General features: G+C 44.1%; 38 protein-coding genes and 2 pseudogenes (1 of these 40 running past the window's edge). 13 read left to right on the top strand and 27 right to left on the bottom strand.

Features of this window, described 5'->3' with window-relative positions; translation table 11 throughout:
- Positions 1-170, top strand: the final stretch of a protein-coding gene (gene smpB, locus F6K64_RS28755; RefSeq protein ID WP_008182507.1) for an SsrA-binding protein SmpB. 298 nt of this gene lie to the left of the window's left edge; the window shows 170 of its 468 coding nt (coding positions 299-468); its start codon lies off the left edge, out of view; its stop codon occupies positions 168-170.
- Between the two features lie 39 nt (positions 171-209).
- Here the strand turns inward: smpB and F6K64_RS28750 are convergent, their stop codons facing one another.
- The 6 genes from F6K64_RS28750 to F6K64_RS28725 form a co-directional block, all read right to left on the bottom strand.
- On the bottom strand, positions 210-335 hold the full coding sequence (locus tag F6K64_RS28750; protein WP_267872018.1) for a hypothetical protein: 126 nt from the start codon (positions 333-335) through the stop codon (positions 210-212).
- Positions 336-397: 62 nt separating this feature from the next.
- Positions 398-1,780 (bottom strand): IctB family putative bicarbonate transporter, encoded by a 1,383-nt coding sequence (locus F6K64_RS28745; RefSeq protein WP_008182505.1) that lies wholly within the window; start codon positions 1,778-1,780, stop codon positions 398-400.
- A gap of 320 nt (positions 1,781-2,100) precedes the next feature.
- On the bottom strand, positions 2,101-3,687 hold the full coding sequence (locus F6K64_RS28740) for a GAF domain-containing sensor histidine kinase (RefSeq protein ID WP_131827202.1): 1,587 nt from the start codon (positions 3,685-3,687) through the stop codon (positions 2,101-2,103).
- A 189-nt stretch (positions 3,688-3,876) separates the two neighbouring features.
- Entirely contained in the window at positions 3,877-4,614 is a 738-nt protein-coding gene (locus tag F6K64_RS28735) for a GUN4 domain-containing protein (RefSeq protein ID WP_044492691.1), read from the bottom strand.
- Between the two features lie 515 nt (positions 4,615-5,129).
- Positions 5,130-5,618, bottom strand: coding sequence for an adenylyltransferase/cytidyltransferase family protein (locus F6K64_RS28730; RefSeq protein WP_008182497.1), 489 nt, complete (start codon positions 5,616-5,618; stop codon positions 5,130-5,132).
- Between the two features lie 931 nt (positions 5,619-6,549).
- Positions 6,550-7,260, bottom strand: coding sequence for a response regulator transcription factor (locus tag F6K64_RS28725; protein ID WP_008182494.1), 711 nt, complete (start codon positions 7,258-7,260; stop codon positions 6,550-6,552).
- A 681-nt stretch (positions 7,261-7,941) separates the two neighbouring features.
- Here F6K64_RS28725 and F6K64_RS28720 point away from each other — a divergent pair.
- Entirely contained in the window at positions 7,942-9,366 is a 1,425-nt protein-coding gene (locus tag F6K64_RS28720; RefSeq protein WP_008182493.1) for an NADP-dependent isocitrate dehydrogenase, read from the top strand.
- A gap of 234 nt (positions 9,367-9,600) precedes the next feature.
- On the opposite strand, the gene F6K64_RS28715 is transcribed toward F6K64_RS28720, so the two are convergent.
- From F6K64_RS28715 to F6K64_RS28675, 9 genes are all read right to left on the bottom strand, one after another.
- On the bottom strand, positions 9,601-10,854 hold the full coding sequence (locus F6K64_RS28715; protein ID WP_044492666.1) for a hypothetical protein: 1,254 nt from the start codon (positions 10,852-10,854) through the stop codon (positions 9,601-9,603).
- Between the two features lie 128 nt (positions 10,855-10,982).
- Entirely contained in the window at positions 10,983-12,149 is a 1,167-nt protein-coding gene (locus F6K64_RS28710; protein ID WP_008182489.1) for an LptF/LptG family permease, read from the bottom strand.
- Positions 12,150-12,187: 38 nt separating this feature from the next.
- Positions 12,188-12,916: an LPS export ABC transporter ATP-binding protein gene (gene lptB / locus F6K64_RS28705; RefSeq protein WP_008182487.1), complete on the bottom strand. Its 729-nt coding sequence runs from the start codon at positions 12,914-12,916 to the stop codon at positions 12,188-12,190.
- Between the two features lie 159 nt (positions 12,917-13,075).
- Entirely contained in the window at positions 13,076-13,558 is a 483-nt protein-coding gene (locus F6K64_RS28700) for an LptA/OstA family protein (RefSeq protein WP_044492664.1), read from the bottom strand.
- Between the two features lie 212 nt (positions 13,559-13,770).
- Complete coding sequence (locus F6K64_RS28695; protein WP_008182483.1) at positions 13,771-14,202, bottom strand: DUF309 domain-containing protein; 432 nt, start codon at positions 14,200-14,202, stop codon at positions 13,771-13,773.
- Positions 14,199-14,564 (bottom strand): ferredoxin-thioredoxin reductase catalytic domain-containing protein, encoded by a 366-nt coding sequence (locus F6K64_RS28690; protein ID WP_008182480.1) that lies wholly within the window; start codon positions 14,562-14,564, stop codon positions 14,199-14,201. Before F6K64_RS28690 ends, F6K64_RS28695 begins: the two co-directional genes overlap by 4 nt.
- A 237-nt stretch (positions 14,565-14,801) precedes the next feature.
- Positions 14,802-15,971 carry a DUF58 domain-containing protein gene (locus tag F6K64_RS28685; protein WP_008182478.1) on the bottom strand — a complete coding sequence of 390 codons (1,170 nt, stop codon included), beginning with the start codon at positions 15,969-15,971 and terminating at the stop codon, positions 14,802-14,804.
- A 16-nt stretch (positions 15,972-15,987) separates the two neighbouring features.
- Positions 15,988-16,815 carry a Uma2 family endonuclease gene (locus tag F6K64_RS28680; protein WP_008182476.1) on the bottom strand — a complete coding sequence of 276 codons (828 nt, stop codon included), beginning with the start codon at positions 16,813-16,815 and terminating at the stop codon, positions 15,988-15,990.
- Positions 16,816-16,916: 101 nt separating this feature from the next.
- On the bottom strand, positions 16,917-18,308 hold the full coding sequence (locus tag F6K64_RS28675) for a Mur ligase family protein (protein WP_008182474.1): 1,392 nt from the start codon (positions 18,306-18,308) through the stop codon (positions 16,917-16,919).
- Positions 18,309-18,513: 205 nt separating this feature from the next.
- Between F6K64_RS28675 and F6K64_RS28670 the strand changes: the two genes are divergently transcribed.
- The 3 genes from F6K64_RS28670 (at position 18,514) to F6K64_RS28660 (ending at position 22,899) form a co-directional block, all read left to right on the top strand.
- A complete protein-coding gene (locus tag F6K64_RS28670) occupies positions 18,514-19,809 on the top strand; it encodes a molybdopterin molybdotransferase MoeA (protein ID WP_008182472.1) in 1,296 nt (431 codons plus the stop codon).
- A gap of 382 nt (positions 19,810-20,191) precedes the next feature.
- Positions 20,192-21,913 (top strand): GTPase HflX, encoded by a 1,722-nt coding sequence (hflX, locus tag F6K64_RS28665; RefSeq protein ID WP_044492662.1) that lies wholly within the window; start codon positions 20,192-20,194, stop codon positions 21,911-21,913.
- Positions 21,914-22,293: 380 nt separating this feature from the next.
- Positions 22,294-22,899 carry an HD-GYP domain-containing protein gene (locus F6K64_RS28660; protein ID WP_008182469.1) on the top strand — a complete coding sequence of 202 codons (606 nt, stop codon included), beginning with the start codon at positions 22,294-22,296 and terminating at the stop codon, positions 22,897-22,899.
- A gap of 361 nt (positions 22,900-23,260) precedes the next feature.
- Here F6K64_RS28660 and surE read toward each other — a convergent pair whose 3' ends face one another.
- On the bottom strand, positions 23,261-24,073 hold the full coding sequence (surE, locus tag F6K64_RS28655) for a 5'/3'-nucleotidase SurE (protein ID WP_044492659.1): 813 nt from the start codon (positions 24,071-24,073) through the stop codon (positions 23,261-23,263).
- A 171-nt stretch (positions 24,074-24,244) separates the two neighbouring features.
- Here surE and pheS point away from each other — a divergent pair, with 171 nt between their 5' ends.
- Positions 24,245-25,246 (top strand): phenylalanine--tRNA ligase subunit alpha, encoded by a 1,002-nt coding sequence (gene pheS, locus F6K64_RS28650; RefSeq protein ID WP_324293468.1) that lies wholly within the window; start codon positions 24,245-24,247, stop codon positions 25,244-25,246.
- Positions 25,247-25,324: 78 nt separating this feature from the next.
- On the opposite strand, the gene F6K64_RS28645 is transcribed toward pheS, so the two are convergent.
- Positions 25,325-25,540 carry a hypothetical protein gene (locus F6K64_RS28645; RefSeq protein ID WP_008182463.1) on the bottom strand — a complete coding sequence of 72 codons (216 nt, stop codon included), beginning with the start codon at positions 25,538-25,540 and terminating at the stop codon, positions 25,325-25,327.
- A 102-nt stretch (positions 25,541-25,642) separates the two neighbouring features.
- Positions 25,643-26,389, bottom strand: coding sequence for a 2-phosphosulfolactate phosphatase family protein (locus F6K64_RS28640; RefSeq protein WP_044492687.1), 747 nt, complete (start codon positions 26,387-26,389; stop codon positions 25,643-25,645).
- 405 nt (positions 26,390-26,794) lie between these two features.
- Between F6K64_RS28640 and iscB the strand changes: the two are divergent.
- The 4 genes and pseudogenes from iscB to F6K64_RS28620 all read left to right on the top strand — a co-directional run.
- Positions 26,795-27,403, top strand: a pseudogene (gene iscB / locus F6K64_RS28635) (RNA-guided endonuclease IscB); the annotation flags it as partial.
- 289 nt (positions 27,404-27,692) lie between these two features.
- Positions 27,693-27,941 (top strand): hypothetical protein, encoded by a 249-nt coding sequence (locus F6K64_RS28630; RefSeq protein WP_154659749.1) that lies wholly within the window; start codon positions 27,693-27,695, stop codon positions 27,939-27,941.
- A 479-nt stretch (positions 27,942-28,420) separates the two neighbouring features.
- The gene (locus F6K64_RS28625; RefSeq protein ID WP_008182453.1) at positions 28,421-28,603 is read left to right on the top strand and encodes a hypothetical protein; all 183 of its coding nucleotides are present in this window, start codon (positions 28,421-28,423) and stop codon (positions 28,601-28,603) included.
- Between the two features lie 115 nt (positions 28,604-28,718).
- Positions 28,719-29,075, top strand: a pseudogene (locus F6K64_RS28620) (RNA-guided endonuclease InsQ/TnpB family protein); the annotation flags it as partial.
- Between the two features lie 12 nt (positions 29,076-29,087).
- On the opposite strand, the gene F6K64_RS28615 reads toward F6K64_RS28620, so the two are convergent.
- From F6K64_RS28615 to F6K64_RS28595, 5 genes are all read right to left on the bottom strand, one after another.
- Complete coding sequence (locus tag F6K64_RS28615; protein ID WP_044492656.1) at positions 29,088-31,835, bottom strand: DEAD/DEAH box helicase; 2,748 nt, start codon at positions 31,833-31,835, stop codon at positions 29,088-29,090.
- A 584-nt stretch (positions 31,836-32,419) separates the two neighbouring features.
- The gene (locus tag F6K64_RS28610) at positions 32,420-34,333 is read right to left on the bottom strand and encodes a right-handed parallel beta-helix repeat-containing protein (protein ID WP_008182449.1); all 1,914 of its coding nucleotides are present in this window, start codon (positions 34,331-34,333) and stop codon (positions 32,420-32,422) included.
- Between the two features lie 161 nt (positions 34,334-34,494).
- Positions 34,495-40,965, bottom strand: coding sequence for a hypothetical protein (locus tag F6K64_RS28605; protein ID WP_008182447.1), 6,471 nt, complete (start codon positions 40,963-40,965; stop codon positions 34,495-34,497).
- A complete protein-coding gene (locus F6K64_RS28600) occupies positions 40,962-43,454 on the bottom strand; it encodes a DUF11 domain-containing protein (protein ID WP_008182445.1) in 2,493 nt (830 codons plus the stop codon). Before F6K64_RS28600 ends, F6K64_RS28605 begins: the two co-directional genes overlap by 4 nt.
- 792 nt (positions 43,455-44,246) lie before the next feature.
- Entirely contained in the window at positions 44,247-44,810 is a 564-nt protein-coding gene (locus F6K64_RS28595; protein ID WP_044492655.1) for a DUF11 domain-containing protein, read from the bottom strand.
- Between the two features lie 850 nt (positions 44,811-45,660).
- Here F6K64_RS28595 and F6K64_RS28590 point away from each other — a divergent pair.
- Entirely contained in the window at positions 45,661-45,900 is a 240-nt protein-coding gene (locus tag F6K64_RS28590; protein ID WP_071986856.1) for a hypothetical protein, read from the top strand.
- On the opposite strand, the gene F6K64_RS28585 is transcribed toward F6K64_RS28590, so the two are convergent.
- Complete coding sequence (locus tag F6K64_RS28585; protein ID WP_008182442.1) at positions 45,897-48,452, bottom strand: DUF7925 domain-containing protein; 2,556 nt, start codon at positions 48,450-48,452, stop codon at positions 45,897-45,899. The two genes, F6K64_RS28590 and F6K64_RS28585, sit on opposite strands and share 4 nt — an antisense overlap.
- 2,094 nt (positions 48,453-50,546) lie before the next feature.
- Here F6K64_RS28585 and F6K64_RS28580 point away from each other — a divergent pair.
- On the top strand, positions 50,547-52,283 hold the full coding sequence (locus F6K64_RS28580) for an EAL domain-containing response regulator (RefSeq protein WP_008182437.1): 1,737 nt from the start codon (positions 50,547-50,549) through the stop codon (positions 52,281-52,283).
- Positions 52,284-52,639: 356 nt separating this feature from the next.
- On the opposite strand, the gene F6K64_RS28575 is transcribed toward F6K64_RS28580, so the two are convergent.
- From F6K64_RS28575 to F6K64_RS28565, 3 genes are all read right to left on the bottom strand, one after another.
- Positions 52,640-52,882 (bottom strand): NifU family protein, encoded by a 243-nt coding sequence (locus F6K64_RS28575; RefSeq protein WP_008182435.1) that lies wholly within the window; start codon positions 52,880-52,882, stop codon positions 52,640-52,642.
- A 302-nt stretch (positions 52,883-53,184) separates the two neighbouring features.
- Positions 53,185-53,379 (bottom strand): hypothetical protein, encoded by a 195-nt coding sequence (locus tag F6K64_RS28570; protein WP_044492654.1) that lies wholly within the window; start codon positions 53,377-53,379, stop codon positions 53,185-53,187.
- A gap of 280 nt (positions 53,380-53,659) precedes the next feature.
- On the bottom strand, positions 53,660-57,358 hold the full coding sequence (locus F6K64_RS28565; RefSeq protein ID WP_287267145.1) for a hypothetical protein: 3,699 nt from the start codon (positions 57,356-57,358) through the stop codon (positions 53,660-53,662).
- A gap of 220 nt (positions 57,359-57,578) precedes the next feature.
- Here F6K64_RS28565 and F6K64_RS38465 point away from each other — a divergent pair.
- Positions 57,579-57,671 (top strand): IS4/Tn5 family transposase DNA-binding protein (locus tag F6K64_RS38465; RefSeq protein WP_353813585.1); only part of this gene is annotated, 93 nt, incomplete at its 3' end.

The raw sequence follows: 57,671 nt of genomic DNA, 5'->3' as shown, positions 1-57,671 counted from the left end.
AATTAGAACAGCAAGGTTTAACCCTTGTCCCCTTAAAGATTTATTTGAAGCGCGGCTTGGTTAAAGTCAGCATTGGTTTGGGCAGAGGGAAAAAGCTCCATGATAAGCGGGAGACGATCAAGAGGCGTCAGGATCAGCGAGATATGGCAAGGGCTATTAAACGTTATTGAAGGTTGAACGCGATCGCGTGGCCGAAAGGCCAAGGTTGGTTAGTTGGTTGGTAGGTTGAAGGTTGAAGGTTGAAGGTTGAAGGTTGAAGGTTGGTAGGTTGAAGGTTGAAGGTTGTTCGCTCTTGGCGTTCCCGTAGGGTAGGTTGAAGGTTGTTTGGTCAGCACAAAACTAGCAACCTGTAACTTGGTAACTTGTAACCTGCAACCTGCAAAGCAACCTGCAAACTTTAAACTTTTGACGGGTCAGAATTTGGATTGACATAGAAACTGGCAATAATGGCGACGACTAGCCACCATAGGGTCTGCACTTGAGGACGGTACCAAACGGTATCTACCAGACCATGGGCGAGCATTCCTGACATGGTGGCAATGGCTCCCATCAGCCAAAATCCCTGACGGTTCGCTAAATTTCTCAGACGACTCAGTTGTTGCATGCCTTGGTTGAAGGTGACTATCAGCAACCAAAGGAAACATAACATCCCGATCAAACCCATTTCTACGGCAGTTTCTAGGAAAATGGAATAGGCACTGAGGGCGGTATATTTGGGGCGTTGGAAAAGGGGATAGATTTTGTTGAAGGCGTTGTTACCTGGACCAATGCCAATGATGGGTCGGTCACGAATCATGTCCATCACCGCAGACCAAACATTCATGCGGAAGTTGTTACTACTATCTTCCCGACCAACAAAAATACTAGCAATGCGATCGCGTATAGCTGGAACAAACATGACGGCGAGAAGCATCACCCCAGCACAACTGCTTAATAGTGCTGGCATTGCCCAAGGGCGTAATTTAGGGGGCAACTGCACACTGTACCAATACACCAGCAGGATCAAGAAGACGAAAATACAAACAACAAAACCAATCCATCCACCCCGACTAAAGGTTAGCACTAGACAAATTGAATTCACGACTACCATCGTCAGTGCTAAGGCTTTGGGGAGCAAACCCTGCCAGACAAATACTGCTGCCAAACTCAATGCTACTGCTGGGATCAGATAACCAGCTAGTAAATTCGGGTTGCCCAGATAACTATAAACCCGCGTCAGTTTTGCTGCTGCTGAAGTGGGGTCTACCCAGGTAGCTAATGCTTCAGCCCCAAAAAACCACTGCCGCAAGCCGTAAATACTGACAATTAGTGAGATATGGAGAAAGAGGGTAATAATCCAGCTACGAAGGGGACGAGAACGTAATACCCTTGCCATCAGGGCAAAAAAGAACAAATAAAGGGTTAATTTTACCAAACCACTAGAGGCAGCCCCTTTCACCGGAGAGAGTGCGGTGGCTATAGTGGCAACACTCCAGTACAAAAAAACTAACAGATGAATGGGGCTTACCTTCGGCTTTCCTATATCATCGGATAAGGTTAGCAATACCCATAACCCTGCACTTGCAATTAACAAGATGCCTACTAGAGCATTGGAAACAAAAGGAGCTAAACTTAACACCAGAGCAACTATCATCGCTCCTATTGGGTCAGACCACTGTAGGAGCAAGCTACTCTGACGCCAAGCATCTAGGAGTCCTACCAGGCGATACAAATAGCTAGTGCCTCGCCACCGATACAGCTGTAAATTTGAAAGAGTAAACTTAGCCCATGCTGAATTCATTGTCTATTTTTTATTTGAACCCACCTCATCTATAATCTTTGATTTTATATCAGGATTCCTTCACCAAATACTAAAAAACTTTTCGACGCTTCCCGAAAAGCTGGCGTTCTCAGGGGGTCTTTAGCACTTTTGCTATCGACCACTTCAGAAAGACTAAGCAAAATTAAATAATTTATTAACTGAGCAACCTTTATCAGCCGTTAGTCTTCTATTTATGAGTTTTTTTGATAAATACGGTCTAGGTCTGATGGCTAGATCACCTTGACAGTACCGTTGCCTAGATTAGTTTAACATATGAGTCAATGAATCGGAACAGTGGTTTAACAGTTTTGATCAGGAGACTCTAATTGCGGTAAAGTAATCACGTACCGATACCCTAACTCTGGCAAACCTTGAACAGAAATTTTTCCTCTATGGCGTTTAGCTAAATGGCAGCTTAGTAATAGCCCTAAACTTTCACGAGATTCACTATTCTGAGGTCTTTTTTCCGATTCAGAACCCCAACTAGTAGTTTCTGGATCAAAAGAACTGGATAAAAACTGATTGTCACAGAGGAAGTTTGAACTCGAAGGTAGTTCACTTATTCCCAGTGCTTCAGTGATGAATGGGGTTTCTAAAGCATTAGCAACCGCTGCTGCTGCTGAGGGGGATTGTAACGGTAACTCATAAATTTGTCCGTACATCTGAGGTAGACCATCTCCGAGCCAGGGGTGAGAAACCCAAACCGCGATTTTCAAAGACACGACATTAGCCCTCTCCAAATCAGTTTTTCGAGAGACATGGATGCGTACTTCACCCCCTGCCTCAGCCGAGTAAATCACACTGAATATGAGGTAATATAGCATTTGTCGTACCTTTTCTTTATCCAGAAACCAGATGCGATTACCTGGCTCTACAGATAGATGCAACTTTTGTCGATGTTGCTGGGCTATCTGTGCTAAATTGTTCATTGCTTGTTGACAGAGCATTTCAATATCTACAGCAGTTAAATTTAGTTGTTCGCTGTTTTCATCAAAAATCCCCAAGCAAAGAATTTCATCAACCATCAAGACCAGCTGACGACCACTGCAATAAACAATTTCTAGATATTCTTTTTGTTTATCAGTCAAAGACCCATAAACTTGGCGACTTAATACACTAGCCATTCCCATAATCGATGTTAGAGGTGTGCGCAATTCCTGTGTCAGCTGAGTTAGTAATTTGTACTTAATGGTGTGAACTGAGTTAAAACCAGCTATCCCATCTAGAGAGACATTCCTAGGGCTAGAAGTTTGGCGATCAGACTCGACTTCCTGAGAGTGCTGAGGCTCTGTTGAAGAGTTAGTTAGCCAGTTAACAAAGCGGTCACGCTCTTTTTTCAAAAAATGATTCCGCTCAAATTCACTGAGACTCCAGCGAGCGGTAATTGCCAAAAACTCATAATCTTTGGTGGTAAAATTGCGAGGTACTAAATCCATAACTGCTAGGGTACCTAAACACTCTCCGTCAGCAGTTAACAGTGGTGCACCTAAGTAAGAACGGATACCGTAGTGGTGAACCAGTACACTACTAGCAAAGACAGGGTTGGCGACTGTATCATTAATCGCCAACATTTGATGACTATCTACTACATAGCTACAAAAGCATTCACTACGGGGCAACTGACGGGACTGTGCCACTCGATTCATTAGCCCGATTCTAGATAATCCCACAGCTGATTTGATGTGCTGTTGCGTTTGTACCATAAAGCCCAAAATGCAGATAGGCACATCTAAAAATCTGGCAGTAGTCTGAGTTGCCTCGTCGAAAACTGGTACTGTTTCTGCTTCGAGTAGACCTAAATCCCGAAGAGTTTTCAGTCGTTTTTTTTTCCGTTCTTTAGCAGTCAAACCATCCAAAGTACAAAAAATTTGATTTTCTTTTGCCATAACCAACCCATTCCCCATGGTTACCTTTGGTAGCACCACAGTCCACTGGCTACTGTAGTGCTACCCACAACACTTAAGGTTCCCAGATAGAGTAGTGAAGTAAACAAATTCTCAGGAAAATAAATGCTTAAATAATGCCATTTTTTTTGGTATCAGAAGCATTTTTGCGGTTGTTTCGTTCCTGACCGCTTATGGGAGTGATGTCTGAGTAGACCAAGCTGGATGAGAAAGCAAAGAGGAAAATACCCGAACACCTCTGAGCTGATTCGAAAGAGGCAAATGACCTTTTGGTGCACTGAGATCCCAGATAAACTCATGGGGATATCGGGTCCAGCGATTGCCAGTTTTCCAACCAATTTTTGGCCAAAGTTTTTCCCAGTTCTTGCCTAAAGACAACCAAAGCTCCCGCTGCACAGAAAATCCAAATTTGCCTTGAGAGTGAATAACCCACAAGATATCAATAGTTTGCAAATCCGTAATCGGGAAATTGTCTACTTCCGAAAAATACAGCCATCTTCTCTGTACAGCAGCAGCTCCTGCTAACTCACAGAGTTTTTCGAGAGTAAGACGGTCAGCTGCGAGAAAGTCTTGTTTAACTAGCAGCTGTTGCACGGGTGTGTAATCAATGCCTGCTTCAGAACGTAGGGGTACAACCCCAGTAGGAAAATAAGTTTGCAGAAATTCATTGGTTTTGGGCATATTGGCTTGATGGAGGGCTTGATAGGCAAAACCAGCACTGAGGATAGTCGGGTTGGCATGTTGCTCCTGTAAAAATTCCATTAACACGTCTAACCCGGCAGTGCCAGTGCTGGCAAGTTCCTGAATCAAAGCCTGTTGTTTTTTTTCAGAACTAGACTTTAGCTGGCGCTGGAGTTCGGCAACTGTGTTAGAGACTTCTGCTGGGAACCGGGCCGTTTGATCGCTCATGAAGGGTAGGGTTTGAGGTTGCACTCAAGAAGGTTGAATGTGATAGCTTTTAAAGTCGAGAGTCAAGCAAGTTGATGCTTTTAACCTAGACTACGGCAAGGAACCGCTTGTATACAACCTTAAAGCTTATAATTGTCTAAGCTTAAACCTTTTACGATCAAGAACTTGTGCCAAAATTTCACCGAGCCTAGTCCGTCAATTGTCTGTAGCGGTGCTTCACTCATAACCTGGTGGAACAATTAACTTGCAGGTTAATTGTTAGGGGTTATGGGTTAGGTGTTGGCTTTGGTTAATGGTTAATAGTTAAGCGTGTAAGTGTTTAAGCGTGCTTAGTACCTAATGTAAGCGTGCTATCATGCCTAATGTAAGCCAGCCTATACTGAAGTAGATAGGGAGATACCGGTGAGGGAGAGACAACATCCGAGGGTATAAAAAGTTTTTTCCAAAATTGACAAATAATCAATTTACAAGCACAACAACTTACCAAATTTCAACCATTCTCTATTCTCACCTGCTTATCGAGCCTGAAGAATGCGGTTAATGATTTGAGTAGTGGAGGTAGGAAATTCAACCTGGACTAACTCAATCCGCCCCCCGTAGGATTGAACAATTTTGGCTTCTGGTAAAGTGGATAAAGTGTAGTCACCCCCTTTAACGTACACCTCTGGTTGCAGTGCTTCAATTAAACGATTAGCTGTGGTTTCAGCAAAAATCACTACCCCATCTACGGGTTTGAGAGTTGCCAGAATTTCTGCCCTCTGTATTTCAGGAACCAGTGGTCGGGAAGGATATCCTGGCTGTGATGGTTTAATGCGGTTTACTGATTGATCACTATTTAGCCCGACCACTAGAGACGAACCCAAGGATTTGGCAATCTTTAAGTAACGGACATGACCAATGTGTAGTAGATCAAAACACCCATTAGTAAATACCAGTGGTCGCCATCGCTCTGACTCCTGGGTGATCAGCTGTTGTAATTCATCTGCAGTGTAAATTCCAGTCATCTAACTTGAAAATAGTTCTGAGTGAGTCAGCCAGAGAGTTCTGAGTTAAAAGGACTTACTTCGGTAGTAGGTTTCTCTACTACCAAGGCTAGCTCCCTCGCCCCGAAGGAGCTGATTTCTAATTTGCCGTCTACGATGTTGATTGGATTTTTTACCAAGAGGGTCAGGGGGTTTGACAGATTTACCAAGCTCTGATATATGGTAACTGTTGGCTTTTAGTTAGTAGGCCAGTTCAGGAACCAATACTATTATACAGGCGATGTAAATCGGATTCTGAAAACATATCCAAAAAATTGCTCACTCATTCTTCGTTCGCCGCTTACATCCTCTCCTTACTTCTTTGAAAAAGGGGAGCAAGCGCGATTCGAGTTAACGATTCCACCACACCAGAATATTTTTTCTATAACCGAGGGGATTCTCTGAGATCCCCAGTGCTTCGATGTTCCGATTGCTAGCTAACACTGCCTACTGGGTCAACGGTTTGAGCGAAGCAAAAGTGCCTTAGCTGATTTCGGTTCCAGTTATATACTAAAAAAGACTTATCTGAAGTTCCGGAAAACCCTGTCCGCAATTCGTTGAATCTTCCGTTCATGGAAAAGGGCAGTCCTAGTACACATAGGCTCAAACTTTTGCTCAAAATCGATAACCCATTTTGGCGGCGATTTTACTTCAGTTCATCTGACCTCTCACCACCGACCGTCCGGTAGACCGGACACTGGTTGCGGAAGAAGTTGAAAGCTGATCAGTTAAACTGTGAGGGGTTAGCTTGTCTAGGTCAGCAGTTAGGAAATTGGCAGATGGGTGATAGCTGATAGTTAAATAAAAGCTCAGTTGATTTCTGTGGGAAGTATAAATACAAGGCAGCTCCGTCACAATTGAAGATTGACCAATAAACCCGATTTCGCCGTTTGAGGGAAAATTCCTTTCATGTCTACTCCTTGGGACGTTTGTATCCCTGCTCATAGGCAAAGCGCACCAATTGGCTACGATTATGTAGTTTCAACTTATGGAGTATGCTACTGAGGTGAGTCTGCACAGTACGAGGGCTGATAAATAGGCGATCGCTTATTTCTTTGTTGGTTAACCCCTGAATAACTTGCCAAAATACTCGTTCTTCTGCTGGTGTCAAGGGTAGAGGTTTAGGTTTTGCCCCTACCTGAGCCAAAGTTTTAGAATTCTCAGCAGATGCTGAGGTTGATAATTGGTTAGCTAAATGGCCAGGAGCTATAGCAGTAGCTTGCTGCATCAACCGGACAATTTCAGCATGGATACGGTGCGAGCGCTCTAGCAGTGCTTCTATTTTTGCCTCTAATTCTCTCGGAGCAACTGGTTTAGTTAAATAATCATCTGCTCCCATAGAATGACCATTAATACGGTCTTCTAATTCTGCTTTGCTAGACAAAAAAATAAATGGCATCAGCCTACCATTGGGAATGTTTCTCAGACGACGGCAAAACTCTAGACCATCCATCTCCGGCATCAGCACATCAGAAACTACCAAATCCGGTGGATTTTTGACACAAGCTTCTAAGGCTTCAGTTCCCGAACACACTTGTTCTACCTGGTATCCTCGATGTTCCAGGTAGCGCTTCAAAAGAGTTAGCAGGGTTTTATCATCGTCAACAACTAAAATCTTTTTCATATTCTTTCTGGAGCCACCTTTTCTACAAACACTCCTGCCAATTGGTCATGAATTGATGCTGCTGCCATCTGGCTGGAAGTCTGTGAAAGGCCCACTCAGACAAACAATACACCATATCTTTTGATCGTAATTCGATTGACCATAGGCAGAATCTATGCTAATAACACTGTAAGTTTCGGTGTTGAAGCCCTAACTATTGACACATCACCCAAGCAATTTTTTAGGAGCGATGGCGCTGCACAAAGCAGCCTTGGCTGACTGTTGTAAAACAGTTGAACACCTTCCTATTACAGGAGAACTTAAGCTATAGAACCCCTATTTCAGCATAAAGGCTGATTTCAAACAGTTGAGCCATGGTGTAATAACTTCATCAAAGCTTTGAACTTGAACTACGTTCACTTATGCTAATACCCAGAAATGGGAATTTTCGGGAAGAAAGCTCAACAACTACCTGCTCTTTCTGTCACTCTTGCCCTGTCAATTAGTAATCATCTTAATGAGAAGATTAACTAGGGTATATTTTTTGCCATCCCCCTATAGATAGACTTTACCTCAACTACCATCTACCTGGGGTTGATCAGCAAAAAAGCTTAATGTCTCAAGCCCAATGCAGGAGATCTGGTAGTTTTCTGACTATAGGTCTATTGCCAACTTCCATCTGAAATTCATTAAAACTACTTTATGTACGAGAAAATCTCCCCTTGCCAGACTGGTTCTGCCATTACCTACAAGGATGGTCAACCCATTGTTCCTGACAACCCAATTATTCCGTTTATTCGCGGAGATGGTACTGGCGTCGATATCTGGCCAGCTGCCCAGAAGGTAATTGATGCAGCGGTCGAATGCGCCTATGGTGCCGATCGCAGCATCAGCTGGTTTAAAATCTATGCGGGTGACGAAGCTTGCGAAAAGTACGGTACTTATCAGTATTTACCCCAAGACACCCTAAATGCCATCAAAGAATACGGCATTGCTATCAAAGGACCCTTGACAACTCCTGTGGGTGGTGGTATGCGCTCTCTCAATGTTGCCCTGCGGCAAATTAATGACCTCTACGCCTGTGTGCGTCCCTGTAAGTACTACCCAGGAACCCCCTCTCCCCACAAAACTCCAGAGAAACTGGATGTAATTGTCTATCGGGAAAATACAGAAGATATCTACTTGGGTATTGAATGGCCCAAAGGAAGCGAAGTTGGTGAAAAATTGATTACTTTACTCAATCAGGATCTAATCCCAGCGACTCCAGAACATGGCAAAAAACAGATTCCCTTAGATGCTGGTATTGGCATTAAACCCATCAGTAAAACTGGCTCCCAGCGTTTAGTGCGCCGCGCCATCCAACATGCCCTCAGGCTACCTAAGCCTAAGCAGATGGTGACTTTGGTACATAAGGGGAATATTATGAAGTATACCGAAGGCGCGTTCCGGGACTGGGGTTATGAACTAACAACCACAGAGTTTCGAGCAGAATGTATAACTGAACGGGAATCTTGGATTCTCAGCAACAAAGAGCAAAATCCTGACATTACCCTGGAAGATAATGCTCGCGCGATTGAACCCGGTTATGATGCCTTGACCCCAGAAAAACAGGCGAAAGTGATCCAGGAAGTGGAAAATGTCCTTAATTCCATATGGGACACCCATGGGCAAGGTCAATGGCAAGATAAGGTGATGGTCAATGACCGGATTGCGGACAGCATTTTCCAACAAATCCAGACTCGACCAGCGGAATACTCTATTCTGGCCACGATGAATCTCAATGGTGATTACCTATCCGATGCTGCTGCTGCTATGGTTGGTGGATTAGGTATGGGTCCAGGAGCTAATATTGGTGACACGTGTGCGATTTTTGAAGCCACCCATGGCACAGCTCCCAAACATGCGGGTCTAGACCGGGTCAATCCAGGCTCTGTGATTTTATCAGGAGTGATGATGCTAGAGTATATGGGTTGGCAAGAAGCTGCTGATTTGATTAAGAAGGGGATATCAGATGCGATCGCTAACCGGGAAGTTACTTATGACCTAGCCCGGATGATGACTCCACCCGTAGAACCTCCCCTGAAGTGTTCTGAGTTTGCTGAGGCAATCATTAAATATTTTAGTTGACACTTGAGTCTTTTAAGTTGGTAACCCGATCAACAGAGGTTTTGAGCAAACTTTTTACGACAGGCCATGCCAGAAACTGGGTCGATGAACCGAACGTGCAAGTCTACATTTAAGGGCAATCCTTGGGAAGATTTGCCCTAAGCCCTTGGTTGCTGTCAAGCTGTCAGGTTAGGGCGAGTCGATTAACCAAAATTTATTAAGGGAGAATCTCCGCGTATGGGATACCGGGGAATGTCAAGGATTGGAAATGATAATTTTAGGTCGCCTCAGCTGACTTGGTTCAAGCTTAGACTTTAACTGAGGCTGATTGAAAAACTGATTTTGACTAGTAGACTGGGTAGAAAATTGCCCCAATTTACTAGTTCCTTGCGGTGCTACTGGTGTAAGCGGTGCTGCCGTTGGTACACCGGTAGCTTGCCGGAATGGACTAGAGTAGGTGTTGGAATTGAGAGGAACTGTAGGTACTGTAGGTGTTGTCGGAAAAGTTCTATCGTTCCTTGTTCGAGGTAGATTGACTCCAGGATAATTAATTTGTCCTGGATAAGGAGCTGTTGTGGGTGTGGTCGAGAAATTCCTGTTGCCGGTTAAACCTGGTGTTGTTACCCCAGGATAGGTAATTTGTCCTGGATAGGAGGGAGTCGGTAATGCTTGATTGCCAGTTGCACTCAACGGTATTCCCCCCCTAGCTTTAATTTCCTGAGTTCCTGAGTTCCGTTGTTCGAGAACTCCCCTGTTTCCATAGGAGATGTTTGAAGGCAATATGTTAGCGGGTAGTTGAGCTTTGCTATTACCGGTATTAGACTTAGCAGCATTAAGCCTATTCAAGGCTTCCTGTAAAGGGCTGACTGGTAACTCGGCTGGATTAGTGTAGGGGGAATTGAAGGAACCCAACCCCAATACAGAATTAGTCTGGTTCAGTGTGCTTGAGGATAAAGATCTCTGATTAACAGAGTTAGGATTGGTCAGTAAGCCAGTCCCAGGAACAGGAGGGATATTAAACAAATCGTTTGTAGATGTAACAAACGGATTTCTGGCTTTTGAGGACTGCTGAGGTTGGACGTTTGGCGTTAGTAAAGGTGATGTTGCTTGGGAGTTAGCTTTTGTCTGCTGAATAACTTGAGTAAATAACCCTTCCGAATTTTTGGTTTTAGACTTTCTGGCTTTATTGGTTTGCTGTGGTGGTACTGATATAGCACTTAGCGCTTCGAGCTCTGCTAATAGCACGGCAGAATTATCAATATCAGCCAACGTTGCTGCTAGTTCATCATCTTCAGAAGACAGGGTTGGTTCAACGGTGGGAGTATCAGTGTCAGCCACTTGATTGATCCCAATTGCCCTTAACAATTCTGGACGGTTCCAGTATTCCCGGACAAACCACAACATTAGGGATAACAAGACAGCTGCTCCCCAAAATGCTGGTCGTCCCAAAGGTTGTAGTTGAGCTTTCCAATAGCGGAGGTAGGCAGGAGGTTGATGACGATAAGACATGGCAGGTTTCAACGATGTTAAATATTTCAGCTTCGCTGTAACTTGATGCTAGCCTCTAATCAACGGATTCAGGTTTACAATTAGCAATTTACAATTAGCAACAATAACTACCTAGCTATCGAGCCTACCTATCGGGCAGCCCTATATAACAACAATCCTCCCGCACCTAGTCCAAATAAATTAGGCAACCAGGCTGCCATCAAAGGAGAGAAAATGTTAACTAGACCTAGGGCATTCGTTATAAATCCTAATAAGTAGTAAGAAAAAATCACTAAAACACTAATGCCGAAACTGGTTGCTTTACCTGTACGTTGAGGACGAGTTCCCAAGGAGGCTCCCACTAAACCAAAAACTAGACAAACAAAGGGAAAAGATATTTTTTGTTGAATTCTGATCCTAAGTTTACGGATTTTTTTAGCATTACCACTATGGCGTAATACCTCCAAACGCTCTAGAGACTGAGCAATGTTCATTTCACCATAGTCACGATTTTTTTTTGCCAAATCCAAAGGTGTTCTAGGAAGTTGTAGCTTTTGTTTTTGAAATCTGAGGATATTGCGGTAAGAAGCATCGGGAGATATAATATAGATGGTTCCATCTAAAAAATCCCATAAATTTTCAGTGGGGTTCCAAACGGCAGACTCAGAGGTAACAATTTGTTCTAGACCGGTCTGAGAAAAGTCTAAAATTGTCAAGCCTCTCATCTGCTTACCATCAAATTGCTCGGCGTAGAACCAACGCTTAATTTTGTTTACTTTTTTGCCATTGGGTAGCTTTACTTTTTGATATTCGGGATAAAATATGTTCCTTTCCTGAAAAGATGGTCTTTCTTTTTTGAGCGCTTTATCTAAGGTGATTTTGGACTGGTAGTTAGCCGCAGGAACCACTAATTCATTAAATACAAATGTCAGACTTGTAACGAGCAAACTCACCACTACAGCAGGTATTACGAGTCGGTAGATGCTTACCCCAAAGCTACGCATGGCAATCAACTCACTATCGCTACTGAGGCGAGAGTATGCCATCAGAGCAGCTAGGAGCATCGACATTGGTAAAGCATAGGAAATAAACTGGGGTATCTGCAACAGTAGCACTTGAAGTGCAATTCCCAGTGGTAATCCTGCTTCAGTAACTTTGCGAACCAACTCAAATAGGGTTCCAATAGCTACACCAAGTGATGAAAAAGCACCTATACCAAACAGCAGTGGTGGGATTAGCTCAAATACGATGTACCGATCCATCACTGATAAGCCAGGCATTAGTGCAATGATGGACTTGGATTTACCAAATTTCATGATGTGCTAATCACTAAATTAATTTTTAATAGCTTCTTTTATCGTTGAAACCCTGTCCCTAAGTAATACTTACGTACTAAAGGATTATCATAAAGTTCTTCAGCACTCCCGGCAGCCAGGATTTGTCCTTCTCGCATAATGTAGGCGCGGTCAGTAATCGCTAGGGTTTCTCTTACATTGTGGTCAGTCACCAGAATTCCCATTTGGCGATCGCGTAATCGAGCCATAATTTTTTGAATCTCTGACACAGCAATGGGATCGACACCAGCAAATGGCTCATCCAAGAATAAGAACTTCGGTCCAAGTGAACCAACAGCTAAGGCTCTTGCCAGTTCTGTTCGACGTCTCTCTCCTCCAGACACTTGATTACCCAAGGTATTGGCGACTTTTTCCAAACGAAACTCTTGGAGTAAGTAATGCATTCTTAATCCCCACTCACCACGAGGCACACCAGTTTGTTCTAAGACTAATTGAATATTGTCCCGAACACTAAGGTGGCGGAAGATACTCGCTTCCTGAGCCAGATAACCAATACCTAGCTGCGCTCGCCGATTGATCGGCATGCCAGTGATATCTTGATCATCTAGCCAAACTGTACCCAGATTGGGTTTTTCTAGACCAGTGGCAATGTAAAAGGTTGTAGTTTTACCAGCACCATTAGGACCAAGCAACCCTACAACTTCCCCTTGGGCAACGGAAAGATTAACGCGACTGACAACACTGCGCCTGCCATAGGACTTATGGATATTATCTAATAGTATTTTCACGGATAGCACCTTGAATCAGTCATTAGTCAATAGTCCATAATCCTTATATCCTTAGTAATTGACCAATGACCAGTAAATGACCAGAAGTGGTTGCAGGCTATTCTATCAATTAAGATCTAGTTTTTAAGCCATAATGGCTGATGGTAGTGTTTTATGTAGTTAGGGAAGCCCTGGAGCAGGTGATGTGGTGCTGTCTGAGTCAGTAACGATGTAAATTGATTCTACCTGTTGGTTCTGTTGAGGCAGGGCTACAAAGCGTCCTTCATCAATCAAATAGGTAATGGTTTCACCCTGAATACTATTGCCCTCCTGCAACACAAAAACATTACCATTGAGAACCAGACGGCGCTCACGGCTGAAGTATTGGGCTTGGGCTGCAGTTGCTTGTATTTGGCGAGCGGGATAGTTAATTTGGACATTGCCACGGGCTGTGACTACGCCAGTTTTGGAGTTAGCTTCCTGGACATCAGAGCGAACCGTCAAGGCACTTCCATCAGCTGCTGATGGTTTATTTTGGGCTTTTGCTTGGGGGCTGTTCAGGAAAGTTGGTAATGCGATCGCACCTACCAAGGTAACTGGCAAGAATAATCTTAGACCTAGATTATGCCTTAATCGGTTAGTATATTTAAGGTCGGACTTCATGCTGTTGTGTGTGATGACTGATCTCGAATACCAATAAGCTGTTCTGCCTACTAGTTTAAGCAAATCCAGCCATAGCTTGGGAATGAAAATGGGCTTTTTGCTCTAAGGCACGTGTTTTAGTTTTGACGACTAGCCACCAACAAAGTTTCTCATCCTTTCAAAGCATGTGCTAACAACTAATGGTTAACAAGTTAATGGTTAACCATTAGTTGTTAACCATCAACTCCCTTGAGTTTTGGAAAACCCCTAACCCCTTCACCACTAACTACAACATCATTGCTGTCAGCCGCCTCTAACTGTCTAACAAAATCAGCAACTTGCTCTGAGCCAAAGTTTTGCAATGCCTGTAGGAGATTAACACTTTGAGATAGTAGCTCAGTGACATCAATCCCCCCATAGTCTGGTTGATAGTTACTGAGACGTCCGATCCCTTCACCGAGTAAAACCACTGCACCACGCCAGTTTAGATTACCTAGGTGGTAGCAGGCAACAGATATTTGTAAAATACCTTGATAAAATCGCTTTTGCGGCTCAACTGCTTCTATCCATAAAGCTTCAAGGGTGTCGTGACAAGCGTAAAACTCTTGCTGATTAAATTGATCGACACCCTGCCAAAATTCTTCAGGTAGTACTATGGCTGTCATGCCATGCTATCTCGCGCAGCTTTAATTTCGTCTAGGGAAATTTCTTGCTTATCACCGGCAAAATCGTTATCCGGAGTCAAAAATAACATACAGTGGCACTCCTTGCGTTCCCGCATGGGCACACAAGGGCAATTCCAGAAGGTAGCTTTCACCTCTGCTTCTTTGTCTTCATAATGGCGGCAAGGGCATAAGGGAGCACCGAGTTCTTCTTTGTGTTTGGCAAGTCCCTCAATCACCACAGCAGTTACGCTTGGGTCAACACAGAAGTAAGTGTCAGTGCGCTGAGCATAAGTCTGAGCAAAGTTTTGCATCGCCTCCAGTTTACTATCACTGGCTTGATTAGCTATTGGTGATGTAGTCATTTAGTAAAATTGAGTTGTGAAAGAGTTCTTAGAATTGTATCGTACTGTCTTACAGGTAAATCGGATATTTGTTGATCGTTGGGATAGCGATACATATGTTTAGGATAATTGTTCGATCGGTTGAATTGGTGCTAATAAATACCAAAACCCTATCGTTTACCCTAAATCAGAAGACCAGACTGCAAACAACACGACCATTAATACGTTCATAATTCGTTGCGTTCCACAGCTTATTGGCTATGGGATCGGTTGCTGTAACTGGGGTTTTAGGGGCTCAGTCGTATTAATTACAATTCCCACACTATTGCGTTTGAGTTGTGGGACTGGGTTTACCACGGATACATCTTTTGGCCAAAGTAAGCAACGACTTCCAGGGGGTAGGGAGTTAAGACTAACAGGATTTTGAGTCAGCCAGATCAAGGGTAGATAAGGAGGTAAATAGGGTTGCTCTTCAGCTTTCCCATCAACTCCGGCTTGGGTGGCAGCAAGGGCTTCTAACACTACTGAGTTACCGTGCAATAACCCTGTTCTCGGTGTCCATAATTTGACATTTGGCTGAGTCCGACAAGCATAGGAGTAAATAGAAGCAGCAGCAATAACGGCTTGTTCAAAGTCTTCCGGATGCCATTGACTGGAGCTATCGAGGCAGATGATAATTTCTTGAGAACCAGTCAATACTTCTAACTCCCGTACCAGTAATTCACCGTAACGAGCACTGGTGCGCCAGTGAATCAGACGGGTAGGGTCACCAACTCGGTAAGGTCGTAGTGCTTTGGTAAGGTCTTGGCTAAGTGATTGAGATTTGCGATCGCTTTGGACTTGCATACTGTCCTCTTTACCAATTTCATCCACTAGGGGACAGCGAGTAAGGGGAAGTACAGTGGGATAAACTACTGCCCTAGCGCTAACATATCGACGGCGACGGCACCAAAATAATCCCAAGGGTGTGGCAGTTCTCAATTGTACCTGGTGCCACCGATAGACTCCTCGTTTGGCGGTGGGATGGTAATAAACCCAGCGATGGACACTTTGGGCTGGAATGCTAGCTACTGGTGTTTTGGTCATTGCTCCGAGTTCTGGTGGGAGCATATCCTGAATTTGTAATAGGCTTTGAGGTCCGAGGGTGGGGTTTTCGATTTCTAGTTCAATGGTTAACTGGTCTCCCACACTGACCGGTGAGATCGGACGTCGGCGTACTGATAGATGGTTAAGCGATCGCACTGGCAAGATAACGGCAATTACCAGTAGGGCAAAAATAATCGCACTGATCACATAGAGCCATCCTGCCATTGTATTGGTGGCAGCGCCAAAGAAACAGATGGCAATACCTGCTAAAAGCAAACCTCCATAGGCGGGATTAACCCAGTTGGTTTCTAACCATTCGGTGGTTTGTTTAATAATGCTCATGACTTTTTACAGTTATTCAACCCTCAACTTGTTCTCGTACCTGTTCTACACTCAAGCTAAGGGCTTCTGCCACCTGTTCCACTGTTAGTCCCATCTTCAGGAAACGGGGCACAGCCTCGAAGATTGCCTGTTCAGCTTTTTGAGCTCGTGCATGTTCCACTTCAGCCCGCTCATTACCAATCAGCAATAGATTACCTTGGTTATCCCACCACCTTAACCAGAGTTGGTTTTGATTTTGATAGGTTTCCTGCCACAATCCCAATTCGATTCCTAATGGTTCAATGGGATAATGACCTCGCTCGTTGGGCTTCATTTTGTGATAGAAACCTTTAAGGAATTCATAGACCTCCAAGTTACCGGTTTTGATTTCATAGATGCCGTAATAGGCAATGCGTATAATCTGCTCATAAACCCAAAATTTGCCTGGTTTAGTGACTTTTCCTTGCTCACTTCGGGATAGAGGAGTTTGGTCTCGTTCTTCTTCCCCGTTCCCACTGGCAAATTCAAGAGCAATTAAAGGAGCGATATATTCTCGCCATATAACGTAGGAACGGCGAATTTCACCATCTAACTTAGGCGGAACGTTGGGAACATAAAACCAGTCAGGAGCTTCTGCTCCTTTTTCGGGTGGGTCAGTTTCTCGCCAATAGATACCACAGTCTTGTCCAATGGCATAGTGTCCATCGGGATGAATTTGCTGTAAAACTGGTCCAATGGAATCTGTAAGTAAGATGCTTTGGGGATGTTTATGAAAATTTTTGGCAAAACTTCCATCTGATTCTGGTAGTTGGGTGTGATCTGGGAAAGGAGGAGGTAAAACAACCGGGTCAATACTTTGAGTCATGGTTTCTTCATCGGCTCCTACTGGGGGTATAGATTTATTTTGGCAGAATTTTTAATGAGTCAGGACTTAATAAACTTTCCAATTATCTCCCTTAAAAATACCTACAAAATTTTGCGCCCAGTCAAAAGTCCCCGCACTTCCAACATGGCAGAATAAGTAGGCAAAATATGAAGGGTTTCATGATCTGGAGTTTGTTCCAAAGCGGTAGCGATCGCTTCTGCTAAATCTTCTTTAATAATCAATTCGCAATTAGTCTGGTCTTGATTCTGGTCTTGATTCTGGTCTTGATTCTGGTCTTGACTCTGGTCTTGATTCTGGCTGTATTCTAGACGGAGTGCCATATCATAAACGCGATCGCCACTGACTACCACAGTTCCCCCTGAGTTCACTAATTTTTCTGTATCCACATCCCAAATCCAAGACACATCTGTGCCATCAGGGGTTCGGTCATTGAGTACCACTAGCTTAGTGGATGCTCCACCTTGTTTTTGCAAGTCATTAACAGCTCGAATCGTTTCATTCATCCCTACTGGATTTTTGGATAACAGAATCCGAACCTGCTTCCCATCCACAACTAATTCTTCTGCTCGTCCAAAGGCAGCGCGGAAGGTTTTAATACTGTTGTAGATGGTATCCCGGTCAATTCCCATCTCTATGGCTAGTAATCCCGCTGCCAATGTATTGTATTTGTTATAGATACCAATTAATATTTGTGGCCACTGGCTACTATTGACTGCGAGTTGAGGTTTACTAAAGCCACATTGAGGACAGTGATAGTCTCCTAGATGGGACAGATAAACACCCTCATAGTCCAGGGGATGTCCACAACTGGGGCAGTAAATTGAGTCAACCGCATGGGGAATTTCATCAAGATAGAGATCTGGCTCACTTAACCCAAAGAAAAAGACTCTCTGGGGTAACTGTTGACCTAGGTAAGACAGGGTAGGGTCATCCCCGTTTAAAACCACAACGGTTTCCTGAGGTAACGGAGCGATCGCATTTTGCCAGCGACGGCTAATCGTATCCACTTCCCCATAACGATCGAGCTGGTCACGAAACAGGTTTAAGCCCAAAATGAACTTAGGCTGACAATCAAGCAATACCAAGGGCAGCACATTTTCATCCACTTCCAAAAGGGCGTAATCAGCATCCAACTGACCAATGCCATTGGTATGAACTAGGAGTGCTGTCACTAAGCCATTAATCAAATTTGCCCCAGTGCCATTGTGAGCCACTCGCCAACCTTGGCTCTCAAGGATAGTGCACAGGAGTAAAGAGGTGGTAGTTTTACCGTTAGTACCAACAATTAGAATGACACCTTGTCTGACCTGAGCTAATAGTAACGGCAGGACTTGAGGCTGGAGACGACGGGCAATTGCTCCAGGCAGAACACTTGCTGCCCCTAGGTTTAATAACCGAACCAGAGCGGTGACGGTTTTGGCAATGCCTACGGATAACCCTAATCGTAATCTATCGATAATTGATCTAGTCACGGGATGAAAGCTAAAAGTTGTTCGTGGATGAAAGAGTCGGAACAGAAGATGAACGAATCAGAATCGAAATTTCCGATGAAAGCTAAAACCTACCATTGATTAAGAGGATAATTAGGGAAGATTTCACGCCCACCACAGCGCAAGTCCTTCACTTTGTCCTTCATACAATAGTGCTACATCGTTCATCTTTGATACTTAATAGGCAATGCTACCAGTTCAAGAAGCAGAGTCAATCATTCTCAATTTGGTTCAACCCTTTGACCCACGGCTGGAAACACAGGTGGTAGAGCTATCCGCTGCTACTAATAGAATTCTGGCAGCAACAGTGACCAGTAACTTAGATTTTCCGCACTGGGATAATTCAGCCATGGATGGGTATGCCGTGCGTTATAGCGATGTCCAATCCTGCAATCGCGAACAACCAGTAGTTTTAACTATTGTCGAAGAAATCCCTGCTGGATATCAACCCCAATGTGAAGTCAAACCGGGACAAGCGTCACGGATTTTTACTGGAGGTTGTATGCCAAAAGGAGCTGATACGGTGGTGATGCAAGAAAACACCAAGCTCCAGGACAATCAGGTGATGATTTTGGAGGCTCCCCAACCCCAAGCCTTTGTCCGTCATCGGGCATCTTTTTACCAAGCCCAAACCAGTCTTATGAAACCAGGAATTAGGCTTGGTGCTCCAGAAATTGCCGTCTTAGCTGCAGCTCAGTGTAACCAACTGACAGTGTATCGGCGTCCTCGGGTGGCAATTTTTTCCACTGGCAACGAGCTAGTAACCCCTGACCAACCCCTAAAACCTGGTCAAATTGTGGATTCTAATCAGTATGCCTTGGGTACCTTTGTCTCCCTCTTGGGGGGAGTACCCATACCTATGGGGATTGTGCGCGATCAGCCAGACGATCTAAAAAATGCGATCGCAAACGCTATATCCGAAGCAGATATGGTTCTATCTACTGGCGGTGTATCAGTGGGGGATTATGACTATGTAGACAAAATCTTAGCCCAGCTCGGAGCAGAGATTCACATCCACTCCGTTGCGGTTAAACCCGGTAAACCCCTAACTGTTGCTACTTTTACCTCCCCCTTGCCTAATTCCCCAGAAGACAGTGACCTTTCTAGTACTCCCTCGTGTTTAAAACGTCCAGTACTGTACTTTGGTCTACCTGGGAATCCCGTTTCAGCACTAGTCAGTTGTTGGCGGTTTGTTAAACCAGCACTGTTAAAACTATCTGGTTTACCGGAGGAAGTCTCCAAACCAGTTTTTGTCAAAGCGATCGCATGTAATGACTTACATGCCGGTGGAGGCCGGGAAACTTATCTGTGGGGACAACTGTGTTTAGATGCAGCTGGTAACCACGAATTTCATCTGGCCAGCGGTAGTCATAGTTCTGGTAATTTGATTAATCTTGCTTATACCAATGGTCTAGCGGTGGTGCCAATCGGTAAAACCTTGATTCGGGCTGGTGAATCGGTATTAGTTTTACAGGTAGGCTAGGGCACAATAATATCAAATCCGGTTGAATAACCTACTTCCTGGTGAGGGGAGCTTCGGGTGCAGGGGAGCTTCGGGTGCAGGGGAAGAAAGATAATGTTCTGGATATCGTAAATGTGGGCAATTATCCCGATTTGATCTAAAAGGTAAAAGCCATGCAAGCAAGGAGCTTTGATTTATCACCAGAAACCGGGTTTTAAGGGTCTTGGTGGGTAATTGATGTTGCCTAACGCTTTGTTGTCACCCCTTGCTCGCCACACCCGGTTAACCGGTCACCCACCCCATAACCCTATACCATGGCAAAAGCCGGATTTTTGGTTTCACTGGGTAAGTCTTAAAATAGATAAAGTAGTCTTGGAAACCAGGTTACTGGTCAGTAGCGCCTATCGATACTATCTACGGTAATCTTCAAGGTCTTAAGCCTAGCCAGCTCAAGCAACTAAAACGGCTGTATCACCAACGCTTACCCAGCGATAACTTGACTACGCCGGAGTTTGCTCAACGTGTTGCAGCCATTAGCACAGACATTCAACAGCCCCTATGCACCTACATCAATCGCCGGGGACAAGTGATTCGTGTGGCTGTAGGTACCCCTACTCAGACCAAAATTCCTCCCCTGGAATTGCCCCGTTACGGTGCTGAACGATTGTGCGGGATTCGCTGTATCGCCACTCAGCTCAAATCAGAAATCCCCAGAGAATCTACCCTCACGGCTATGGCAATTCAGCGATTGGATGCATTGGTGGTACTTACGATTACTGGCTCAGGTATGATAAGGCGGGGTGGTGGAGCAACAGGTTATATCAAAGAAACCTATCTCGCACATTTACTCCCTCCTAGTAACTCAGAAGGAAACAATCAGGTAGACTCTCAACTCCTAAATTGGAGTGTATCATCACCCATGAGTCTGGATATTCTGACCAAGCAGGATTTCCAGGAATTGGTCGAAGAGCTAGAAGCTGAGTTTCGAAGGCAATTTGTGGCTCAGCAAGTCGATGTTGACCAAGATAGGGTGCTGATTATAGGATTAATGACTGAAAAAATCAGCCCAGAGCGATTTGAAGATGGCTTAGCAGAAATTGGGCGGTTGGTGGAAACCGCTGGTGGAGAAGTATTAGGGGTAATCCAGCAAAAGCGATCGCATCCCCATCCCCAAACAGTAGTTGGTAGCGGTAAGGTAGAGGAAATTGCCCTGACTACCCAAACTCTAGCCGCTAATCTGGTAGTATTTGACCGCGACCTATCACCAGCACAAGCTCGCAACCTAGAATCCCAAATTGGTGTTCGGGTTGTAGACCGTACTGAAGTGATTCTCGATATTTTCGCCCAACGAGCTCAATCCCGTGCTGGTAAATTGCAGGTGGAACTGGCACAACTAGAATATATGTTGCCTCGCCTTACTGGTCGGGGTCAGGCGATGTCCCGGTTAGGGGGTGGTATTGGTACTCGTGGTCCGGGTGAAACCAAACTGGAAACCGAACGCCGCTCCATTCAGCGTCGAATTACCCGACTTCAACAAGAAGTAAACCAATTACAGGCTCATCGGTCAAGGTTAAGGCAGCGGCGTCAGCAACAGGACGTTCCGACAGTGGCGGTCGTTGGTTATACAAATGCCGGCAAATCTACCCTGTTGAATACCCTAACCAATGCTGAGGTTTATACCGCTGACCAGTTATTTGCTACCCTTGATCCCACTACCCGACGCTTACCTATTATTGACTCAGTAACGGGTAAATCTAGCGCTATGCTATTGATCGATACAGTAGGGTTTATTCACGAGTTACCCCCACCCTTAGTAGATTCATTTCGGGCTACCCTCGAAGAAGTAACAGAAGCAGATGCTTTGCTGCATTTAGTGGATTTATCCCATTCAGCTTGGGCTAGTCATATTCGTTCTGTAATGGGCATTCTGAGGGATATGCCTATTACACCAGGACCGATTTTAGTAGTTTTTAATAAAATCGACCAAGTAGATAGTGATACCCTAGCGTTAGCGAAAGAAGAATTTCCTCAAGGAGTTTTTATTTCTGCTAGTAAACGTCTTGGACTAGAGACATTGCGTCAGAAACTAGTTGAGTTAGTTCACTATGCGATCGCAACTCAATAAACTGACTCAGGGTCATGAAAAACTAACCAAAATCGGGATTTAGCTACTTTTAAATAAGTAGTATTATTGCAGTTTTATTTCTTGCTATAGCAGTCCTATATGATTCGTGAAATATATTGGCCAAAGTGTTCGCGATAGCGTCGGCCTCGCCGAATCGCTAAAACCCTTGCCCAGCAATAATCCCAGATTTTGCTGATTTTACAAATGATTTAGGATTGCTATAGGAGTGGATTTTACTAACGTCTCTAACTACTTCTAAAAGAGTACCACTATGGGACAAAGACTTAATCAAATGGATTAGCTTCATAAAAAATTCACATCTGTAAGCTAATAGATAGGGATAATTTAATTGTTAAAACCAAAACCAACTTCAAAGTTTGATGCTTCGTTCTGGGGACGCCGATATCCTAAATTTCCTTGAACAAATCCAGTTGGCTCGCAACGTACCCATTGGCTTAAGGTGCTATCGTCTGCGAACTATGTGTATGCATTTTGGACGCTGGTTAAACTTAGAGCCAGAAGCAATGCGTCAGCTGGTTTTTTTGTGCTATTGCCACGGTTTAGGTAAAATTAGCATTCCCGATCATATCCTGTTCAAAACAGGACCGCTGACAGAAAAGGAGTGGACAAAAGTTAAGGAGTATCCTGAAGTTTCAGAACTGATTTGTAACCAGTATCCGCTCCTGAAGGAGTTTGCATTCTTAGTGCGTACCCACCAAGAGAGGCTGAATGGCACTGGTTATCCGGATGGGTTGCGTGGTGAGAAAATTCCTTACATTGTTCAGGTCTTTCAGCTGGTGAATGCGGCAGATGCTATCATCAGCAAGCGCCTATATCGTAACCGTAGTGACCCCCCAGGTATTCGTCCCTACTGGAAACAGGCTGTAGCAGAAATTACTAAAGAAATAAAAGTTGGTGCAAGAGATCCAGAACTCTGTGAAAAGTTTTTTCGTTTTCTTGAACTGTACTATCGAGGCGGTGGTTGAAGGCTAAAACTTGAAGTTGAAAGACTGAAGGCTTAACATTGAAGTTCAAAAGTTAAAATTTGCATAAAAAAATAGTTGACTAGTTAGTTTCACCTTTTTCTTTCTTCAGCTATCGCCGACGGGTCTTACAAAAACCCAAGCATCTCATCAATACCTGCTTTAATGGTTATAGAAATCCGCTGACTAAAGTTGTAGCAGTATGGGTAATTTTTACCTTATTTTTGAGGATTAAACGGTCACTTGTATTTATGTATAAAAGCAGTAAATTTACTCATTTTTCAATATAAATTAAGGTAAATTTTCCAAAACTTTATCCTTAATCCTTCATCTTTTATCCTTGATAAAACCCTACAAGGAAAGCCTAGGGTGAACATCCTTCATCTTGACCCAGTTTCAACTGCTGCAAGTGATACACCCTAGCAGTATCAGTGAGGTTATATTGCAAAGGGGTGATGCTAATGTAGTTGTCGCGAATTGCCTGAACATCAGTAGGGATATCTTGAGGTAAGTGAATATGATCGGGTTGTTCAATATCCTCAATAACTTCACCAGCTAACCAGTAATAGATTTTACCTCGGGGATCAACTCGTTTCTCAAAATTCTCGATATAACGACGAACCCCTTGACGGGTTATAGCAATACCAGCTATGTCTGAGACCTTAACAGGTGGCACGTTGACATTGAGCAATGTTGTTTTTGGTAAAGGTTGCTCTGACAGCTGATTTAGGAGAGTTTTCGCAAATGAAGCCGCTACTTGAAACTCCTTTGAGGTGTAGGTGGCTAGACTGAAGGCAATGCTGGGAATCCCTCCGATTAACCCTTCCATAGCGGCTGAGACAGTGCCAGAGTAGAGGACATCAGTACCCAGGTTAGAACCATGGTTAATCCCAGAAAGCACTAAATCTGGTGCGCTATCCATTAATGCCCACAAAGCCAGCTTTACACAGTCTGAAGGGGTTCCAGAACAAGACCAAGCAGTAACCTTGGGATGGAAGATGTTATCTATAACTTCAGCACGGATGGGCTCATGAAGGGTCAAACCGTGACCAGTTGCTGAGCGCTCTCGGTCAGGACATACTACGGTAACATTGTGCCCCGCTTCAGCGAGGGTGTTGGCAAGGGTACGTACACCAAGGGCGAAGATACCATCATCGTTGCTGATCAGCAATTTCATAGGATATGAGGCTACAGCTAAAGATAAAAGTCGCTGTTCGATTCTAATCTGAAATTGATATATTCTAAGACCATCTACCCCACTCACCTGACCATTTTTTCAGTAAAATGAAACAGTCCTGCATAAATGACAGGGGTTTCCGGTTCTTCTCTTACTAACCTAAAATTACTGATGACAAGCCTCAACGAGATTGAGACCCAACTAGCTACACTCAAAGAAGAAGCAACCATTGCGATCGCTTCTACTGATACCTTGGAACAATTGGAACAGTTGCGCATTAATTACCTAGGCAAGAAAGGGCAACTGTCTCAGATATTGCGGGGAATGGGTAAGTTAGCACCAGCAGACCGACCTAAGATTGGTGCGATCGCAAATGTTGTCAAAGAAACCCTCCAGCATAACCTAGAGCAGAGGCTCCAAGACCTGAAAGCAGCTGAAATTCAGGCAAAATTGCGCTCAGAAACCCTGGATGTGACTATGCCAGGGGTATATCGTCCCCAAGGTCGCATTCACCCTCTCAATAGCACCATTGATCGGGCATTAGATATTTTTGTTGGTTTAGGCTACACCATTGCTACTGGCCCAGAGATGGAGACAGATTACTATAACTTTGAGGCCCTTAATACTCCCCCTGACCATCCGGCGCGGGATATGCAAGATACCTTCTACTTGCCGGATGGTAATTTGCTGCGTACCCATACCTCTTCGGTACAGATTCGCTACATGGAAAACCATGAGCCACCGATTCGGATTGTGGCACCTGGTCGAGTTTATCGACGGGATACGGTAGATGCTACCCACTCGGCAGTGTTCCATCAGATAGAACTGTTGGCAGTGGATGAAGGGATAACCTTTACCGACCTCAAAGGTACCCTTAGGGAATTTTTGGAGGCAATGTTTGGGGAAGAGTTAGAAGTGCGTTTCCGTGCCAGTTATTTTCCTTTCACTGAACCTTCAGCAGAGGTGGATGTGCAGTGGAAGGGGAAATGGTTAGAAGTGATGGGTTGCGGGATGGTTGACCCCAATGTACTCAAGGCTGTAGGCTATGATCCTGAAATTTATACAGGTTTTGCTGCTGGTTTTGGAGTAGAACGTTTTGCCATGGTCCTGCACCAGATTGATGATATTCGTCGCTTGTACAACAGTGATCTGCGCTTTTTGAAGCAGTTTTAGTGTTGATTAGCGTTACTGGTAGATTCGACGAAACTATAAATTATTAATCAAAACAAACCATGACAAAGTAAACCAAAATTATCCAAAGGATAAGTTTGCTATATAGCGTTGCTTATCCTTCTGATATCGCCACGAAACTGATTCTGGGTCTTTATCCTGACTCCACTGCTTAAAATCAGGTTGATCTCTTAATTCTTGGAGTGTTGCTGGTGCTACTCCTAATCGTTGAGCTAAGTCTTGTTCACTTAGTCCTTGAAAAAATTCGCTAAGAGAATTAAATTCTGGTGAGCTCATGCCAAAACATTAAATTCCAACACATTAGAGGTTAGCTGAAAAATCAAAAATAATGCCGTACCCAAATTAAAACAGAAAAAAGCTCTCGTTATCTGCTAGATTTTACCTGTTAACTGGGTTTTTAACCAAAACTCCTGGTTCTTTCTGAATCGGTAAAGCGTCTAATACATCAGTTTGAGCGCAATACTTTAAATCTTCATGACCATTCAGCCGCAGCAGGCGTTTTCCGTGACTAGCGTGATAGAACATCTCTAGTAATTTATCTTGCCACTGGGAGTAAAGTGCGATCGCACCAATTACTTCATCATTACCAGCAATGTCATCCACTGAGTCTCCGGTTTCTTCCATAAGTCTTTGACTAATCGCCCCAGCACAAACCGTGTCTTCTAGGGAGTAGGCTCCTTCCCAACCTGACCCCACTAGCCAAATACTATCTGGTTTGTGGGTCAGTAAATACTCCACCGCTGCCACACGATTCACTAAGGCGGCGGCTAGGACTACCGGGGAATTTTGGACACGCTGTAAGGCACGGGTACCGTTGGTGGTACTGATGAATAGTCTCCTGCCCTGTACTCGCTCAGGTGTGCAAATCAAGGGCGAGTTACCCAGATCACAGCCCTCTACCATTTTACCACCCCTTTCCCCAGCTCTTAGCCGTTTGTCAGTGGGCCATTGTTCACTGATTTCCATTAACTGGTCAATATCACTGAACACTTGAACGGCTTCAGCACCAGCATTCAAAGCTGTAGCCATGGTAGTCGTGGCTCGCAGGACATCAATTGCGATCGCACAGTCTGGCAAGGTGTCTGTGGGAGTTTCTTCCGGGGTGTGGTAGATAGATAGCTTCACGGCTTGGATATAGTTGTTTTTTGGACTGCTGAAATTTTCGTTGACATAACCAGCCTCATTAATCTTGAAGATTAAACCAGTCAGCCTAATGGCATCCCAATTTATCGGGCACGACAGCCACAAATTATAGTATATTAGTTAGTCGGTTAAATCAAGGTGCCTCTTCGTTAAAGCCTGGTAATTCCCGGCAATTTCCCGGATTACAACCGCGAAGATGCAGACTCAGGATTGATTTCCTACGTTGGTTTGGTCAGGATCCCCGGGGGTGACCTCCAGCTCCCGGCTCTATCGCTAGCTACTAAGGAAAGGCAAAATGTGTGGTTAGCCTAACAAGCCATTATAACATTGTCGTTCGCGTAGCGGGACGAAGTCCGGAACACATTACCAAATTGAGATGCACTAAAAATGCCAAATTATGTATTTGTTATTGACACAAACAAACAACCACTAAACCCAATTTACCCGAAGAAAGCACGCCGGTTGTTAGACAAAGGTAAAGCTGCGGTTTTCAGGATGTATCCTTTCACGATCATCTTAAAGACTGCGATTCGGCAAAGCCGACGCTGCGCGAACGATAATCCAGTTATCTCATCTTGTCAAATAAAGATTGACCCTGGTAGTAAGGTAACTGGATTTGCCCTAGTTCAAAACAACCAAGTTATTTAGGGTATGGAATTAGAACACAGAGGAGGATTAATCAAGAAAAAACTAGAGTCTAGAAGAGCTGCAAGACGTGGAAGACGTAACCGTCATACCCGATACATAAAGCCACGATTTCTTAACCGTAGATGTCCAGAGGGATGGCTTTCACCTAGCCTAGAGCACAGGGTGTTGACTATTGAAACTTGGGTAAAACGACTAATTAAATTTTGTCCTGTCAATGAGATTTGGGTCGAAAAAGTCAAGTTTGACACCCAAAAGATGCAAAATCCTGAAATCAATGGCACTGAGTACCAGCAAGGGGAACTAGCTGGTTATGAAGTTAGGGAGTACTTACTTGAAAAATGGGGGAGATAATGCACTTATTGTGGTAAGCAGTCCGGTAGTGATAAATAAGTAGTGATAGAATATTATATTGACCTTAAATAATGCATTTTTTTATGTAAAAATAGTAATTTTGATATCATTAATTAGTAGCTTTTATTGTTTAAATAATAAATCTTAATTAAAAAATCTTTAAAAAACTGCTAAACTTTTGTTATAAAAAACGTTATCAAGTTATCAATACACCATCGTAAGAATGAATACAGTCTCAGATTTAATAACGCGACCCAATTGCCCTTACTGCAATTGTGAGCGAACAGTGAAAAAGCGATGCAGAGGTGCGACCCGTGGCGAATTTAATTACGGGTCAAACGCACCATTACGGTCTTGGGGAGCCAGTGCGGTCTTGGGGGTTCCCCCCATGAGCAACTGGCGTGGTTTCCCCCATGAGCGACTGCATCAAGACATGGAAGCACTCATAATAAAAAGCAAAAATATCTCTGTTTCTCTTGGTGCGCATTCACGCTTTTCGGGGAACCCGACCGGGGTCGCACCGCAAAAACTGTAAGAGACAGTTTGTAAAAAATCCGACAAAAAAAACGATATCCTTGTCGATCAAAAAGAGAATCGATTACCTATTACTTGAGAAAATATATGCAAGCCGGTATTGCTCGAACAGTTGGAGTTTCAAAAACATGGCTCCAGAATTATGTTAATAAGAAATATGCGGAAACCCCCCGAAAAATAAAGGTTTCAGAAAAACCGTGCATGTAAGATGTCCATTCTCTTGGTGCGCGTTCCCTAGGTCGGGTTTCCCGACCGGGGTCGCACCGCTGAATGTGATGAAATGTGGTCTTTTGTTAAAGCGATGCAGCGCGGTCTTGGGGGTTCCCCCGGAGACGAAACCTGATTACGTTGAGCCTTTATGGTTGGTAGGTTATGCAAAAAAGGGTTAAAACTTGAGGCGCGACCCCGTAATTTAATTCTTCAAGCGGAAAGCGCGCCTCCATTGATTAAGGCGAGCCTGTCTTACGGTAACTTCAAACCATGAGCGACTGCATCAAGACAAAAAAAGATAATAAACAATGGATTTGGTTGGCCATTGGCCGTTGGCCACGCTACGCGAACGATGGCCGTTGGCCACGCTACGCGAACAAGAAACTAAAGAAATTGTTGGATTTTATCTTGGAGATCGTAGTCGAGAATCAGCAATCAAGGATGTTTGTCTAGAATTAGTAACCGAATTAATGAAATTAAATCCTAATAAGCGAAAGTATTATCAACGAGGTCTAAGGGCTAGATTACTTATAGAGTCTGCGTTTTAGCTTATTTCGTCGCCCCCTCAGCTATTAACGATGCAGGTTGGTATCAGTTTAGGAAATGGTTAGAGCATTTTGGCAAGAAGTTTGGTAGAGTCACGGTTGCAGTGAATCCTGCCTATACGAGTCAAAATTGCTCAGAATGCGGCGAGGTAGTCAAGAAGTCGCTATCAACTAGGACTCACGTCTGCAAATGTGGTTGTAAATTAGACCGAGACCACAACGCCGCAGTCAACATCCTGAAAAAAGCCTTGGGTACGGTGGGGCACACCGGAACCTGGATCATCGATCCGAACACTTCGGGAGATTTAACCTCTACTGTTCTTGGTTCCGGCCAGGTTCAGCAAGTCGAATCGTTGAGCGAAGAATCCCCGCTTCAATAGGCGCGGGGAGTGTCAATTGACTCGCTCATTAACCGGAAAGCGGTCAAGTAACTGAGCAGCACGAATCGCATTAGCTTTTAAAGACTCTGGTAGAGGCAACACATGGGGAATTTGGGATAATATATCTAAGGTTCGACGTAAGATTCGCACCACATCCCCTTCATCTAAACTGCTATTTCCGCATAGCTCCCGCCAGGATTTGCCTAATGACCACTGTTCTATTAGACCAATTAACCTATCCTCTGACCAAACCGGTAAGGCGACATGATATCGACGCTGTAGCTGAAATACTTGACGCCGAATCCTCCTGAGGTTTCCCAATGCTTCTAGCACTTCCTCACTTGGTTTATAGTTTGTCCAACTATCCGGTCTAGGGGTTTCGGTAACTATAGCAGAGCAAGCTGCTGCCAGTTGGTGGGGGTCTAAGTCATCTAATTCTCCCGACAGCATGGCTAAAGCTAGCCACAACTCATTTTCTCCCCGAACCGAAGCAGCCACTTGCCCCAGAACAGTGGGAGTTAAGTCCTCCAAAGAGCCAGATTCCTTTAAAATTTCAATCAGGTTCAGAAATTCGTGCCAATGCTGAGCCTGGTATTCTCGGAATTTAGTTTGACGTTGGTTAATTTGCTCCTGCAAAAACAACCGTTTTTTGTGGCGTTTGATCAGTTGAGAGGGATTACCCCACTGACGAAGAGCATGGGTTTCCATTTGACCCTCTAGATCAGCAACAACACCTTGTTGCTCCCTCACTTCTGGAGCAACCCAGAGTTGAGCAATAGTGGGGACTTGGTTAGCCAAGGCTTCAGTATCTTCATTTCCGCCTTTGACTTGACCTGGCTTAATCTCAAGTCCCTCTAGAGGCTGGAGAGTTCCAATATCAAGGTATCGAAGAGTGATAATGTCAGAGGATTCACCTTGAGTTGAGCCGGTTGAGTAATCTTCCGTAGAGCCATTGGATACTTGGTCATCGGCCACTTCAGGAAAGCCATCTAACCCCATCACATCAGCAGTTGTTGCCACATACCATCGGTTAGCAGCACTTAAGCACACCAGATAGGGGAATTGACCGGAACCCTTTTGTTTAGACACTAAAACAGCTGGAACAGGAGAAGACACTGGCACATGCTTGCCCTTGAGATAGAGAATGGCTCCCGATTCCACCTGTTGTAACACTTGGGATACGGCTTTAGAAACAGATACCTCTGCTTGGTGTTGCAGGTCTTTAAGAATGCGGCGCTCTACTTTCAGGTGTTCCTTCAGTTTTTGATAGCCTTCCATTACTGCCACATCTACCGGTGCCAGTTGAAAATCAATTCTGGTCAGTTCCGCAGTCAGTTCAGTAATTGCCTGTTGTTGAGGTTTTAGGTACAAAGTAGCTAGGTACTGAGCAAAGCTGCGTTCAACTAACTCCTTGGCTTGAGGCAGAGAGTGAGTTTGCAACAAATTCAGTACCATACCATAGGTAGGGGTAAACTGACTAACTAGGGGATCAGCACCAGCAGTTGCTAGATAAGCCGCCTCCTTAGCCCCTTCAAAGGGGGTTTGCACGGTCACCACATAGCCATTGGTATCCATCCCTCGCCGTCCTGCTCGTCCAGCCATCTGCAAAAATTCAGAGGCAGTGAGTAGCCGGTGTCCTCGGTCAGTACGCTTAGATAGACTGGAAATAACCGTGGTACGAGCAGGCATATTAATTCCTGCTGCTAGGGTTTCTGTCGCAAATACCACCTTCACTAGTCCTTGTTGGAATAGTTCTTCTACTAGACCTTTCCAAGCAGGTAAAATTCCAGCATGATGGGCAGCTATACCTCGGTAGAGGGGGTCAATTTGTTTGGTTCGAGCTGCTTCTGGATTCTTAGTGATAAATTCATCAATCCGTTTCTTGAGTCGAGCTGCTTCTTGTTCATTGACCAGGGATATTGGACCCATCTCATCTACTGCCTTATCACAGCCTCGGCGGCTAAAGATAAAGTAAATAGCTGGTAACATCTCCCGTTTTTTTAGTTTGCTCACCACAGAGCTAATGCTGGGGCCCTCCGGACGTCCATGTTTGTCCTTGCTTTTAGGACGCCTGGTTTTGAGGGAGTTGTTAATCTTGGTTTGGTCGTCATTCAGCAGGGAGACAATTCCCTTGGGATGGGCAAAGTAAAACTCTAGGGGAACAGGTCGGAAGTCAGAGTAAATTAGCTGAGTGGAGCCATGAACTTGATTGAGCCAGTCGGTCAGCTGGTCAGAATTGGCAACAGTGGCAGAGAGGGCAACAATTTGGATATCTGGCGGACAATAGATAATTGATTCTTCCCAAACCGTGCCTCGTTGTCGGTCATTCATGTAGTGACATTCGTCTAGGATGACCGCCTCAACCCCTAGCATAGAGGCTCCCACTTGACCAATTGGGGTACCATAGAGCATATTACGGAAGATTTCCGTAGTCATCACTAAGACAGAAGCTTCCCGGTTGACCGAGGAATCACCGGTAACTAGACCGACTTTGTCTGCGCCAAATTTTGCCCGAAAATCCCTTAGTTTCTGGTTGGAGAGCGCTTTGAGGGGGGTGGTGTAGAAAACACGTCCCCCTTGAGACAAAGCACGATAAATGGTATATTCTCCAATCAGGGTTTTCCCAGAACCAGTCGGAGCACAGACAACTACTGACTGACTATGATTGAGAGCCTCAATTGCCTGTTTTTGGAACTCATCGAGTTCAAAGGGAAATAGGTTGTTCGGGTCAAGGTCTACTGATGAAGTAGCAATATTCACACAAGGTTTTTCCAATAAGGTATATGATCGTTAGGTGTTGCTTGTAATTACGTAGTCCATTGGTTGTATATCTTGATTGTATGTTAGTTAATTAATTGAGAGGGTGTACACCATTTTACTCAAGATACCCCTGGTGTATTTATAGGTAGTTGTTTACTATAACAAAGGGCGAGACAAACTTGAAGTGTTGTAGAACAAGGGTTTGAGGCTATTCCCAAAAACTATTCCGATCGGGGATTATCCATAGAAATCCGTATCCTACTCTACTTGTAAGTCTTCCTCCTGTTCTATCAAGATAACGTCCAAACCTTCATGACCATTGATATTCAGGGTTAGTAAACAGCTAGATAAAATGTCGCAGAGTCTACCAAAAACTCTTATTATTTGTTAGACTTAAATTAGGGTAACACCGACAGGGATTATTATGTAACTTAAATTAAAGCCGAAAACCAAGGCTTTAATAGTTGCGGTTACATCCCGGTGTTAAACTTTTTTGACATTTTTATGGCGCTCGCGGGATATTCCCGAGAGCTTTGGGAGATACCCCCTGGATGCTATTGCATCTTGCATTGGCGAGCCTTGGTCTATCTTGGTAGACTTTGGTAGCTAAAAAGTATCGGTTCAGGTATTTGTGGGGACTGTGGTTGTACCGGAACCCTGGCCACTGGACGGCTGGTACACTGGGGCTTTGCTGTGTTCGGTAGAGTTGTTGCTGACCGGGTCTCGATACTATTCCCTGGATCATCAAGAGAACGCACTACCACAGTCACAGCTGGTTCCGAGGTACCGTAGTCTGGGTGAGTTGCGATCGCACTCAGGTAATCCCCAGGCTGGACATTACTAAGACTAATCCCAAACTTCCCATCTTGATCTGCTTCAGTGCTAGCAATCTTCCTACTCAAGGCACCATAACCAGGGGTTTTTGGAGAAACCTGCTCGACAAGATAGATATCTACCTCAGAACCAGGGTCAGCTAACCCATCCAAACTCACCTGACCATCCCGTTGAAAAAACTCTACCGCTAACCACCGAGGTGTATTCACAGCATTATTGCCAGTGTCTCGCCTACGGTTAGGAGAGTCTCGCTTGGGGTTTGGTCCATCACCCACTTGATAATGCCTTGCTCCGGTGTGGTTTCTAGTTACTAGGTCAATGCTCAGCCCTTCTAGAGCCGCAAATTGATTATCTTGGATGATATTGCGATCGCTTTCTGGATAAGCAGCAACCACCACTCCTGGTCCTGCTTGGTGAGTGATTTGGTTACCAATGACTTGATGGTCATCTCCCATCAAATATATGGCAGCCCGACGTAAACGGTGTCCATTATACTTAATTTGGTTATTCCGAATGCTGACAGCACCCATAGGTTTAAATAGGTACACAGCGCTGCCGTCGTTGCCGCAAATTAAGTTAGAGTCAATAGTGGTGTTGTCGATAGTACCATCTAGACGAATAGCATCTGGCATCCCAGCCATCCCGTTACCAACGATGATATTCTCGGTAATCGTTAGATCCCTCGCCTGCTTGGAGGTAATAATCCCGCTACCGTCGTGATAAGCAATTCGATTACGCCGGATCGTAACTCCTGTCCCGTTAAACACCCATACCCCAAAAGCTGACATGGTTGATGGCATACTCTCATCGGGGGGTATACCTAGCCAAGTGTTTTCTATAATCACCGATTGGGGAGGTTTGTCGGCAGCAAACTGACTCTTGTAAAATTTACTGTCGTAGTCGGGTGGCAGCCGATGGGAAATCAATATGTCTGCTGGTGTTGAGATGACAGTTGCTTGGTGCTCACCGTTAAATCCATATATACTTAAACCTTTTATAATAACATCATCATTAATAATTGTCAAACCTTGAAAAATTTCTACTGTTTCCGCTGGAGTAATTGCCACCAATGGAATCGGGATTTCAATCTCAGCAGTAGCTGATTGATCTCGGTTATAGCCAGGTTGGGTAGTGCCATCTACGATTACTCCAGCAGTCGCGATGGGCGGCAAGTGTTCTACCAAACGAATAGTGGTTTGCTGGCCAGGTAAATTAAACTCTATTTTTGACCGTGCTGGGGAACTTAGGGATTCTACTTGAGCTTTTTCTGTGGGACTAAGTTGGTCTAGGGTTAATGTGCCGTTGATCAGGTTAATAGCTTCCCTCAGGGTTAAGTTATTGTCTGGTTTTACTGAACCATCTTGGTTGCTATTGACGACTACTTTTAGGGGTGATGGTTTTGGTTGGGCTAGGGCTGGCTTAATCAAGGCAAAAGGCAAAAGGCAAAAGGCAAAAGGCAAAAGGCAAACGGTAACAGTATGGATGAACTCTTTTGAGTCTAGGGTTGATAATAAACTAGGTATATACTGGTTTGTTTTGATAAGTCTAGGGTTTTCTTTTTTATTAATACAACCTGAAATTAAACTAGAATAGTAAGGATTTTTTTTTGAGAGTTTGAGGTAGACTTCTGACTTTAAATCCGAAGTAATTATATTTGGAGTCATAGCTGCTTCCTTTTAAAGATGAATATACTGATAAATAGTAATTTTTTACTGGTTTATGGTCTGACACCATTTATAGTTAAAGATAAACTAGATATTTCTGGTAATTAATAATAGTAAAAAACTCATTAATTGGTTGTTATACTCAAATCACCAATCATCAATTACCGGAACACACTATTTTTTTCTATTCTTATTGCTTGTGTGTTGTCGTCTTCGGATTTGTCGTTAGAAAGGGGTTTGCTGTTGTCTTCTAGCCCTTCTTCAACCACAGGTTGGTTAGTTTTCTTGGGATTGTCTTGGTTTTGGTTATCTTCAACAATGGATTCAGTTTGAGATTCCTGCTGCTGGGGTGGTGCTACCTTTTGATTGCCAAAGCCGCCAAATAGATTACCAATCAGCCCATCAAGTTTGACAGTAAGTCCTAAATACGGACCACTGGCGGAACGAGAGCCACGGAAGTCGTAGTCGTCAATATTACCAAAAGCGTATCCAGCCGCAAGGCGCAGACTCGGACTCAGGTAGTAGCCAGTTTCAATCAGGAAGCCATTTTCAAAGTAGTCTGCTGAAGGTTGAGAGATAAAGCGACCTTCACCGACTATATCCCAGTTGTAGCCTAAACGATAGGATGCTCTGAGTTGACCGAGATGAATGGTGCTATCTCCGATTAAATCATTGGATAAATAGGATTTACTATAACGCAAAGCATATTTACCGTAGAATTCCCATCGCCAGTTGGGAGCATATATCATTTCGCCGGAAAATAGATGTTCGTTATAACCACTACCACTGCCCAATAAAATCGTGTCGGGAATAGTAGCGGGATTCTGGCGAAATTCATAGCGCATTAAAGCGTTAAAGTTATCGCTCTCGGGATTGCGGTAAGCAACACCTACCCTGAGATTGATCGAATTTCCTAATCGGCTCCTAAGCCTTTGATTAGCACCATTCGCCTGCCGATAACTAAACAAAGCAGTTATCGCAGGAGACAATTTCCCAGAGGCGGCACCAGTGATTACAGTGTTGTTGCCACGATTAGAAGAACGATGCTCCCATTTGAAGCTCGCTTTGAAATCAGGACTGTCAGTGTATTCAAATCCGATACTGTAGCTTTCTCCACTCTCAAATCCAAGGGCAGAGGCTCCTTGACCAAAAGCGTAGGGTTGACTGAACTGATCAGCAGCAGCATTTTCTCCAAGGAAGTTACCTAATACCCGCTCATAAGCAAGGTTTAGTCGCATACCAGGGAAAATCGTCCAGCCGTGCTTCAATCCGATAGCGCCCTGACCGGTCATCTCATCTAATCCCCCGACAATAGAGTAACGTCCAGAGATGGTGGTATCAGAGCCAAGATTGTAATCGCCACTAACACCAAGATGGGTAATTTGCTTGCCCTCCAATTGCCCTCGGGTAAACCATTGTTGTCCCACATTGATAGTAATTCCTGGATATACTCGCCAGTCTAATCCGATCGCAGTCCGGTCTGAATACACTGAATCGGTTTCGCTGGATAGAGTTAGTTCATTGAGAGCCTGGAAAGTGAGGTTATCAGTTAAGGGCATTTTAAAACGCGATCGCAACTGATTGGATGTACGACTTCTAGAGTCATCTTTACGGTCTTCGCGATCGCGAAATACCCAGTCGAGTTGGAGGCTACCCGGACCAATACGTTGCTTAATCCCTGCAATTACAGTAGTCAGGGAATTATCCACTCGATTACCAGCCTGGGGTTCGGTACGGGGGTCGAATAAATCACCAAAGCTAGTAACAACTCGGGGGGCTATACCTCGGTTAGTTTCCCGGTCTACCTGTACCCGAAAATTAGTCGTATCAGTCAGTTTGGCCAGAAACTGAGCACCATAACGGGTTTGACCAGGAACAAAGCTAACGGTAGCGTTATTGGCAAAGCCGGTTTCAGTGGAGCGCAAATAAGCCTTACCGGAGAAACCATCACCAAATTTACCGTCTAGTTGGACGCGGTAGGCTGAACCGCTTACTAAGCCTAATTCGTCAGAATCATTGGTAGAGTGAGCGTATTCTGTGATTAATTGAACATCCTCCCCGAAGGAGAACAAAGCATCCACACCATAAAGTTCAAAGTCTCTAGCTCCCTGATTTTCCCGCAGATAGCTAGCGCCGAGCCAACTCTCTTGATTAAGTTCCCGAGAAAAGTTGTATTGAAACCGACCTGCGTAAATATTAGTATCTTCGCTATCCCCATCAAATTGATAGGTAACAACAATCCGTCGCACTAAGACTCGTCCTTCCTGATCCAAGTCAGTACGTAACATTGGTTGGTTGAACAATAAAGTGCCACGGTCATAGTCAATTTCATAGTCACTGACCCGACTGAGACGTTCTCGTTTAATTACAGTACCAGGTCGCTGTAGTTCTTCTAACTCGATGTAAACCTCTTCTGAACCAGCAACCAATAGTCGCCGGGAAAGAAAGTAAAAACCACTAGTACCATCAGGGGCAATCGTATCCCGCTGGAAGCCTTCCACGTTATTGGCGAACAATCCAGTAATTTGAAACTTACCAAAGTTGTAGTTAGTCTTGAAGCCGTGGAGTTTGCGCCTCGTGGAGGTAAATAGCTGAGAGCGTCTAGAAAACTCGTCAGTGTTGTAATCCCCCCACATCAAATAGTCCGCTTCTATTCCTACTTTTGTACCAGAGCGTTCTAGCCTCAGATAGAGATTATCTATAGAAGGAGTGGTTACATCCACTGTCGAACTATCACCGTAAACGGGATAGTCTTGTTCAGAGGATTGGTACTCGCGAAATAACCGATTACTGTCATTACAATCACAGCCTTTGTTCAAAGCATGGTCAGTATTAAATGACCCAGTGATTAACCAATTCCCAAGGCTTCCGGTGAAGAAAGCAGCGGATCGGATGTCAAATTTAGTGTCATCATCTTCATCTTCTGGTAAAAAGTCCCGAAAGCTCTTGAAAAAGTCTGTCCCTTCAGTTCCCAAACGCATATCGATCACACCGGTGATTAAACTCGGGCGCAGTGCAGTGTCAAACTGCATTTGGGTAAAGGCTTCTAAATCACTAGTAGCAGCACTAATCCGAATGGTTTTAGCGTCTAAGCCTGAGCGCAGTTCAGTAGTAAATTGCCCCTTTCGAGCTTCTACCTGAAATCCCGGGTGGTCTGGGTTTTGGTCTACACCAACGAACTCACCGTCACTGGCGTATAAGGTAACAATGGTATCGCGGTGAGAGACATTACCGAATTTATCCAATAACCGACCCTGAACCGTTGCTAGAGAACGTCCATCCGCTGGGATACGAGCCTCGCGCGTTTCCACAACCAGTTTATCGGGTGTTCCCCTTACTTGTACCGGTATAGAAATTACGTTATCTGACCCATCGATAGTGGCAGTGATCGTGTTTTCCCCTTCCCTAAGGACAATACCATACCAAGTCCGAGTTATAAGATTAGTTAGTGTATCTGTTTCTGTGCGTCCAATGAAGGAGGGGTCTACCAGTTTGCCATTGACCCGAAGTTCCACCTCAGCTCCCAAAGCATATTGTAAAATAATACTAGTTGCTGGAATATCTAATACCTTATCCGAAGTAGGGGCAAGTACTTTTAAATAGGATGATTTGGGTTTAGAGCTAGAAGATGGAGTCGATTCTCTTCTGGGTTGTTGGCGTCTTTGTCGGCGGTTGCGTCTTCTTTGCCGTATCCAGTAGTTGGCGATTTCGAGAGTGTCTTGGTACTCTTCTCCCAATTCTGCAAAAGCAATGGTTGGAAGTTCAACTGGTTTTAGGTCAAGGTTAAGTGATGCCCGCTGTGTCAAATCCAGGCTTAAGAGTTGTTCCTGTGTTAGGTCAAAGCTTGCTAGTTGCTCCTGTCTTAGGTTAAAGCTGATTAGTTGCTCTTGACTCGGTTCAATTACTTCTGGTGATGCTTCTATCTGCTGGATTGGTTCAGGATTAACAGTAGGATTGAAACTAACGGTTTGTTGCGATTGACCGTAGGTCACGCTACGCGAACGCACCTCCAGCTTGTCTAATTGAGCTTGATTTAAATCTAGGTTAGGTAATTCACCATTAACAGCAAACTCAGGTAAGTCTCCAACTTGGATATCAATATCAGGTGCGTAAGCAATCTCTTGATTTGACTGAGTTTCTGGAATCGGTATAGTTTGTCTACCTTCAGGATTAACACGATTGAGACTAATGCTTTGCTGGGATGGCAACTCCAGATTGTCTAATTTATCGTTAGTTAAATCTAGGTTAGGGAATTGCTCACCATTAACAGTAAACTCAGGTAAGTCTCCAACTTGGATATCAATATCAGGTGCGTAAGCAATCTCTTGATTTGACTGAGTTTCTGGGTACGGTATAGTTTGTCTAGCTTCAGTATTAACACGATTGAGACTAACGGTTTGCTGCGTACGCAGTTGAAGGTTGTCTAATTTATCGTTAGTTAAATCTAGGTTAGGGAATTGCTCACCATTAACAGCAAACTCAGGTAAGTCTCCAACTTGGATATCAATATCAGGTGCGTAAGCAATCTCTTGATTTGACTGAGTTTCTGGGTACGGTATAGTTTGTCTAGCTTCAGTATTAACACGATTGAGACTAACGGTTTGCTGCGTACGCAGTTGAAGGTTGTCTAATTTATCGTTAGTTAAATCTAGGTTAGGGAATTGCTCACCATTAACAGCAAACTCAGGTAAGTCTCCAACTTGGATATCAATATCAGGTGCGTAAGCAATCTCTTGATTTGACTGAGTTTCTGGGTACGGTATAGTTTGTCTAGCTTCAGTATTAACACGATTGAGACTAACGGTTTGCTGCGTACGCAGTTGAAGGTTGTCTAATTTATCGTTAGTTAAATCTAGGTTAGGGAATTGCTCACCATTAACAGTAAACTCAGGTAAGTCTCCAACTTGGATATCAATATCAGGTGCATAAGCAATGTCTTGGTCTAACTGAGTTTCTGGGTACGGTATAGTTTGTCTAGCTAATGGATTAACCGTAGGATTGAGACTAACCCTTTGCTGCGATTGACCGTAGGTCACGCTACGCGAACGCAGTTGAAGGTTGTCCAATTGAGCGTTAGTTAAATCTAAGTTAGGGAATTGCTCACCATTGAGCTCAAAGTTAGGTAATTCTCCGACTTGGATATCGATACCAGGTGCATAAGCAATGTCTTGAGGTGACTGACTTTCCGCGTTCGGTATAGTTTCTCCTGCTTGAGGATTAACCGTAGGATTGAGACTAACCCTTTGCTGCGTACGCAGTTGAAGGTTGTCCAATTTATCGTTAGTTAAATCTAAGTTAGGGAATTGCTCACCATTGAGCTCAAAGTTAGGTAATTCTCCGACTTGGATATCGATACCAGGTGCATAAGCAATGTCTTGAGGTGACTGACTTTCCGCGTTCGGTATAGTTTCTCCTGCTTGAGGATTAACCGTAGGATTGAGACTAACCCTTTGCTGCGATTGACCGTAGGTCACGCTACGCGAACGCAGTTGAAGGTTGTCCAATTGAGCGTTACTTAAATCTAAGTTAGGTAATTGCTCACCATTAACCGCAAACTCAGGTAAGTCTCCGACTTGGATATCGATACCAGGTGCATAAGCAATCTCTTGGTCTAACTGAGTTTCTGGAATCGGTATAGTTTGTCTAGCTTCATTATTAACCGTAGGATTGAGACTAACAGTTTGTTGCGTACGCAGTTGAAGGTTGTCCAATTGAGCGTTACTTAAATCTAAGTTAGGTAATTCACCATTAACCGCAAACTCAGGTAAGTCTCCGACTTGGATATCGATATCAGGTGCATAAGCAATCTCTTGGTCTAACTGAGTTTCTGGAATCGGTATAGTTTGTCTAGCTTCATTATTAACCGTAGGATTGAGACTAACAGTTTGTTGCGTACGCAGTTGAAGGTGGTCTAATTGAGCGTTACTTAAATCTAAGTTAGGTAATTCACCATTAACCGCAAACTCAGGTAAGTCTCCGACTTGGATATCGATATCAGGTGCGATTGTAATTTCAGTATCTGAGCTAGTTGCTGCGATCGGTATAGTTTGTCTAGCTTCAGTATTAACACGATTGAGACTAACCCTTTGCTGTTGTTTCAGGTCTAGATTAGCAAGTAGAGCTTTTGGTGAATTTAGCTGAGGTAGTTGACCAGGCAGTAGGTCAAAACTAGGTAGCCGACTTGTACTCAAGTCCACTACAGGTGCAAGGGCGATGTCTGAGGATGGCTCTGTCTGTTGGATTGGTGAGGGAGTCAGAGTCGAGTTGAAACTAACGATAGGTTCTCGTTTCAAGTTCAGTCTAGGGACTTGATCTGACCTCACATCAAACCTAGGAAATTGTCCATCGTTGATGTTAAAACTGGAAGACTGTCTCAGAGCAATTGTTGTTGATTGCTCATTTTGGTTTAGGGAGGGAACCAGACCGGGATTGAAGCTGAGGATCGGTTCTTGTTTGAGATCAAGGCTAGGTAGTTGACTTGGCTTCAGGTCAATGACTGGTAATTTATCCTCTGCTGCTTGGGTTGATTCAGCTTCAGCGATCGCAGGATACAGCACCATGGTGACGCTACCAGCGATCGCTCCCATTAGCTGTAGTTTACAAGATGTGTTATAATTGTTAGTTAATTTCATTGCTGATCCTCTTCGTTGAAGGTCGGAGTGACTGCAAAGTTCATGCGTGCCATACCACCAGGTTCTAAACGCACGAGTCGGGATTGGCTGTTGCCCTCATTGAAATGGGTATTGGGAGCTAGGGTGTAACCTGGAAGGCTAGTCAGGTCTAAAGCTCCAGTGTGGTATCCCGGTAGAACGTTCTTAACCGAGAACAGACCATTGGCATCAGTGGTAATTCGGTTACCGTTTTCCATAAAGATCACCGCATTAGGAACGCCCGGTTCTCCTGGTTGCTGATGACCATCAAAGTTTTTGTCTACAAATACTCGACCTAGTAAAGTGCCGCAATCGGAAATAATGCCGGGATCAATTCGTACTCGATGAACCACTGGACCATCTTTGATATCCCAGCCGTTGTCATCCCGTTCCGCAGCAACAATTGCTGAGTTCTCCCCGTCACCCCGGATGCCATCTGGGGTGACTTGCACCCCATAAGCAATGTTCAATACTCCACCTTCTGGAATTGGCTCTGCTACCCTGAAAGTAATTCTTGCCCCATCTCGTGTGGTTTCAATCTCCATTGATTCTTGCTGTAACTCGCCCCGGACAGAATCTTCAACCAATGTGAATCCTAGGGGTAAGTCGTCAGTCACTACAATGTCAACCACAGCACTACGGGCTAGATTGCGCAAAGAGAGGCGGTAGATGATAGTATCTCCTGGTTCAGCGGTAGCTCGGTCTGCGCTCTTGGTAATCCGAATCGATTCAAGGTCACAAATACCCGTATCTACATTCAACAATCCCAAAACCAGACCTTCCCGTTTGGCATTCCGAATCAGGAATTCACCCTGTACCTCTGTGGGATTGGCATCCGTAGTAATCGGTAGACCATCTAAAGACGTAGCAGTATAGGAAACTATACCTTGGGCTTCATCAACATTATTGATGGTCAAGCGAATGCGCCGTTGTAGGAAGTTGCTATTATCGGGTGGATTAACCACCAAAATGTAGCTTCGACCTTGCTCTAACTGACCTCGGTCTCGATCAAACAGAAAGCTGTATCTACCTCGGTTTTCATTGTCGTCATTGTTAAGGAAAAAGGGATTGGCATTGGTAGTATTAGGTTCAATCCCTTCCGGAATGGTGTTATTGGGGTCATCGGGAACTTCAGTGGTGGTCAGTTCTACAGCACTCAAGAATCCTGTGGGGTCATTGGGGTCTGGTTCAAATAAGCCAACGCTAAATCCGGTATAGTCATCCAACAGTTCATTGTTACAACCCCGGATTTCTCCAAACGGGTCAATCAGTTCCAACCTGGGGTCAGGTGTAGGAGCTATAGTAGCTATGGTCTGTTGTGCTGTTTCTTGGGAGGTATTGTCTTGACCACAATTACTGCTAAACCCTAAGGCTATAGTTTGCTGATCATTGTCTTCAGCAGCAGCGTTAAGTGCCACTTGCACATTCAGCACCACCTCCTGCCCAGGCTCGATTTTCAGTGTTTCCGGGGTTTCCTCCAAACCCTCAACAGTAACATTGCCAATCGAAGCTGAACCGACTAAGCCACTTTGAGCAATAACGCTGGCTTGGGGAGTTTGTATCTCAATCGCTGCATCTCCGGTGTTAAGCAAGGCATAACGGAAACTCACAATATCTCCCGATTGCACCCGCGACCCTTGACCAGACTGAATGTTTACTAGGTCTTGCTCAAGAGAGTCTTTAGCTTGGATCAGGAGTTGTTGTTGTTCAGGGATAGCATTGAGCGCTTCATCAAATGCTTGCTGGCGAATATCGGTAAAAGTAGTACTACTCAAGTCAGTTGGGATTAAACCAGCTGCGGTATTTTGGGCAGTTGTGGCATCGGCTTCAGCAATACCAATGGATTCTAAGCCCTGTTGAGCTAGTCCAGTAAAGACTAGAGCCATGACTTGATCGGCCTGACTATTCTCCCCATTTAAGACGGCAGCTTTATTCGGTATTGCTTCCTCAATAGCGGTTTTGGCAGCAGTGATGACTTGATCAGCGGTAGTGTCAGTGGATGAATTAGCAAAACTCATTACTGCTTTGATACTGGCATTGCTAGCTTCCTCTGAAGTAAAGCCCAAGGTTACTAGTTCATCCTCCAGGGCATCAGTCATAGCACCTAAGCCAAACACCAACTGGCCTTCCCCATCTTTAATCCCCTGAGATACCAGATTGAGAGTTCCTTGTTTAGAGGTTTCACTCTTAACTTTGCTAGAAGTACCAGTAATGAATAACTCACTAGGTCGAGAGAATCTTCCCCTTGGACCACGAGGCATTTGGTACCGATAAGTGACTTGATTGATCACAGTTGCTCCTACTGTTTCAGGAGCTGTACACTGTAGCGGTGTCTTACCGGTTGTTGCTGAAATTTCTGCTGGCTGAGTTTGCGACAGTACTGGTGGAGATGTTGGTAAGACACCTCCTATCAAAACTGTTGCTAGCAGCTTTGGTAAACGTTTTTTCCAGTCAGGGGTTGATTTGCACATTTTGATAGTAAATCACTGGATATTTTTGTTGATTGAAATTGGGTGTTTTTATAAAAATTAAAATTTAGGTTTTATAAGTTTTATAAAAATTAAGCAAAATTATAAAAATCAGGCAAAAATAATCAAAAAATAGCGCGGGTTGCGCTGATTTTTTTAGGCAGTACTTATGCTGGCTTTTTTTTAAAAAAATAGAATTATTCTGCTCTAGGCTTTAGGTTTTAGGCTGTAGTCTTCTGATTATGAAGCGAACCGGCTACAGCAACGAGGCTGTAAACTGCTTTAATTTTACATAATACTTAACGCCTAATACCCAACGCCTAATACTTATAATTAAATTATTTATGGTTATGAATTTATTACTACGGAGTTTTATTTAGCCAGATAAAAACTGTTACAACTGAATGAGTAATAGTGACTACTAAATAAATTATTTAATTACCTGTAATTATGTTCTAAAAATAACAAAATTATAAGCTTAAGTGATTAGTCATTAGTTAGGATTTTTAGTAAGCTATCAGCGATCAGCTTTGGGCCTGTGGCCAACAGCTGACGGCACCTCAAGTAGCGTGAGCTTTTAGCTCACGGCTGACCACCGACCGCTGACCGCTGACCGAACCTCAAGTAGCACCATCTGTAGCGCATATGCTGACGATTTATGAGTCCTGATTTATAAGTTATTTGTAATTAACAAGATTTTATTGGTATTTACAAATGACTTCTAAGTACTAACTAGCAACTAATCACTAATCACTAATCACTAATCACTAATCACTAATCACTAATCACTAATTACTAGCGAACATTCACATCATAAGATGCTTCTAAAACTGCTTTGGGATCGAGAGCTTCTGGAAACTCAAAGCGAACGTGAGTGTAAGCTGAAGCAGGGGCAGGTCTAGTTTCTACCGTGCCATCTTCAAGGGTGACTTCAATAGTAGGTTGTTCTATAAAAGTCTCTCCATTATCAATGCTGTAAGTTATCGTTGCTCCATTGCTGTTGCTAGCAGAATCAAGAATATACATGGTAGCGCGAGGAATAGGTTGGGTAACCATCAGATTGTCAGCTTCCACTTCCCCAGCATTTTCACCTTTGACAGTGTAACGAAGGGTATCTCCTGGTTTGACAACGGCTTTGTTCTCTAGGGCTTGCCAAGTAATATTTTCTTTACCTTCACTATCAACTTCTACTATCTTCTTCTGAGCCACTAATTTCAACTGCACTTTCGGGCGCATGATGTTTTGGACAATCACTTCCCCAGCTTCCTGTAAACCAGCTAATACAGGAGTCTTACCTACAAAAGGGACAGCAACCATGAATGCGATCGCACCCAGACCTAGAATTGATGAACGTTTCATTTGCAATAAACCTCTTGAGAATTACAACAATTTTATAGAACGCTGAAGCTTGAAGACTGAAGTATGGGGGCTGAAGTATGAAGGCTGAAGTATGGAGGCTGAAGTATGAAGGCTGAAGTATGAAGGCTGTTGGCCGGATAGCGTTCCGGTAGGGTAGCCTGAAATGACTTGATTAGTGGCTCACTAAAGATTGACTCAAAACGTGGTCAACAACCAGGAGTTACACGTATCATGTCATAATTCCTACTTCATATAGCAGAAGTCATTTGTCAGAAGTCATTTGTCAGAAGTCAAACTCTTGCGCTTCTTGATGCAATAGCGAGTGGGGGAAACCCCCAAGACCGCTTAGGTGCGCTTTCCGTTGGCGAATTAAATTCGCCACGGGTCGCACCTCTGCATCGCTTACAAAGGGTGTGAGACTTTTGTCATGTCCTAACTGCCCTGGCGACTGCTATACTTCATACTTCCTACTTCATAATTCCTACTTCGGCGTTGCTGATTCTGGGTATGATTTTGCCCCCCTAGCCCCCCAAGCGAGGGATTGCTCGCTTGGGGGGAACAAAACTCTCTTGCGTCCCCCGAGCGAGGGATTGCTCGCTCGGGGAACCCACAGGGGCTTGGCGAAAACTAAACAATCGCGCATTCATACTTCAATTCAGCAGCGCCCCTACTTCATATAGCACTAAGCATTCAGGTGTTTGACATTGATCAAAGCTGAAAAAGGTGCGACCCGTGGCGAATTAATTCTTAATGGTAAGAGCGCACCTGCGCTTTTGTAGTCAACTTTTGCCTCTTGCCTGCCCCCCTTCTTAAGGCTCACAGGGGTAGGTTTTTTACATTAGGGTCAAACATGGGGCGACCCAGAGGGAGAGGAAAAGGAAAACAACGAAGAAATGATGATTTTGAACGACAAACCCCACACCCCACACCCGGTCAACCCACACCCCACCCCACACCCCACACCCCACACCCCACACCCCACACCCCACAGCTCACGTCTTTGTTAAAAACCTACCCTTATGAGTTAGGGGGGATTCCTCTTGCCTTGCGCGTAGCGCTATACTTCCTACTTCAGAGCATCAAGGATTAGTCAACCTTACGACGGAAGACAAAGGAACCATTGTCCCCAGGAGCAACAGTACCAACCTCATTGACGTACTTAGTTACCTCTTCACCGCTAGCTGGGTCACTATTTCCAAAGGATAAGGTTTTATTAAAGTACTCCACAGTACCCTGAGATGGCTCAGTTCCCTGCTCGTGAGTGGTGACAGTAACCCAGTTGTTAGGAGCTTGTTCGCCATCCTCAGTAATGGTGAAGTTGTTAGCATCCAAAATTACGTTACCAGCACCCACTAGTGGTTCAGAGATATTGGTGTAGGTGATTCGGTACTCGATAAACTGACCAGGCTTAGCTCGTTCAGTGAGGCCACCCTCCTCAGGATCACCTGTGGGAGTTCCGGTGGTGAATTCCTCAATCACTGTTACACCATCAGTATCGAGAATTCGAGCTTCTTTCACCATCTGCATGTAGCCAGTGTAGACCCGGTCAACAGTGATGTTGAAGACGGTTTCCTGAGTGACATCAAAGTCTCCGTTCGGGTTGTTGTCCACGAAGGAAACAATCGGAATCCCGTAACCTTGAACTTGAGGCGTATTAGCAGGTAAGTCAACAATTACCTCGTAATCCAATTGCTGACCTGGTGTGAGAGTACCAACATTAACCGCTGGATCAGTAGTGGTAAAACCACCATCTTCAGTGTAGGTGTAGGTCGCCTCAAGAGGCGTACCTGTATCTGGGGTGTACCTGATCCTGACCGTAGTACCATCAGGAATCTGGTTATTTGGTCCAAACTCTACTGGAGTGGTGAATTGAGGATTAACTTGAGGGTCATTAGTCGCCGCAGTACCCAGTGAAGGGGCAATTGGCAACAAGGTTACGTTATCCAAATTAGTAGTATTGGGGTTCTCAACAGTATTGTTGAAGATGACCTCACCTGGATCTGGAATGGGCTGACCCTGAGCTAATCCAGCTGGAATAGTTGTGGACTGGTTAGTGAAGTCATCATTGTCATTGGTTGGACCAATGGCGTTGGGTCGATCCTCCGGACCATTGAGGATTTGACTCTTAGTCTCAATCTCTGCAGTAATGGTAACTACAGTGTCTTCACCCTTAGGTCCTTCACCTGTATTGTTATTGTCTTCATCAACACCATCAGCACTGGGATTGGCAATACCAAGGTCTGTAGCTGGGTTGAAGTCGGTACCTGTCTCATCGGGTGGTGTACCATCATCATTGTAGTTGTTGGGATTTTGGTCACCGGATTCATCGTAGACCACTTCATCCGTTGGGTCACCGACAGTTTCACCAAATGCCTGAGCAATGTTAGCGACTTCACCACCAGCAGTGGGTAAGCCACTGGTAATCACACCAAAAGTGAAGCCATTGCCATCACCTTCAGTGGAGGTTCCTGCATCAATATGACCGTCAAAAATGAAACCAATGCGCTTAACCTCACTAGCAGCTGGCGGGGTAATAGACCAGTCTACGCTCAGGGCGTCACGACCAGTCACCGCTGGGTCATCATCAGAGTAGACCACTGTCCAGCCTGCTGGTGGATTAGCCGTTGCGTCAGGGTCAAATACTGTACCTTCGGGAATGACATCAGAGACCAAGACACGCTGGACTGGCGCACCATCAAGGGTAATGCTAGTTCCTTCGAGATCTGCAGCTTGGAAATTAATCGCTGGGTTAGAGGACTCAACCCGGAAGTCTAAGCGATAGGTAATTTTGTCATCGCTAGCATCTTCAGGGTTATCACCCTTATCAACTAGCTCAATATTATTTGGACCTATGATTCGCTTGAGAACAGTGATGGTTGCTAGTTCCTTAATCTCCGTAGAGAGTAAGACCTCTTGGAACGCAGAACCCTCACGCTCACCATTGACCGGAGCTTCGGTAGGATCAGCATCTTGGGTACGAACCTCGTTAGGATTGGAACCATCATCAGCATCCGGCTGGTTATCAGTAGCAGGACTGTTGTCGTTAGGTTCGGTATCACCTAACTGGACATTAATCGGAGCTCCTGCTTCATCTACAATCACCGTACCTTCAACCCGTACCTTAATGCTCTGATCAGCAGGAATGGGATCGGGTGTAGTCAAACCAGTTCCTGGAATAGTTGTCTCGAAAGTGCCATCCCCATCCAAGTCAGCTGTCACTGTAATAGGAGTAGGAGCAGCAGGATCGGGATCTAAACCAGTGATGGCGATGTTATCAAGACCAGGGATAACAATATTGGTTTCTTCGTTACCAATGTTGGTAATCACGAAGTCAAATTGCAGGATATCACCAGTAGCAATACTACCTAGGTTGACGTCATTAACACCATCAGGTTGAACCAGCAAACCAGCAACTTCAGCCACCTTAACGATCACAGTGTTTGAGGTCGCGTTGATTTCAACCTCTGGATTGTTGGGGTCTTCATAGGTAGCTTCCGACTGGTTAATAATCTGTACACCAGCAGTAGTTCCATCCGCAAATACAGGTACTGCCAGCTGAAACAAACTACCGAGAATGAGGGAAGCACTGACTAATGGTCGTAAGTATCTACGACGAAGCTTGATTGACTTTCGTTGAGCCATGGAGGATTTTCCCTAATTGAGAACACAAAGATATATAAATACTCCCGGGGTCTAGGATGATACTGACCCTGGTTGTTAACTAGTAGCTTGTTATCAAGCTAGGCTAGCCTTCCATATCTAGGAAAACTCACCTAAGGTGCTTTAGGCATTGGAGATTTAACGGATTTTCTATAGTAGTCACTTTGAAGTCCATATGTAAAAATACGTAATAGGTCGTAAACTATCAGCCATAAGTACTAAATATTTCCTTTAGTTGCTTTTTTTTTCTAGTAGCAGGTTATAGTACTGGAGTCATTGCTATAACTAGCTAGGCAAAGGGGGTTACAGCAGCAGATAGGTATGACTTATAGGTATGACTTCAGGGTCAATGTCGGTGATGTTAGCTAGATCGAAGGGCATAAGTAAAATAACTATAACCTATCTAAGCTAAATTAAGTGATTATGCTCATACTTATTTAGTCATACGGTTGATGCGCTAATCCCCCGCTTCGGGGACAATAGATTAATTAATAACTGATCTAGTGTTTTAGATGTGAGGAAAATTATAATGATTAACTCTATGAGTTATTGGGATAAAAATTACTTAAAATTAAATAATTATATAGCAATAATAAATAGGTGGTGAACGAGCAGGCGGACAAGAGACCGGCAATACAATAACTTTTGGGCTTCTGGGTGTTTACAACTCGTTTATAAACCCGCTTGTAAGCTTAGTAAGTTGTTAACCATCTAATTAATTGGCACAGGAAAAGTTACAGGGTGATGTTGAGGGTTGACTGAGGGTTAACGGTTGACCGCGTCCCGAACTTGGGTGCGGGGCAATCATGATGGATCTCTGCTCAGTGTTAAAGCTTATTAATCAACCTTTACATCAAAAAGTATCAATTTAAATGTGCCATTTGAATGACTATTATCTTATTTATATACCCAATTCAGCAAAATTACGCTAAATTACAGTCCAATTATTACAAAAATAGGTTTTGATAAAAAAAACCGGATGGATAGCTCATAAATTTTGACGGCTGATTAATAATAATCGAATTTTATTAAACTAATTACAAGTGCTTTAACAAATTGTATAGAGATGTTTATTGACATAAGGTACTGAGAATATTTACTTTTTAAAAAGGGTGGAATAAATGCCATGGTAACGATAATTATTACGATTAAATTAGGGTCAAATAATTTAATCGTAATAATGTGAAGGTTTGGTGACTAATATTAAACGTGTAATCTCTTATACAAATGTGGAATTATATAGCAGAAGTCAGAAGTCAGAAGTCAGAAGTCAGAAGTCAGAAGCCAGAAGTCAAACTATTGCGCTTACTTAGGTTTGAGACTTTTGTCATGTTATAACTGCCCTGGCGACTGCTATATTTACCCTAATTAATCAAAATCAAGCATGGTTTTTTTTTGATTTTAAGAAATAAAATTTCACAGGGAATTAAGAGACCAAGATACTCAGTTAATATTTGAAAGCAACTACCAACAGAAAACAATGATGAAGTATCTGCTGACCTCAGCATAGCGCTTTTTATCCTCATGAGGTACACATATTTTTTTCCCTCTTCCCTCTTCCCCTCCTGGGAGGGGTTAGGGGTGGGTTCCTCTTCCCTCTTCCCCTCCTGGGAGGGGTTAGGGGTGGGTTCCTCTTCCCTCTTCCCTCTTCCCTCTTGGGTGCATCTCAGTTTTGCAATTAGGCAAAAATTCGGGAGAAAATTCCCACACTCCCCGCGCCCCCGCCCCGCGCCCGGGCCCCACACTTGAGATCTTTTTTACAAATATGAGATGCACCCTCCCTCTTCCGAAGTCCCTGCTCCCTAAAACCCAAAAACTTGTACCTTACTAGATTAAAAACCGCTATACTGATACCAAGTCTAGGTCACATACCTCCCAATACTACTGAGTTAGTAGCCGACACCCGTACCGAAATTCAGCTACACCAAGGAAATCGGGTTTCGCTACTGTGATCCGACTGTGGGGGATCCCTTGCAGTATTGAAATCCCTGGTTAGATCTTTACCCTGTTCCTTCGCAAAACCTTGTTCAAGATCACCTTCTATGTCCACTACACTTGATTTAAGTCCAAAGAACTATGAATAAGATTCTAGTAATTGAAGACGAGCCAATAATTCGGAAGAAGCTACTCACGCTGCTCAGAGCAGAAGGGTTCGAGACGATTAGTAGTGACAACGGTAACAGTGGGGTCAAGCTTGCTCAAAACCAGCAGCCAGATTTAATTATTTGTGATATAATCATACCTCAGCTAGATGGTTATGGTGTTTTAAAGACTCTACAGGAAGATCCCGTCACTGCTGCGATTCCCTTTATTTTCCTCAGCTCCAAAGCTGACTGGTCAGATTGGCGTATGGTGATGAGGTTAGGGGCTGATGATTATCTGATCAAGCCTGTTAAGCGCGAAGAATTGCTAGATGCGATCGCTACTCGACTACAAAAACGACTTTATCAAACCAAGCGCCATCATCTTGAACTGAAAAAAGTCCAAGCTCAACTGAACTACCTACTCCGTTATGACCAGGTTACTAACTTGCCGAACCGACTCTTGCTAGAAGAGCGATTTAATCAACTACTGCTCCAACGACAGGGACGTTATCGTCGTCTGCCAGTGCTGTCTTTAAGCTTTGACCAACTCAACCAGATCAACAATACCCTAGGCCCTGTTAGTGGTGATTTGTTACTTCAGGCCGTGGCCAAACGACTTCTTGGTAGGGTTGGACCTTTGGATACAGTGGCTCAGTTAGGGATAGATCAATTTGTGATCTTGCTAGCTACTACAATTAACCAGACAGAGATAGGGCAAATGGCGGAAACACTGATCGATGCTTTATCCTTACCCTTTACTATAGGAGAATATGAGATTGTCCTGACCCCTAGAATCGGCATCGCCTGCTTTGGTAGGGATGCTCTTGATCTAAATACCCTGATCACCCATGCCAACGGAGCCAGAGAAAATGCTGGACAAAAAGGACAGAAGGCTTACGAATTTTATATTGCTTCGATTGGTGACAAATCCCAACAAGCCCTATGGCTAGAATTACAATTGCGCCAAGCATTGCCAAAGGATGAACTTCAAGTTTACTATCAGCCCAAAGTAAATCTGAGAACTGGAGAAATCGAGGGAGCAGAAGCCTTAATCCGTTGGCATCATCGAGCATTGGGAGCAATCTCTCCAGCTAAATTCATTCCCCTAGCTGAGAAAACTGGTTTGATTGTGCCTCTAGGAGAGTGGGTACTGCGAAAAGCCTGTACCCAAGCCAAACTCTGGCAAACTCAAGGGTTGTCCCCAGTACAAATCGCTGTAAATTTATCGGGACATCAGTTTAATCAACCCAATCTCAGTAACTCAATCCTAGCAATTCTTGAAGAAACCGAACTTGACCCGAGATATTTGCAATTGGAATTAACCGAAAGTACCCTCATGGACAATCCCAACCATGCGATCGCTACCTTAAAAGAGTTAAAGTCCTTTGGTATTCAGATCTCGATTGATGATTTTGGAACCGGTTACTGTTCTCTGAGCTATCTGAGACTATTTCCCTTTGATGTGTTAAAAATTGACCGTTCTTTCGTTTGCCAACTTACAGAGGATGTAAAAAACGAAGCCATTACGACTGCGATTTTGCAAATGGCTCACAGTCTCAACTTGAAGGTGGTAGCGGAAGGGGTGGAGACAGCTAGCCAACTGGCGTTCCTGTGTGGTCATAAGTGTGATGAAATTCAGGGTTATTGCTTCAGTCCTCCATTATCGGCTCCAACCTTCACAGAATGGCTTAGTACTGGTAAAAGGCTTTCACTCTCTTCTCTGGGATAATTTATTGGTTTATTAATTTAATTATTTAATTATTTTATTAGTTAGTCATTATTAAGACATCTGATCAGATTTGACAATTCATTGTAAAAAATAGTTACAGTTTTTTGAAATTACCCAAAATCCCTATATACTTTATTATATTTATTTGGCCTCTTGCCTTTTGCCTGGAAGCTTTTCCCTCAGGGATTATGTTAACAACTAAAATGTAAGTGCTATAGCCATTAGCAATGGTTTAGAAGACAGTTGTTTTGTAGGAACACGATCTGATCGTGCCCCTACTTTCTCCGATCCAAGATGAGAACAGCTATAATCGGCTGAACACTCAGCACTCCCCACTCATTAACTGAGTATTCAGCTTAGATTACTTGCTCCACTTCAAGGATTTCAGGGATAAATTCCTTTAAGCGGCGCTCAATCCCCATTCTCAGGGTCATGGTAGAGCTAGGGCAAGACCCGCAGGCTCCCTGAAGTCTTAATTTAACAGTCGGACCATCTAACTCAACTAGCTCCACATTCCCACCGTCAGCCATCAGGTAAGGACGCATCTCATCCAGGACTGTTTCAACATTTTCTGGAGTGAGTGCCATTGTTTCTGACATAATAAACCTCAGCTACATTGTAATTTCATGATAACTATGTTAATGGTAGCTTTCTGTGAGAAATGACTGATGAGTAAGGACTGATGACTGATGACCGATATCATGGTTAAGGTTTAGGATAGCGATCGCACCATGTCTGATCCTCTATAGCCAACCTTCCCGTAGGGTGACCAAAGGTCAATCGCTCTTTTCTACCAGTTGTCTCGGACCGTCCGCTCAAAACCTGCATCCCATCACCTAGGCATAATCAGGCTTTGAGGCACTTGTGTCCGGCAGTCAGCCTGTTCCCTATTCCCTATTCCCTATTCCCTAGGATTTATCGGATTATTCCCGACATCAAAAATAATTATAAATTCCGCATCAGGCATTAATCGTTTCAGGGCCCACAAATGTCCCTCGGCATCCGACCGATTGCGAAAGCGAGCAACAACAACTCGCTGCATTTGTGGTAGCAGCCTAATTACCACCCACGGGTGAAGCCGTTCAGAATAACTCATAATTAAACTATCTCCTTTGATAGGGGAGCCAGAGCTAGCCCGTTGATGTTCCAGTGTCCCCGGGCTAGCTCTTGACTCTGGGCGTCTCAGCGCCCACTCTTCTACTATAACACAAAAATATTTTATTATAACATATTTTGAAAAATTTTGTAACAAAGTCTTGAGGGAATCGGGAATCGGGAGTCGGGAATCGGGAATCAGGAGTCGGGAGTCGGGAGCAGATAAAAGAAATATGTCCTAAGCAATTTGAGAATTATAAAGTAGATTTATTGTTTATTATTTAAAATATAAAAACATCTCCCTTTATGGTTAAATCATTTCGCTCATTTCGCTGCTCAGGAACGCCGATAGAGCCGCGAAAATTTATGCTCGAGCGTCTTATAAATGTTTGAGCTCTAGTATCAAAAGTCCCGAAGACCCGTAAACTCTTCAACACCTCTTCCGTAAAAGGATTCTTCCCAGCGCGGAGTTCATCTATCCATTGTTGCTGTTGTTTTTTGTAACTTTGTAATCCTGGTATACGTCCATGATTGCCCATCGATGAATACCTCTGGTCAATCCACTCTAAAAATGCCTGAAAGTCTGATATCGCTCCTGCTGTATCTCCAGTCAGAGCCCTAGCCAATCCACGACCCTCCTTCAATAGTCCATTTTCAGGCTCTTTAGCTACTGCTTTTTCACAGATATCCATCACATTAGTAGCATATCCATGGAGACTACCAAAGTAACAGATATAATTCCAAGATTGAGAAGAAATTTCTAAGTTTGGGTCTAGTTGTTGTGCTTCTTTATAAGTAGATATTGCTTGGGCTATTTTTCCTTGTTTGGCTAAATTATCACCTTGTTTAACTTTACCGGGTGCTGCTAGCTGTTTAGCTTTTATCTCTGGGTTTAATTCTAGCTCCGGATTCCATTCTTTGGCTTTTTGAAACTTAGCAATAGCACCATCGACATCCCCCTCTTTTGCTAACGTCTCACCTTGTTTGACAAGACCGGGAGATACTGCTACTTTGTCAACTAAATCTTGGCATGTGGTTAAAGTTTCTAAAGCTTCAAAATTCTCCACAAAGTAATCTTCAAGCAACTTACAGCCCCGAGCCAGCATCTCACCTAAATCTTCAACTTGCCTGAGTCTGACAGTGCGCCCTGATGTCGTAGCCAGCATCTTACCATCGGGGCTAAAACTTACACTCTTTACCGAGGGTTGATGTCCTCTCAACACAGCTAATGGATTGCCCTGTAAATCCCAGAGTCTGACCGTTTTGTCCTCTGATGCCGTAGCCAGCATCTGACCATCTCGGCTAAACCTTACACTTATTACCGAGTTTTGATGTCCTCTCAACACAGCTAATGGATTGCCCTGTAAATCCCAGAGTCTGACCGTTTTGTCCTCTGATGCCGTAGCCAGAGTTTTACCATCTCGGCTAAAACTTACACTATTTACCGATCCTTCATGTCCTTTCAACAGTGCTAATTGATTTCCTTGTAAATCCCAGAGTCTGACTGTTTTGTCGTATGATGCCGTAGCCAGGGTTTTACCATCTCGGCTAAAGCTTATACTTTTTACCGAGGGTTGATGTCCTCTCAACACAGCTAATGGATTGCCCTGTAAATCCCAGAGTCTGACCGTTTTGTCCTCTGATGCCGTAGCCAGCATCTGACCATCTCGGCTAAACCTTACACTTATTACCGAGTTTTGATGTCCTCTCAACACAGCTAATGGATTGCCCTGTAAATCCCAGAGTCTGACCGTTTTGTCCTCTGATGCCGTAGCCAGAGTTTTACCATCTCGGCTAAAACTTACACTTTCTATCGAGCCTTGATGTCCTTTCAACAGTGCTAATTGCTTTCCTTGTAAATCCCAGAGTCTGACCGTTTTGTCATATGATACCGTAGCGAGGGTTTTACCATCTCGGCTAAAACTTACACTATTTACCGAGCGTCGATATCCTTTCAAAAGAACTAATCGATTGCCCTGTAAATCCCAGAGTCTAACAGTATGGTCATCTGATTCTGTCGCCAGCATTTTAGCATCGGAGCTAAAACTTATACTTATTACCGAGCGTCGATTTACCCGGTCTTGATATCCTTGAGACAGACCTAATCGATTGCCCTGTAAATCCCAGAATCTGACAGTTCCGTCCGATAATGCCATAGCCAGGGCTTTACCATCAGGACTAAAACTTACACTATTTACCGAGCGTCGATATCCTTGAAACAGAGCTAATTGATTGCCCTTTGAATTCCAGAGTCTGACAGTACGGTCAGATGATGCTGTAGCCAGGGTTTTACCATCAGGGCTGAAACTTAAACTATTTACCGAGCCTTGATGTCCTCTCAACACAGCTAGTGGATTGCCCTGTAAATCCCAAAGTCTGATAGTACTGTCAGATGATGCCGTAGCTAGCCTTTTACCATTTCGGTTAAAACTTAAACTATTTACCGAGTCTTGATGTCCTCTCAACATTACTAATGGATTGCCCTGTAAATCCCAGAGTATGATAGTATTGTCGAATGATGCGGTAGCCAGAGTTTTACCATCTCGGCTAAAACTTACACTATTTACCCAGAATCGATGTCCTTTCAACAGTGCTAATTGATTTCCTTCTAAATCCCAAACTCTGACAGTTTTGTCTGATGCGGTAGCCAGAGTTTTACCATCGGGGCTAAAACTTACACTTCTTACCCAGCCTTCATGTCCTCTTAACACAGCTAATGGATTGCCCTGTAAATCCCAGACTCTAACAGTTGTGTCCTCTGTTTTATCCTCAGTCAGCATCGTACTATCTGATGCCGTAGCTAGCATCTTACCATCGGGGCTAAAACTTACACTCCTTACCGAGCCTTGATGTCCTTTCAACAGAGCTAATTGATTGCCCTGTAAATCCCAAACTCTGACCGTATTGTCCGCTGATGCCGTAGCGAGGGTTTTACCATCGGGACTAAAACTTACACTCCTTACCCAGTCTTGATGTCCTCGAAATATTCTCTTTTCTCTGAATTTACTAAGACTCTGCTGTAGAGCATAGATAGGACTGATGGCAGGATAGTTATCCAAAGGGCGACCATCTTTGACGATATTAAAGAGCTGTTGCCCAGTCTCCATGGCTGAGTATAAAAGCTCTCGATTGCCATAGTAACCATTATCCCCTGGTAACCGTCGTAAAATATTAACCCCTTGTTGTTCTAGTCGCGCACCTGTTTTAGCTTCTTGTATTTTTTCAGCAGTTATCATAGCAATAATTATTGCTACCACTGAGAACAAACCTAGACTAATACCCCCTATGAGTATAGTTCTCTTGGCTTTCTGTTGAGCTTCAGTTAAGGTATCATTGGCCTTAGCTAATATTCGACTTTCTTCTGCCAGTACCCTGCGGTCTAATTCCTGACCAGCAGCTAAAAACTGATAATCCAAATCGCTCAAACTTTTACCCCTAGCCCAAGCTTGAGCATTCTCTAACGCCACCCCCCGCAACAAACGAGCTTCATCTTTACACCCAGACTCAACCCAAGCGGTAAAGGCTTCAGAGTATGGACGCAGTCTAGCCAATTCCTGCTTAACCCAATCGCTATCGAAAACACTGCCATAAATCCGGTTGTTAACTTTTAAATACCCATCCCGCTCCACTACCAACCCCGATAGCCTTAATTCCGTCTGTTCTTCACTGCCATCAGCGGCAAGACTACCCTGATCTAATACCTGCTGATACAATCCTAACAGCCTACTGGCCCGTTGCTCATTTCTGAGAATGCGATCGCGTATGGTCTTCAAGTGCTCTGGCTTATCCTGAGATACCCAATTCTCAATAATCTGGGTACGGGCGACCTGTTCAACTTTAGTGCTGCAATGGGATCCCCCTCCCGTCCCCCTTAATAAGGGGGAAGCTTGAGCATGGTTCGATTCCCCTCCAGAAGTGCTATGGATGGTACCCCCTCCAGAAGTTCCCCCCTTGTTAAGGGGGGTTAGGGGGGTACCCAATCCTGAAGTGCGATGGATGGTACCCCCTCCAAAAGTTCCCCCCTTGTTAAGGGGGGTTAGGGGGGATCCTTCTCCAGAAGTGCGATGGATGGTACCCCCTCCAGAAGTTCCCCCCTTGTTAAGCTATGCTTTATAAACATCTTTCTTAACATAAAACTTGACAAAAAGAGTCAAGTGTGTGTTCTTGCTAGAATCGCCTCTGGCATCTATTATCACAAATATGGAACAATGGATATTGAAAGAGCTAGGAAGAACAGATTTAGGAGACAAAAGAAGAACTAAAAGGTTCATGGAAATTGTCTCTAATTTAAGC

This window comes from Moorena sp. SIO3A2 (genome assembly GCF_010672265.1).
Lineage (GTDB): Bacteria > Cyanobacteriota > Cyanobacteriia > Cyanobacteriales > Coleofasciculaceae > Moorena > Moorena producens.
This window is presented reverse-complemented; position numbering and strand designations above follow the sequence as displayed.

Bases quoted from the DNA above. Each gene is read 5' to 3' on its own strand.
- F6K64_RS28725 (WP_008182494.1), bottom strand. From the start codon at position 7,260: ATGAAAAAGATTTTAGTTGTTGACGATGATAAAACCCTGCTAACTCTT.
- F6K64_RS28710 (WP_008182489.1), bottom strand. From the start codon at position 12,149: ATGAAATTTGGTAAATCCAAGTCCATCATTGCACTAATGCCTGGCTTA.
- F6K64_RS28600 (WP_008182445.1), bottom strand. From the start codon at position 43,454: ATGTGCAAATCAACCCCTGACTGGAAAAAACGTTTACCAAAGCTGCTA.
- F6K64_RS28575 (WP_008182435.1), bottom strand. From the start codon at position 52,882: ATGTCAGAAACAATGGCACTCACTCCAGAAAATGTTGAAACAGTCCTG.
- F6K64_RS28590 (WP_071986856.1), top strand. From the start codon at position 45,661: ATGGGGCGACCCAGAGGGAGAGGAAAAGGAAAACAACGAAGAAATGAT.
- F6K64_RS28680 (WP_008182476.1), bottom strand. From the start codon at position 16,815: ATGACTCAAAGTATTGACCCGGTTGTTTTACCTCCTCCTTTCCCAGAT.
- F6K64_RS28720 (WP_008182493.1), top strand. From the start codon at position 7,942: ATGTACGAGAAAATCTCCCCTTGCCAGACTGGTTCTGCCATTACCTAC.
- F6K64_RS28580 (WP_008182437.1), top strand. From the start codon at position 50,547: ATGAATAAGATTCTAGTAATTGAAGACGAGCCAATAATTCGGAAGAAG.
- F6K64_RS28595 (WP_044492655.1), bottom strand. From the start codon at position 44,810: ATGAAACGTTCATCAATTCTAGGTCTGGGTGCGATCGCATTCATGGTT.
- F6K64_RS28605 (WP_008182447.1), bottom strand. From the start codon at position 40,965: ATGAAATTAACTAACAATTATAACACATCTTGTAAACTACAGCTAATG.
- F6K64_RS28660 (WP_008182469.1), top strand. From the start codon at position 22,294: ATGCTTCGTTCTGGGGACGCCGATATCCTAAATTTCCTTGAACAAATC.
- F6K64_RS28570 (WP_044492654.1), bottom strand. From the start codon at position 53,379: ATGAGTTATTCTGAACGGCTTCACCCGTGGGTGGTAATTAGGCTGCTA.
- F6K64_RS28695 (WP_008182483.1), bottom strand. From the start codon at position 14,202: ATGACAGCCATAGTACTACCTGAAGAATTTTGGCAGGGTGTCGATCAA.
- F6K64_RS28700 (WP_044492664.1), bottom strand. From the start codon at position 13,558: ATGAAGTCCGACCTTAAATATACTAACCGATTAAGGCATAATCTAGGT.
- F6K64_RS28625 (WP_008182453.1), top strand. From the start codon at position 28,421: ATGAGCGACTGCATCAAGACAAAAAAAGATAATAAACAATGGATTTGG.
- F6K64_RS28670 (WP_008182472.1), top strand. From the start codon at position 18,514: ATGCTACCAGTTCAAGAAGCAGAGTCAATCATTCTCAATTTGGTTCAA.
- surE (WP_044492659.1), bottom strand. From the start codon at position 24,073: ATGAAATTGCTGATCAGCAACGATGATGGTATCTTCGCCCTTGGTGTA.
- F6K64_RS28585 (WP_008182442.1), bottom strand. From the start codon at position 48,452: ATGGCTCAACGAAAGTCAATCAAGCTTCGTCGTAGATACTTACGACCA.
- F6K64_RS28735 (WP_044492691.1), bottom strand. From the start codon at position 4,614: ATGAGCGATCAAACGGCCCGGTTCCCAGCAGAAGTCTCTAACACAGTT.
- F6K64_RS28730 (WP_008182497.1), bottom strand. From the start codon at position 5,618: ATGACTGGAATTTACACTGCAGATGAATTACAACAGCTGATCACCCAG.
- F6K64_RS28690 (WP_008182480.1), bottom strand. From the start codon at position 14,564: ATGACTACATCACCAATAGCTAATCAAGCCAGTGATAGTAAACTGGAG.
- F6K64_RS28645 (WP_008182463.1), bottom strand. From the start codon at position 25,540: ATGAGCTCACCAGAATTTAATTCTCTTAGCGAATTTTTTCAAGGACTA.
- F6K64_RS28745 (WP_008182505.1), bottom strand. From the start codon at position 1,780: ATGAATTCAGCATGGGCTAAGTTTACTCTTTCAAATTTACAGCTGTAT.
- F6K64_RS28685 (WP_008182478.1), bottom strand. From the start codon at position 15,971: ATGAGCATTATTAAACAAACCACCGAATGGTTAGAAACCAACTGGGTT.
- F6K64_RS28740 (WP_131827202.1), bottom strand. From the start codon at position 3,687: ATGGCAAAAGAAAATCAAATTTTTTGTACTTTGGATGGTTTGACTGCT.
- F6K64_RS28715 (WP_044492666.1), bottom strand. From the start codon at position 10,854: ATGTCTTATCGTCATCAACCTCCTGCCTACCTCCGCTATTGGAAAGCT.
- F6K64_RS28610 (WP_008182449.1), bottom strand. From the start codon at position 34,333: ATGACTCCAAATATAATTACTTCGGATTTAAAGTCAGAAGTCTACCTC.
- pheS (WP_324293468.1), top strand. From the start codon at position 24,245: ATGACAAGCCTCAACGAGATTGAGACCCAACTAGCTACACTCAAAGAA.